Genomic DNA, 57,671 nt, shown 5'->3' with positions numbered 1-57,671 from the left:
AGGGTTCGGGAGTTGGACAACCAGGCTTCGGCCTTCAACGCCATGCTGATCGGTCTGCGTGCATTCTCGACCTATATTCCGCGCTCGCTGGTGGCCAAGCTGGTGCGCACCGGAGAGATCGGCATCGCCGAACCGCGCGAAGCGGTCGTCACCGTCATGTTTACCGACATCGTCGGGTTCACCACGCTGTCGGAGCAGATGGACGCCGCAGCCGCGGCCAGGCTGCTGAACCACCACTTCGCGATCCTGTGCGGCGCGGTCGATGCACATGGCGGTACTGTCGACAAGTTCCTGGGCGATGGCATGCTGGCGTTCTTCGGCGCGCCGGATCGTCTGAAGGGCCATGCCGCCGCGGCCGTCCGCGCCGCCGCGGCGATCCGCGAGGAGCTGGACAAGGACAATCTGGAAGCGGCTGGCGAAGGCCGGCCTCCGCTTCATGTCCGCATCGGCATCCACACGGGCTCCGTCATCGTCGGCAATATCGGCGCATCCGATCGCGTGAACTACACAATCGTCGGCGACACCGTGAACATCAGCCAGCGGCTTCAGGAACTCGGCAAGTTGCTCGCACCAGATGCCGCGACCGCCATCGCGATTTCCGGCGAGACTGTTTCGCGGCTCGACGAAAAGTTCGAAACGATCCCGGCGGGCAAGCACAGGTTGCGCGGCCGCGGCGAAGCGACGGAAGTCTTTCAGCTTCGCAAAGTCGCGACGTCAGCACCGCCCCGTGTGGACGTTCGCCACGCCCAAGCAGGCTAGGGCCATGCCGCTTCCATGCCGCTGATCGGCGGCTTGGAGAAGCCCGCGCGAATGCTGGTTCCGGCCTGGCTCGCGAGGCTCACAATCGTCCTTCCGTCGACCATAGTGACGCCTGAGCGGTCAGGGCGTAGACGGACGAGCTACAGAAGCGCGCGGGATCGAGCAGCATTCGGCCGGCTGCGAACTGACTTCGGAGCATGACCCCGGCACGTCCCGCCCTTACGAGCTGCCGCGCGCGATCGGTTCCGCGTCGACCTCACCAAAGGCTCTGACGGTCCGCTCCTCGCGCTTGACGCCGTAAGGTGTAAACGGCGGTTCCGCATTTCAGCTTACGACTTCAATTGAAATCGGGAAATAAAATCGACACCCGCAAATACCAACGCCGCCGCGATCGTTACCGAGTCAACCTGGCCAAAGCGTCCGGGCTAAAAAGCACCCTCCCCTGCCGGCGCGGTTCAAGGCCTCGCCAGGCGCGCTCAGGAGGCTGGCGTGATCAACATCAGCGGTGGAAAATAGGTGCGATAACGGCCGACGTCGCGGGTGAGCAGTGGCAGCTCACCGACCGCCGCGTGGGCGCCGATGAAGAAATCCGGCAGCACCCCAGTGCGCGATCAGCCCGATTTGCGATACTGGGTGAACACCTTTCCGCTGAGGCCAAAGAACACTATCGACAATGACCGCTTATCGATAGTGACTTCACCAAGCGTTGACCAACCGGCGGAATCGACGCTATGGTCGCGCAAAATCGCGTTTGTCGTGCAAGGCTGCGCTCAGCGCGACGAGAGTGGCCGTCGCGACAGCGTACAACGCCACGCGAGGACGGAAAAATGACTGTCAAGGTCGGCGAGGCCAAGACCCATCTCTCCGAACTGCTGGCAAAAATCGAGGCCGGCGAGGAAGTGATTATTTCGCGCGGCAACGATCCGATCGCAAAACTCTCCCGAATCCACAAGGATAACCGGCTGGACGCCTTGATCGACGAGGTTCGCGCCGCGCGCGCCAAGGCGAAGTCCGTGACCACTGAAGAGATCCTGGCCTGGCGTCACGAAGGGCATCGCTACTGACGATCCTGGTCCTCGACGCCTCTTTTTCCGCGGCCTGGCTCTTGCCGGAGGAGCACAGTGAGGCGGCCGAACACTGGTCGCGGGACTGAGAGGTCAATCTCCAGTCCCTTCCCTGTTCTGGCATGAGGCGCGCAGCATTGTCCTGACGGCCGAACGGCGCGGGCGGATCGTTGCCGGCGAATCGATCGCCGCCATGGCACGACTTCGCCGGCTGTCGCTTGAGGATGCGGGCGCCGGGCGTGACGGGATCATCATCAAGCTTGCCACCGGGCACGGTTTCAGCGCCTATGACGCCGCCTACCTTGCTGGCAATTGAAACCGCGTTGCCGCTGGCCACCCTCGATCGCAAGCTCCTAGCTGCCGCGCGCGGCCAGGGAGTCGGAATTCTCGGACGGCGAATGGCAACTGACCGCGTCGCTCGGCCACCGGGCAATGGTGTTCGACGCGCCGAGGCGCTCGACGCATTGGATTCGGTGCTGCCCTTCGACCGCCGCGATCTTTTGGCCGAGATCCTGACCGATGGCGATGTCGAGACCCTGCGCCACCTGGCCAAGGACGGTATCGGCGCAAATTCTCTCCGGCCACTGGCCTCCGACCTCGGCTATCTCGAGGCCTGGTCGCTCGCCGCGACCGGACAGCCGCTGCCCTGGCCGGCTCCGGAAGCCTTGTTGATCAAGTTGGTCGCCCACCACCTTTGGGACTGTTCCCGGCGCTCAACCGATCCGGGCATGGCATGTCCGTTGCCGTCATGGCTGCGCCGAGGGCGGAGGGACTGTTGCGGGTAAAAGCGGTCCGCACGCGCCGTGCACCGTGCGCTGGCGGCTGTCGAGCTGGTCGACGCTGACTCAATGGCGCGGTTTGCGCGGAAATTTTGCAGCTCCGGGCCTGCGCAGCGCTATTGAACTGGCGGTGCGCGCCAGCGCCCGTCCGCGCGCCCGCAAGAGCAGGAAGGCTGTGACCGCCGATATTCTGGCCGCCCTCCTGAAAACATGCGCCGGCGACCGTCTCGTCGACGTCAGGGATCGCGCGATTCTCATCACCGCCTTCGCCTCCGGCGGCCGGCGTCGCAGCGGAATTTCTGCTCTTCGCGTCGAACAGCTGGTCGACGAAGACCCGGTTCCGGCCGATCCCAACGCTCCCGACGGCGATAAATTGCCATGCCTGTCGATACGGCTCGGCCGCACAGAGACGACGCAAGCCGACAGCGACGCTTTCGTGCTGCTCGTCGGCCGGCCTGTGCTGGTTTTGAAGGACTGGCTGGCGCGCGCCGGGATCAGGGACGGCGCCGTGTTTGGCGGCATCGACACTGTGGCAATCTCCAAGCGCGCGTCCTGACGCGCAGGCCGTCAATCTGATCCTGAAGCGGCGCACCACCGAGGCCGGGCCCGATCCGCAAGCCTTCTCCGCCCACAGCCTGCGCTCCGGCTATCTCACCGAAACCGCACGCCGCAGCAGGCCTCGAACTGCTACAATGACTCGGAACGCACGCTCGGGCGGGCGGCGCGGATAATCGTCTGAGTCGCAATTCGATCCGACCCTTGCGGCGTCAGCTCCAGGACAATTGATTCCGAGGCAGCCGGCGTCCCGGATCGATCACCTTGACCTGGTACGGGAGCACCTCGCCCCAACTCCATAGCACGAGGTTCTGATCGGATGTGTCGGCACCTGGCGCGAAGCTGGGCACGAGAATGCCGAACTTGCCTTCAGCAACGAGGCGGTCATGGATGCTCCATGAGGGCGGCCGTTTGCCATCGGCGAGAAAATCCATCCAGGCACAAGCCATATCTTCGAACCGGATCCCGGCGTCGGCCTGGCCTTGCGCCGTCCTCAGATCGACAATGTCATCGCAATCGATCTCGTATGAGCAGAGCACGCAGGGATCAATGCGATGTGCAAAACCCTGATTGGCCTCCTTCACGGCCGTCATGATGTCGAGCGCCAGATAAAGCGTAGGCACACCTTTCGGGTTGAACCTGGCACCCCGAATAGCCGCTCCGTCGCCTGAGATAGGCTGGAAGGACCACCGCGGATCATGGGCGCGGTAGCAAATTCCGGCAAACCTCAAGCAAAGCCACCAACGGCGACATGATCCAGGTAGTCGCGAACCGCGCTGGCCTTGCCTTCCTTAACCAGAGCTTCCGCCGTCCGCCCGCCGAATGCCGGTATCGGCTGGGCCCGGTACCAGGCCATCGCCTGCTCCTTGCCTCCAGCCCAGTCGATCACCCTGCTGATGATCTCAAGCATTTCACGAAGGCGACCTTGCGTCTTTGCAGCACGGCTACGCTCAGCCCTATAGAGGGTTTCCCGCGCAAGACCCGCCGTTTCGGCAAGCTGACCTTTGGACATGCCAAATCCATCCGCAACCTGGGCGACAGCGATCTTCCCAGCCCGATCCATATAGGACAACACCAACGGTTCATTCTGAACTGGAACTTTCAACGCTTGGATCATCCCTCTCCCCCTTGCCATATCCAGAAACACATTTCTTGTGCATAAGATATGGCATTAGCGACGGATTACAAGCCTCGGTTGGCTGATAAGATGTCGTTGAGGCCTCACCAGACGCATTCACACGTTCGTGTTCTGGCACATTCCTTGTGTGTACAAAAACCCCAAAAAACGGCCCCGAAACCGGCCAAATGCACGCACAACGTCCAGTTCTCCCGATCGGCCGCCCATTGGCGATGCCCGCGTCTCGACCGAGGATCGGGCGACCGACGCCCAAGTCGACGAGGTCAAGGCGGCTGGCTGCCGCCTCGTCCACCAGGAGCACGGCTCCGGCGCCTCGCCCTCCCGGCCGGTGCTGGCGAAGCTGATGCGCGAGATAGCCGCATGTGGGACACACCGCTATGGCGATATAGCGCCCAGAATCTCCAGGGTCGCCGCCGGCGATAGCCTGCCAAGACGGTCACCCACGCTTGCCCTGGGCACCCGTAATGGAAACGATGGCGGGCGCTACCGTGACGAACAGTATATAATGCTCACCGGCAGCAAGCTGGTTGAGGAAAGCCCCACCGTCATGAAGCCAATGAACGAAGAGCACCTCGCGGTCCTACGCAGGCACATGGTCGAGATGATTGCAATCCATACCGACCTTGCAAGCGAAGAACTCGGCAAGGCGGCGCTCGATGAGCGGGTGATGACAGCGATGCGGCGAGTGCCGCGGCATCTCTTCGTGCCAGCCTCGGTTGCACCTTATGCCTACCAGGACATGCCGCTGCCGATCGGCTTCGATAAAACCGTCTCGCAGCCGTTCATCGTCGCTCTCATGACCGATCTCCTTGCTCCCCAACCGCACGAGGCGGTGCTCGAGATCGGCACTGGCCTGGGCTATCAAACCGCAATCCTCGCGGAACTCGCCGGGCAGGTTTGGAGCGTGGAAATCATCGAGGAATTCGCAAGCCATGCCGAGGCTCTGCTGCAGGGCCTCGGCTTATCCAACGTCGGCATTCGTGTCGGAGACGGGTCTCGCGGCTGGCCCGAGCACGCCCCATTCGACAAGATCCTGGTCACCGTCGCAGCTGGGCGCGCGCCGCCGGCCTTGCTTGAGCAGCTCAAGCCGGGGGGACGGCTGGTTCTGCCTGTGGGACCTGAAGATGTGCAGTTGCTGACGGTGATCGACAAGGATTCGGCAGGGCAACTGAAGACTCGGAAACTGATCCCGGTTCGGTTCAGCCGGCTCGAAACGGTCTAATGAGGTGCGACAACTGGCGCGACCGCGCTTTCCGACCGTCGATCAGATGCCGGCCTTCCGCGTTTCTTCGCCCTTGGTGAATGCGAGAAACAACACGTCCCAGATTTTCCGAACAGGACGCCGGATAGGGTTATTCCGATGATTGCTTGCTTCAATGTCCTTTCCACCATTGCCTCCTCATTGATCAAAACAAGTCCCGACGCGGATTGGCTTCTTCCCACAATCGTCTGGCCGCGTTTACTAGTTGCGTGTCGAGTGAACCGGACCCGGGAAGCTTCGATTTCAGTTCCTGCGCGGCTGCTTCAACGCCGCTGTTTTTGACTTCGGTCCGAACTTTGCCAGCGTCCTTTGCGCGTCCGGCGGTTCCTTGCGCAGGTCGAGCGCAGCCGCAAATGCAAACGCACGGTAAGGGCCTGATCGCCTGATCGGCCTTGTCGCCCTTTGCATTTCGAGGGCCGCGCGATCGTAAGCTGCGAACTGATCGCCCCGCGCGATCCGAACAATCTTTGCGCTTCGGCTAAGTTCCGTTCCACACCGACACCGTCCCGATACATGCGTGCGAGGCTGCCCGGAGCGCAGGGCTGGCCAAGATCGATTGCCTTCTGAAAAGGCGCCAGCGCCTCTTTCGGATAGATCCTTCTCCACGCCCTGCCAGACAAGTAATTGCGGCCGAGCAGGTCCATCGAATACATGTCGCCGCTGGACGCCGGGCCTCCAGGAAGGCAACGGCGCGGGCCGGATCGGCGGTCACGTCGCCGTAGCCATTGAATAATGCGCGACCCCACGACGTCATGCCATAGGGGATCCCCCTTGTCGGATGCCGCCGTTTAAAGCGCGTTGGCCTGTGCGCGGTCGACGGCCATTCCGGTTCCCGGTAGCATACATGTAGCCTAGCTCGAACACGGCACGGACGTGTCCCGTCTTGGCGGCTTCTTCGATGGCTGTGCTGCCCTCCTCGACCTTGCCTGCCGCAAGGAGCCCGCGCCCCAGTTCATAGCGAAAGCGCGGGACATCGGATAGCCTTGACCTCGGCTTCGCAAATCTCCACCGCGCTGCCGCCAATTCATTTGTGAGCAGGCCGGGGACGATCCCCTTGCAGGTCGAGAGGCTCGCCGGCAGCCGTATCCCACCGATCCACTGTTGGCGATCGAGGATGATCTTCGATTTCGAACGCAACTGTTCCAGCACATCGTTGAGCTTGATGGCCTGGACTTCGATGTCTGCCGCCTGCTTCAAGGAGGCATCGACCGGGATCAGGAAGTTTTCGCCGCCGATCTGAAAGCCGTGACCGGAATAGTAGACGACCGCCAGGTCGGCGCCGTCAGCGGCGGCCAGATAGTTGCGAAACTGCTCCTCGAACTGCAGCTTGGTCAGATCGCTTGCGACGAAGACCTCAAAACCGGCCAGTCGAAACGTTTTGGATACGTCCTCGGCATCCCTGGCCGGGTTCTTGAGAGCGGGGAATTGTCGGTAGTCCGATTGCCGATGACAAAAGCGACCCTTCGGTCGGCGCAAGCGTCAAAGGTCGTGAAGCTCGTGAGGATGAAGGCTGCGATGAATCCGCAAAGTCGGAGCATGGCAAATCCCTAACCGCTGTTACCTGGCAGCCGCATGTGGTAGCAAGGTCCATTAGAGAGCATGCAATCTGCCGAGACAGAAAGAGAGAAAAGCCGTCGCGACAGCGGGCATATTCCCCATTTATCAAGAGCTAAAGTAGATCAGAGGCTGATTGTCCGCAATGATTGTCAAACGGTTGCCTGCTATTTGGATTCGTGCTCACTCCGGCATCCTTGCCTTGGCGGTGCGCGAGGCAATCTTCCGGTTGGCGCTGGGATGGCTTTGCTTTTGGTGGCACGCTTATCCGCAGCGTGGCCTGAGTTAACTGCGACATACGGCGCCAGCATAGTCTGCTGAGGAAGCGCAGTCTTCGGCGGCCTCGCCTGCGGGCGAATGCCTGTCCGCGGGATTTCCTCACGACCGAGGCGCAAAATGATTCCGCGACATCCGTCATTATGCACGACGACACGCGCGTCGAGGAGGCCCGCCATACGGCCCTCGATACCACACTTCTGCAGGCCTTGGCGTGGATCGTCTCGCTCAAGCGGGGAGACTTAACCACCTGATGCTTGCAACACCTTGATCTAAACGCAGTTTACCTCATTCAAACAGACGAGGACATTAGGCCACCCCTCCCCTAGGGTAAGAGGTCGTTCGGTCGACTTTATCCGGAGAAACTATTGTAAGTCGTGTGGAAATAAAATCAAACTCGCGATTCTTCATGCAAACACTATTGGAGTTCATGTGCTCGCATCCCATAGGGGGAACGTTGTCGAAGGACGAGTGGGGGAACAACGATTTTCTCGGTGTTACCGCAAAAACCTATAAACCCCATTCGGTGATATGCCGCCAGGAAGACGACAACGGTGAGATATTCATTGTAAAATCGGGTTGGGCCATACTTTATCACGCACTGCCAGACGGAGAGCGGCAGATCATAGACACTCCCCTCAAGGGGGACGTTGTCGGTTTCCGTGGTTTGGACGGACCCCATCTTGCGTCGCTGGCGTCCATAACCGAAGTAGCTGTTTATGAAATTTCCAGTAAGGAACTGGTCGAGGCCATCCTGTCGGACGGCCGAATCGGGAAGAAGATCGCCTGCTCGCTGGCGCGCCTGAACGCCATCCTTGCCGAACACCTGATAAATACCGGGCGGCGGAACGCGATAAGGCGTACCGCCCATTTCCTGCTCGAGTTGGAAGAGAGGCTCTCCATGGTTGAGCTGTCGGTCCATGGAAGATATGAGTGTCCTCTTGCCCAGCATGAACTGGCCGACATCCTCGGAATGACCACGGTTCACGTCAACCGAACGTTAAGGGAGCTCCGCAAGGCCGATCTCGTCTCTTTCAAGTCAGGCCATGTAGAGGTGATCAACCGCAAGAAGCTGGTCGAAACAGCCGGATTCGACAGCGAGTATCTCAGGTAGCGGCTATCTCTCTTTGAACGCCAGCGCATGGACGCCAAAATGAAAACGGTCGTTCCGTCGCCGTCGAGAAGACATTTACGGAGAGCTGGTCGTGCGCGGGACGCCTGACGTCTCGACGACAGCGGTATCCGGCTCGAGGCGGTCGACGGTTGGGCCGAGCGGAACGCAACCCGTTCGTGCTGACCAAGTGTGACAAGGGAGATCATCATGGCCGCGGCAACTCGGCCTATCGCGCGAGTGCGGCGTGCTGCCGAATTATGCGCAGAGGGCCGCTTACCAAGGCGTGCTCGAATTAAAGTGGGGAGCCAATGCTGCCAGCACTGTCCCCCGACACAATGTCAACGGCACTTTCGGCGGTTCTGGTCTGCCGATGAAATGTCGGAGGCACCCGCTGATCCACATTCGGCTGCCTGCTGGGCTGAAGATGGCTGGGTCCAATGCATGCGCCCTTCGCACAGGATCCAGCCCTTTGGGTCCAGCTTGGCATCGGTTCCCTGAAAATTACCAAAAAAACAATCTATGTTAGAGACTGCTTATAAATAACCCCTACACTTACCCACGCTGGGTATCGCTGGGGGTTGGGGAACTGAAAACGACGCAAATGGGCTAATCGAGTCTCGACCCTTCAAAACGCGCAGTACCAAACTTTCATTACGAGAGAATGCGGAAATCATGTCGGCCAGCGCAAGACGGCTTGTGTGGGAAAGAGGGAGTATTGACATGGGTAACACGGCAGGACTGCACAATTATGATTCGGCCAATCAGTCAGAAGTTCCGTCCGGCGGACCGGGAATCGTCCAAGGGCAGACAGGCAGGGAATGCCTCCTCATCTTGGACGGAAGGGCTCTGGACCGCGAGTGTCTCGCATCGGCTCTCGTGGACCACGAACTCGGCATGGATGTCGCCGCCTTGGGGTCCATCGAGGAATGGCGCGTCAGAAAGAGATCGGCCCCTCCCCTTGCAGCCATACTCTTCAACCTTGGCAGTCGGAAGGTCACCGATCGTGGCATCACTGACGAGATCAGGCATATTTCGTGCGAGTTCAAATCAGTCCCTGTGGTCGTCCTGGCCGACACCGAAGACCTTGCCCAGATACTGACCGCTCTCGAATGCGGTGCACGCGGTTACATTCCGACCTCTGTTGGAATCAATGTCTGCGTCGAGGCTATCAACCTTGCGGCAGCGGGAGGCATCTTCGTGCCGGCGAGCAGTGTCCTTGCTATGCGGCACCTGATAGATTCGGGCGGCCGCGACACGCAGCCTTTGGCAGGCATGTTCACGCTTAGGCAGGCCGAGGTTGCGCAAGCGCTCCGGCGCGGCAAGGCGAACAAGATGATCGCCCACGAACTGAATTTACGCGAAAGCACGGTGAAGGTCCACATCCGCAATATCATGAAGAAACTAAAGGCGACCAACCGCACGGAAGTCGCCTGCAAGGTCAACGATCTTCTCGCAGAAGGAAACTCTGGCTGAGGAGTGAGCCCAAGCGTAACACTTCCCAACTTGCGTGAGTCCCGCGGCCGCATTCTACTGCTGAAGGTCGAAGGGCGGAATCGGCAGCTGAACTGCTGTCTAGCCAGACCTCGATCGTATCGAAAATCTTGTGCTGGCCGCTCAGCAGCCCGAATCCCGTTTCGAGGAACCATTGCCTTGGTGGAGTAGGCTTCCTCGTCGATCTGGGTAAGGACCGCCACCGGTTGGTCGCATTTCCAAACCAGGAGGCCGCATTCTCCGCCTTCAACCGTTCCTATCCGGGTTTCGCTGAGCGACAAACCAAAAACAGTTTTTGTTTGGCCCATTTAATGAAAAATCCCCTCGAATTTCAAAATGGCAGTAAAGATCCGTCATTCTTGTGATTTTTGTCAATTACGCACACAGTTTCACGAAGATCTGTCGCAGGTCACATAGGAGGACGACTGTCGAAAACGAGGTATGCATTTTTTGCTTCCAGTAGATCATGCCGATGGTGAGATTCCTGAGGTACCACCGTATCGTCCCCCGGCGCGCCGTTGCCAGACGGTGGAGTAAGCATACCATGATTCATCGCCCAAACTGCAGCCTGTGTTCGGTTGCGGACTCGAACCTTTCTAAGTATGGCTTTGACGTGTACCTTCACCGTAGCTTCGGCAATGTTGATTTCGCGCGCGATGGCTTTGTTTGACTCCCCTTGGATCAAACGGCGCAGAATACAGTTCTCGCGATTCGACAAAATTACGAGTTCTTGATCCATACTCTCCACTTTACTTTCCACCTTTGGTAACTCATCAGCTATCGATTCATCTTTCGAACCTTGCCTTATATCTTGAATAACCATCGAAGCTTCCGCAGGTAGTACCGTTTGCCCAAGCATAACCAATTCGAGGACTTTGATGAAGGTGTCGTAAGCAGCGATCTTTGTCAGATACCCGTCAGCCCCCGCATGAAAGGCTGAGACTATATCGGTCGTGCGACAGTGATCAGCTAGCGCAACGACATGGCTGGCTGGGTAAATCGCCTTAAACTCAGCAATCTGCGCGAATTCAGCTTCCGCATCAGCACCGCCGATGTCTATGATTAGCAAGATCGACCGGTGATGCGGTAGCGGCTTTTGCAGAAGATCGTTAACAGAAGCCGTAGAGAAAAGAACACGAAAATCTTCTTCATTCAGGATTCGACTAACACCTTCTCGAAGTAACTCGCTTGGCCCGACAAGCACGGTTATGAAAGATTGCCTTGTCATCATCGCTTCTCACCCGACGCGATTGGGATACACGCGTCGATTAGGTGCTCCACGCGCCAACCGCACAGTTTTCTTTTTTAACCTTACGCCAGGAAAACCGTACACCAAAATACCCTCTTTAGGCGTAGGGCAGCATCATCGAGGCGTATCCCGAATCTTCAACCTGGGGCTTTTGGTCAAGAACCCGAGCTCGTGGTTTCATCGACTCAGCCTATCGTGGCAAAGGATTGCGCGGCCGCGAGGATTACAGGGCTTGGTTTCCCGCGGGCCGATGAAAGGAACACATGAGACGGCCCGTTCCGCTATGGTTACCTCGATACGATTGCCAAGATTGAGAGCTTGGTCGATTCGCGTCTTAATTCATCTGACGCGTCAAGCCGTGCATCAGGTCGTCCAGATAGCAGAATGACGGCGCAGAACCACGGCGAACAACGGCGCCGGGGATCCTGGAATGGACCAGTTGTACCTAAAGTCGTGCATTCCGGTTGCCGGGATCGCCGAGGCAGGAACCATCGAAGCGGCAAGCGACGGTCTCCGATTCTCGGTCGTGACGACTACACCGGGGCTGGTCTTGGAGCGGGTGGCCAAACATGGTTACGAGGCTCTCTTACCGGCGAGCGACTTACACAAGGCGACGTTGTCGGACTAATGGATTCCGTCCGCCTTGAAGCGGGCATGGTTCGCGTGTGAGGCTGCGATCTCGGAGGATGCGGCAGAGGCAATCGTCATCGGTGGCGACCGCTTGCCGTGCAGGCAGGCGCATTGCGCTCGCGCTTTTCAATTCCGATCATCGAGCCTGTACCAATTGCTGTCAGATTGGCGGCAGCACGCCGCCCGGGCGCATATCAAAACTGTCGCCCAGACGGCACGGTCTCGCACATTTTGCTGCCGCCAAAAACCATATTGCGATAGCGGCTCACCGGGCCCTCAGGTCCTCCGGAGTTGGAAAAGGAGCTTGTTCCTCGCGGCGCAGCAATGATTGAGGATCTCGTCGTAGTCCTTGAATATACGGTTGGAGAGCCCTTGTCATGAATTTGCCGCAGGTTTTCGACTGGGTTCAGTTCCAGTGAGCGCGCGGCACGAACATCAGAGTGATGTTGTCCGGCCGCGTCACTTGCGATCCGGCCTGATCAGGATCAGCACCGCATGCGCGCCGTCGTCGGCGCTCCGACTGATCTCGGCGAGGTGCTCCCGCATCGCCTCGGTATCGCAATAGGGCACGCCCTTCCGGAGGCAGACGGGCCGCCGGTCGAACCAGTGGGGGAATTTCACACAGTAGCTTTGCCAATTGCTGCGAGTCCAGCAAGGCTCGGTAGGTGTCTCCAGTTCGGCGATGTCGCGAAGGCGCTCACCGAATTGCGCCGCAAGCTGCCCCCGCCGCGTGACGAGTGCGGGAAGCCGTTGCAGTTGCTCACGCCGATGGCAGCGTGCAGGTCGGTCGGTAGTTGTAGCCGATTCAGGATAGCCCTCGTAGATCACCTGTTTCGAGCTGTGCCGGACCGTCTCGGTAACGCTCATGCGTGCATGACCTTGTCTCCTGTCCTCGGGGGTAAGTTCACGCGTAATCCGAGATACTAGACGACGTTTGCAATTCGACGTAGGCGCAAGCTTGAACGCAACGCCAATCGCCCGGGAGAGTCTCAGTATAGCCTTATCCACGCCGTATTATGGTCATGAACGTTAGCATTATATCCCCACATGAAATTTCTGGTTGTATTGTCAGAATTTCGTTAAGACGATGGATTGTCGTTTTATTGTCCGTGAGTGTCTTTGGAGATACTTATGGAGATTACTATTTAACTGGAGAAACACATGAGATCGATGAGTCGCGACAAGGAAATACTGTGGACACACTCGGAAGGGTTGAACAACTTACGCGCGACGACGGAGGCAGCCGAGTGACGATCGAAGCTCCCATTTCCACCGCTTCCGCGTCGACGGCAACGACGCAGCCGGCGCAGGGTCTTACCTACACCACCACACCGATCCAATCGCAGTATGATGGCCAGGTGATTGAAAATCTTGACATCTACGTCACCAACGGGGACGCGGTCACGATTACGCACGACAATGTCATTCTGCGCAATTGTCTTATTCATCACGTCGAAGGTGACGGGGTGGTGGTATCGGGCGCAAACGGCGTCACGATCGAGAACACCGAAGTCATCAACGCCGACCCGCCGGCGGGAATCGACCCCGAGACGAGCCCGAACATCAACAACATCAACGCAGAAAACGCCTCGAACTTGACCGTTCATAACACCACAGTGCGGGAAGGCTCGACTGGCATCTATCTCGTGAACTCGCCCGGCGCGAGTCTTTCACACGTCGATGGCTACGACTTCCATGGCCCAATGCCGCGCGGTCAGTTCGTCCAGTTCAACAACTCGGGCAATAGTTCGCTAACCGACTTCTATGCCGTAAACGACGCCGGCAGTTCGCATCCGGAGGACATCGTCTCGGTATATGGCAGCCCGAATACGACGATCTCAAATGGGGTGATCGACGGTAACAACTCTCAGACCGGCGTGGCCGTTATGTTCGAGAACGGATCGACCGGCGGCAGGGTGGATCACGTTGACGCCGTCCATCAGGGCAATGGCGCGTTCTCTTCCTACGCGAGCGATGTGACCTTCGATCACACGAGGTCGTTCGACGGTATCGATGAGGATCAAGGCCGCGGGCTTCCCTCGTCGAATGGACTGATCTGGAATGTAAGCTCCGGTGGGGTCAGCATCCTGAACTCGAGCTACACCAACCCTGGCAATCCCAACAACATCATTTGGGACGCGTCAAAGGCGGTCGTGGCCGACGTGCACGAGGATCCCACGGCGACCCCAGTGGCACACGTCGATAACCAGTTCACCTGGGACTACGCAGCGGATAGCTCGACCGACACTGTCACGGACGCGAGCGTCACTCCCCCAACCACTAGCACGACCGAGACCGGGTCTGGGACTGGGACTGGGACTGTCGCTCCTTCCGGCAGCACCAGCGATGGCACCTTGTACGGCACCAGCGGCGCCGATATACTCCACGGAACCAGCGGCCACACCATGATCGGCTATGGCGGCAACGATACCTACTATGTCGATAATGCCAACGAGAAGGTGGTTGAGGCGGTGGGCGGCGGCAACGACAGTGTGCTCGCCTCGGTGAGCTATGCGCTTTCGGCCGGCTCGGAGATCGAGCTTCTCGCCACCAACACCGCGTCAGACGCGAAGGCAATGAGCCTCACCGGCAACGAGTTCGCCCAGACCATCCAGGGCAATGCCGGCAACAATGTCATCAACGGCGGCCTCGGCGCCGACGTCTTGACCGGCTACGGGGGCCACGATGCCTTCTCGTTCAATACGGCTCTTGGAGCCGGCAATGTCGACAAGATCACCGACTTCAAGCGCTCCCAGGATACGTTCCATCTCAGCGATACCGTTTTTGCCGGGCTTCAGTCGGGAGGGCTTCCGTTCAAAGCTTTCTTTGTTGGTGCAGCCGCGCATGACAGCTCCGATCATATCATCTACAACAGTGAAACCGGGGCTCTCTCTTTCGACAATGACGGGGCCGGCGGCGCATCTCAAACACAGTTCGCCACCCTTTCCCCACATCTGTCGCTCACCGCAGCCTCGTTTTATGTGACCTGAAGGACTACGCGGGGAACTAACATCCCGCGAGGGGCTGCCCTGGCAAATAAGGACTGGATCACAGTCTCTCAAAGCCATGATCCCGAACCGAAGGTCAGCGTACCAAAAGGGGAGCCCGGTTTCGGAGAAGATCACGCTCAATGGAGTTCCATCCCGATGTCATCGGGATGGAACGGACTCGACTTGTGAGCTTTCCGTAGTTGTCGATGCGGACCCAACCGAGGCGACTGGAGTTACCAAGCTTCAGCACTCACCGGAGGGTACTAAATGAACATCCACAAGAATGCCCGTCTGACGCCGTGGCGTCGAGAGGAACTGGCTCTTTCGGTCATCGAGCGACGTCTTTCCTAAGCCTTGCGGCGCAGGCCTATGCTGTGTCGAAGCGAGCTGGCCTGTGATGCTGGTCGATGGCGTCGATGTGCCGGTGGTCGACCCAACCTGGCTTCGACGTGAGATCGGCGTCTTCTTGCAAGAGAACGTGCTCTTCAACCGGTCCATTCGCGAGAACATCGCGCTCGCCGATCCGGCTATGCCATGAAGCGGGCATCGCTCGCCGGCGTTCACGATTTCATCCTGGAGCTGCCCGAGGGCTATGACGTGTCGACTGCGTCATTGCCGGCGCCTGGGTCGCCGGCGTCGCGATGCGCGACATGGCTTCTCGTCGAACGGATACTCTGATCCTTGAGGCAGCGATCGCCTCGGCACTGAGACAAGTTCGTGCAATTCCGAGGTTATTCAGGCGGGCATTACGATCCGGTCGGATCGCTAAAGGCCCAGATCTGCGTAGCGGGTCGGGAACAGCTCTATCGTCACTGCGAGGAGCCGCCGATTCCGCATATGCGCTGCGGCAAGCTTTATAGATAGTCGCAGGAGACCGGTGCTTGCTTCTCTCCAGTCAAACGCGTCCGCTTGCGGTGCGGGAGCACCCGGCCGGCTGTCTCGTCTCCTGACCAGCAGGAAGGCAGATGCGCGCGCATCCAGAGCCCATAGCCCCGCCTTTTTCCACGCCAGCCTACCCGATCGTACTTCGGCTCTCGTCGACATCTTGCGCCATCGCGAGCCGTTCGTAGCACGCCGTCAGGCCGCTTTGGGAACGGCCGCACGGTAGCGGCCGGCGGCTCGGGATGGAGCCCGCTATCCGGTCATGGTGCACCGGTATCCGCTGTCCGCGCGCAGCGCCCATGCGCGCCTGGAGCGCATATTCCAGGAGAACCGCCCATTGCCGGACTCGTGCGTCTGCCTGACGTCAGGGGTACGGTTTCCGTCGAGAACCTTTTCGTCCTCGCCCCGGCACGAACACGCCGGTCGTCATGCGCGACGTTCACGCTGAAGACTTCGCTTGTGGGTGCATGGCCGCCGGCGCAAGGGTGCGTGCGACTCGATGGCGACGATCTGCGCTATTATGGTCCGGACCAACTCGGCACCGCGCTCCAGGATATCGAGCTGTTCTCCGGTTGCGTGCGCGACAACATTGCGCGCTTCCGAGCGGACGCGGCCCGATGCGCAGGTGACCGAGGCGGCAACACACGCCTCTGTGCACGAAATGATCCAGCGCCTCCCCAACGGGTATATGACCAAGGTCGGGAGGATGGAGTCGGACCGTCGGGTGGACAGCGGCAGCGGTCCGTCTCGCGCGCGCCCTGTTTGGCAAGCCGAGCTTCGTCGTGCTCGATGAGCCTGATTCCAATTTGGACAGCGATGGCAATCGAGCACCGATCCGGGCCGTCGAAGGGTTGCGGAGAGACGGAAAGACTGTTGTGATCTGACCTACAGGCCGAACCCCCTGTCGGCGGTAGATCGAATGATCATCCAGCAGGAAGGACGAATAGCGCAGATGGGCAGCAGATGGGCAGTCGTGACCAGTTGCTGCCGTCACTCATGGGCCCGAACGTAGCGCCGGCACTGCGACGGCCCGTGGGTTGGGGGGCGCCCAGGACCGCCGGCGTCATATCCAGCGCACTCTCTCCTCCGGCGGACACGCGTCGATGCGTAACGCGTGACTAATGATGATGATGCCTGACACCTCGAAAAAGGTCTGCAGTCATAGCACGCGTTCGCCGGCTCCGGCGCGGATGGCCCGCTCGACCCCTGTCTCCGCCTCTACAAGCGCAGTGGGGCCGACACTTTCCGCGCTCTTGCGTGCAGGACAGGTGACTCGAACTAGCTTTCTGCAGATTTTCGCGCCGCGTCTATTCGGGCTACGCGTCATCTATGGTCGGCCAGGAGGACCCCCAGGAGGACCCCCATGTCCGGGAGGTGCGCCATGCGATGCGGCAATAGCTTGCGAGTTTAAGCTCGTCCCAAGCAACAGAGCAATGGATGGAGGTGTTACAATAGCAAAACGCCCGGCATTCTTTAGAAATTCACGACGCGCCTGTTCTTCTGGGATACGTTTGTCTGTCTTTACTTTGGAAGATTTCCTGCTCTTCATCGAAATGTACTCCAATCTTGTGAATAACAGTCCTGAACTAACATGACATCTAACGCCATAATGTGACATATGGGTGTTATGAAGACAAGTCGCCATCAAGACACACTTCAGGAAATTAAGTATTACTACACTTTTGACCCGAGATCGCCGTCAAGGAGGATGCTCGTGGCGCGGCGTCCAAAGTCGAGCGGACTCCGTCGGCCCGAGCCATCGCCATGTAGGAGTCGCCACATACCCCACAGCGAATTGCCGACCAGGCGCAATGGAACGCCGAGGACGGGATGGTACAAGGGGAAGACGCGCCGCCAGTGTTGAAAGCGAACCAAGGGACGCCGCACATATTGCGCCGGTGCTCTGACGCCAAAGAAGTGACTCAAGGCCAAGAGTTGGGTATCGAACGCATTCCGCGCGTTCTGATCGGGCAAGGATGTTCGGAGCATCGCCCAATCCAGCTTATGCTGTTCCGCCAGCCGTGCCAGATCATAAAGGTGGCGAAAGTCGGTCCTTCCGCGCCAGTAGTCCGCCTCCTTGATGAGATCATGCATGATCCAGTGGAGGGCCCTCGACTGTGGGGCGGGGATTTTCGCCCTAAGGCCGTGACGCCGGGCAAGCCTCGGGGGCTCGCGGTCAATCTCCCGGTACGGCCGGAGCTCCAGGAGACCGACATCTTGCGGGCGCGCCATGCCACCAGCGACCGTCACTTCGGCGTAGCCAAGCTTGGCAAGACAAGCCCGGGCAGCCCCTTCTTTGGTCGTTTCCACAGCCAAGTCGAGATCGCTCATGATTCTGTCGGGAACCCTGCCGCTCGACGAAAGGAACAAGGGAACGGCCCCTTTGAGCAGGACCGGAACGACGCTCCCCTGATTGAGGGCAGCAACGGCTTCATTCAGCTGCCTGCGCAAGCGCAAATTGCGTTCCCGGTTGCAGCCGTAAATGAACTGAAGATACTGGCCCACCTCTTCGGGGAGCCGGTCAAGCTGGCCCGTGTGCGCAAGAGTGGCGAACAAGACGGGCGTAAGCAGAGTGTGGTTGGCGAGTGCAATCACCGCCAGCCAGTCGGCCGTTACCACCAGGCGCCCGTTAAGTCCCGCGATCAGGGCCTCGAACGCATCCCTGGTGGGCTTCATCGGCACGCCGCCTTCAGCAGTTCCAACCCGTCACCCAATTTGGCATAGGTCAGGCAAAAGCCCTCTGCCGATCGGATGACTTGGCAAAGAACGTCGAACGCAGTGCTACTTAGCTCTTTATTCCGCGCAAAGGCGCCGTTCAGCAAGCCACCCAAGATCTCGCTCGGGTCAATCACGCGCAGGGAAGGTTTGGCATCCTGCGTCCGACAGAGCAAGACCACCCAGCCCACGGGCCGGGGAACGGGAGGGACATGATCCCTAGGCACAAGAAAACGCACACGCCTGCGATCGGGACGCCGGTAAACCCGAGACCTGCCGAGTTCGGGGAAATATTGTCCGAGAATGGACCATGATCCCGATTTGACTGAAGGCGCAAAAGCAAGGCCGATACCCTGTCCGGCCGAGTCGAGAAGTGTCACATCGTCTGCCGCGAAGCCAAACCCCGCGTGAACCAGCGCCAATGTCAGGGTCGTCTTGCCCGAGCCAGGGTTACCACAAAGGAGGAGCGTGCGGCCGTTCTTGAACAGCGCCGCCGCATGCAGGGCGAGTTCATATTCACTGTGCCCAAGCACTTCGGCCAGCAGTTGCCCTTTGACCATAATGGGTATCCCGTCTCGACCACAGGAATCAGTCCAGTGGCCATCCCGGAACAGGTGGATCCGCTGCCCACGCTCAACCAGATGGAATAGGACGTCGACGGCCCTGTTTCGAACTTCGAGATGCTGAAATACGGTCGCGGCCGGAAAGGCGACGGCAGCCGGATACAGTATGCGCACACACACGCCTGGAACAGCAACGACCTGGCAGATATGTTGATGAGCTGCGGTTGGGCACGGCGGTGGAGCAGGCTGGATTAGGCCGAGCCGTTCCCAGTCTTGAAGGGCAGCCTCGACATAGCCATAGGCCTCTTGCCTATCAACGCCACGGGCTGCCATCTCGCCCAAGATAGCCTGGACCGGCACGCCTTCTTCAAGCGAGCGCCAGATATCCGCCGCAGTGTCATTGAGCGCAAAGACTACCCCCTGCGTTGAACTGAGCAGGATGTTTTGCCCTTTGATGCATGCAAGCCGACCTTGGGGAACTAACCTCGCCGTAGCATACTCTACAAGGGGAGGCCCCGCAGTTCGGTCAGTGGTTCGGGTTTGTTGCGGGCTCACAGAAGCCGTCATCCTCGTTTGTCTGGGCGTGGAGATCGTTCGATTCGAGTGGAACTCACGACCAGAGAGACACGATCTTCGTCAATCGTTCGAGTCATAGCATTCCCCTCCGCTCCCAAAGCGGTAACTTGCCAACGCCGTTGCCGTGCCGGCACTTTTGCTTGAAGTCGCAGGTTATGCATTGAGCGGTCGCTGTTTTTCGCACTGATCATCGCTTGCATTCAGTTGTTCTGTAACAGCGCCTTTTGTAGTAGAGCCGCACCTCTCATGGTGTCGAGCCTCACCCAAAGTCGTATTCAATTGATAACGTCAAAGAAGAGGTTCGCTTTTTCCGATTGGGGTGTCGCTTGGCAGTTAATCGATGGGTCGTCGGCCAGCCGCCACTCCTTGCAAATCAATCACTTGCCACACGAATCGGCAAAGTTGGGCTAGACGGCGTTTCGCCCCGTCCAGATGCGGGGGATGGTCAGAAGCAGGATCTTTACGTCGAGCCAGACCGACCAGTTGTTGACGTACCACATATCGTGTTCGACACGCTTGATCATCATGTAGACATCAGGCGTCGCGCCGCGCCAGCCATTTATTTGTGCCCAGCCGGTGACCCCCGGCTTCACCTTGTGCCGAGCCGGATAAAGAGAGATGATCTGGCTGTATTCGCTGTCATGCGCGAGCGCGTGCGGCCGTGGGCCTACCAACGACATGTCGCCCTTCAGCACGTTCCATAGCTGTGGAATCTCGTCGATACTGAACCTTCTCAATATGCGCCCAACGCGGGTGACGCGGGGATCGCCCCTGCAGGCTTGAGGGACAACGGGCCCGTCCTCCAGGATCGTCATCGTTCGGAACTTATAGATCTTGAACGTGCGGCCATTGAACCCGGCCCGACGCTGACAGAAGAGCACCGGCGCCCTGGATTCGAGCGCAATCAGCGCCGCTACAACGGCCAAAGGGGGCAGAAGAAATGGGAGGGCGACAGTGGTCAGCACAAGATCGAAGAGCCGCTTCATCAGGAGCTGAGGCGCCGTCAGGGGCGCGCTTTGCAATTCTATCGCCCTCGTCCCCCCCAGGTTGACGACAGGTCGCTTCAAGAGCGCGCTAACGACGTGGTCCGGAAGGAGCCTTACGGGTACCGCGACCACGCAAAGGTGGGCCGTGATTTTCTCAATCAGGGATATGTCAGCCCAACTGACAGCAAGGACTATCTCGTCGACCGAACGCCGACGCACATGTTCAATGAGCTTATCCATACACTCAAGGAGCGAGCTCTCGCTGGATGCAGCAGGCAATGTAATCGTTTGGCAGACCTGGCATCCGGAAGCCTCGATTGCCTGGACAACGCCACTTGGCACGCGCACGTCCGATTGGGTTACGATCACTACTTGCGGTTTGGCAAGCATGTCCGATCTGGTCAGCGAGGCAAACAGTCGTCCGGCGCCCAGGCGCACGAAGATGATGCCGCCAAGTCCCGTCACGAAAAACAGCATGACGGCTTCGCGCGAAAACATGTCTCCCACATTGAGTGCAAGCGCCACAACCGACAGGCAAAGAAAGACCGCCGTCCAGATCAGCGCGACCTCCTTGATCTGAGAGGCCAGCGACCGCAGCTCGGAACTCAGATACAGGCCGCGCGCATATGCGGAAGTCGAAAAAAGGGCGGCTACAACAACACCCAGCCCGAAGTTCCGGCCGTACTCGCCGAAATGTCCGAAGCTCACAAGATTATATACCATTCCCGAGGCGATGCTGAGCAGCACGACGGACATTGCCTCGAGAAGCGGAGACGACTGCAGAAGAACATTGACCTTGAGGGGCACGTTCCACCGCGGTGCGTTTGACGTGGCGCCCGCACGGGGGGCTTCATGAAGAAGTGCCATGACGTTCACCTGCGTTCGAAGCCGCATTCATCGACCAACATCGCGACGACCCTCCTCCTCTGCTGAAAACCACCGGAGTGCCCAGCGTGACGTGGCACCCGTCGCCTGCGATCATTGCCCCTTCACGCGAAGTTCGATTGCGGTGGCTGCGGTAGCACGGGGAATGGCCAGAGAATGGCAGCGACACTGCGCGAATCCAATTCGGCATAAGCTCTAACCCCAAAGGGTAGAGCCGGCGGACGCACCGACCTTTCTTGCCCGCTTCCGGCGCCTGTTAGCCTTTCGAGTACCTCGAAATGATATGCTCTCGCGCGCAGGCCTGGAGCGGCGGACGCTCCGACGGAAGCGACCGGTTCGAAACTGCCGCCCTTTCTCTTTGTTTGGGCACCGCTGAGCGCCGAACCCGAAACCGGGTCTCATTTTTTAGGGCCTGATCGTCTAGGCGAGCGCCATAGCATCGGCGGCGATCCGTCGCAGCTGGAGCTTGCGAACGTGGAGGCGTGGGAGCGGCTGCATGCCGATCGTGGCTAGGATGTGATCCCAACGGTAGACCCAATCGTGCATCTCCAGGCAACGGACCGTACTTGTCCGGCGCAACAATTCCGTACGGCAGGGGTTTGCGTCGAGTTCGCCAATTACGTCTGCGATATGGCTCGAGTCTGGTGATACCTCGATCACTGCGTCTGGCCAGTCGAAGTGCGCGCCGAATTCGGCGCATTGCGGCGCGGTCCCAAGCATGACGGCGCCCCCCGCGGCCCCTTCGAAAAGACGGGCAGGCAGCACCTGCTCGCCGGCAACCGTGACGGCCTTCGAGTTTGCAAGCGTCGCTGGACTGAAAGCCATGAAATAGCGCGTGCGCCTGATGATATTGGCGAGCAGCAAACGATGCTCATGCCACGCCTTCACCCGGGAATCTGTGCTTGCGAGCGTGTCGTAGAGATAGAAGAGGTCCCGCTCTTCGGCCAGCTTCAGAAGCTGTCCGTGTATCTTCGCGGCTCGGTTGCCGATCGAGTATACGTCGATCACGCGTTTGACCGGCGATAGGTACGGCGTTGCAATGAGGCCGTCGACAGCCGTGGCAAGAAAGGAACAGGGCGTGCGGGTGTATTGAGGCAGGCGAGGTATGCACGCGCTGTGCAACAGGAACACGTGGTCGAACTGGTCCAGGAGCTTCAGATATCGGCGGTCCTCTTCGAGAGTGCTCGACCAGAGCTCGAACAGATACGCGACAGCAACCTTGCATCGGCGGCGCCAGTCGTGGATCCGAGACAATTCTACAAGGCTTTGCGGACTCCAGGCGACGAAGAAGAAAAGGTCATAATCTTGCGTGAGCCGAACATGCTCAATGCTTGGCGCATTCATTAACCCCAGCCCTTTGCGAAACGCGTTTGTCAGTCTGTTGAAGTCACGCTGGACGTTGTGAGGGTCGTGCTTTGGCAAAACGGCGTGAAAGCGTCTCGTTAGGTAGTTGTCGATGCCAGGGGCGATCAGATCGGCATCCTCGCATTCGGCAACGATGCGGCAAAACTCATACGCCGACGCAAAGTGAGCCCGGTCCTTCGCATTGAATTCAGAGGCAACCAGTGTACGTCTCTTCAAGGAATTCTCCCGGCACTTGTCATTCGATTTTCAACTATTCGGCCGCCGCAGGTTGGCCCGGCGCATAGTGCTCCAGTGCCGGGAGGGGTTGCCGACCCAGGATCATGTCTGCCGCCTTTTCCGCGATCATAAAGACAGCGGCCGAAGTGTTGGCCGAGGGAACGGAGGGCATGATGGAAGCATCAACGACCCGCAGGCGCTCGAGGCCGTGGACCCGCAACTGGTCGTCCACGACAGATTCAACACTAGCGGATGGGCCCATCCGGCACGATCCGCACAAATGATAGGCTGTCAGCCCGGTTTCGCGGGCAAACTGCAGCCGGTCGGCGTCGTCCGTTGTTTTCGGGCCGGGAAGCTCTTCCGTGCAGTTGTAGCGCCTGAGCTCGGGGGCCCGAAACAGCTGCTGCACAGTCTTCATGCCGTTGATGACGACCTGTCGGTCCTGATCATCGGCGAGATAGTTGGGCTGGATCAGCGGCGCTTGAGACGGATCTGCCGAGACCGCCCGAACATGTCCGATGCTCTTCGGCCGCAACTGATAATAGCCAAGCTTGATGACCGGCAACCGCCGCGCGCCGCCGTGATCGGTATAATTGCCCAGGGCAAGGTCAAGCTGGATATCGGGGGTGGAGTGAAGATCCCGCGAGTTGGCGAACCCGTAGACGAGCGACGGGCTGACGGCGAGAAAGTTCGGGCGGCCCAGCATCCATTTCGCTGCCTCGCGCAGGAGGGCGAAGCCGTGTCCGCTGACCGTTTCGATGCCCTCCACCCGGGCGATCAGGTGGACTATGTAGTGGTCCTGAACATTTGCACCGACACCGGGGGATTCGTGCACAACCGGAATTCCAAGGCCGGAGAGCATACTCGCAGCACCCACGCCTGACAGCTGCAGCAGCTTTGGTGAGTTCGCCGCGCCAGCGGAGAGGATCACCTCTCGACGGGCCTTCACACAGCTCGTGGGATGACCCGGCCCTCCTCGTCCATATCGAACGCCGATGGCACGCTTTCCCTCGAACAGGACGGCCGTGGCCTGCGCGTTCGTGCGGACGTCCAAGTTCTTCTTTCTGGCGATCGGCCGTAGGAAAGCCCGCGCTGCGCTCACGCGCCATCCGTTATCGATATAGCGCTGATAGTAGCCCACACCGGCCTGGCTTGCTGCATTGTAGTCGGGATTACGCGGGATGCCGGCATTGAGCGCGGCCTCGATGAATGCATCACATAGTGGATGTCGCCAATCGCAATCTGTAACTGGAAGCAGTCCGTCCGTCCCGCGGTAGAAGGAATCGCATGCCCCAACCCTCCGCTCGGTTCTCTTGAAATAGGAGAGCACGTCGGCGTAGCCCCAGCCTCGATTGCCCTGGTGGGCCCACTCGTCGAAGTCCGCAGCCGCGCCGCGGTTGTAGTTCATTCCGTTAATTGCGGTCGAACCGCCTAGTGTCTTGCCCTGCGACATCGGAATAGAACGGTTGGCCGTCCCCGGACTAGGCTCCGTGTCGAACTGCCAGGCATATTTCGGATTCGAGGATGTCTTGTAGAGTCCCGCCGGAATGTGCAGAAGGATGCTGCTGTCGGCCGGGCCCGCCTCGAGCAGGCAGACCATATTGGTCCCGTCAGCCGCCAGACGATTGGCCAAGACGCAACCTCCCGCCCCGGCTCCGACGATCACATAGTCAAAGACGTCCGCTTCAACCGACATCGCCTCGCGCTCCGCTTATTACCAGCTTCAGAGAATGGCAGGGAATCCGGCCGATGGCACTTTGCCCATCGGAGTTAAGCCTTATGAAGGGCTTTCGCGGCGGCCAGAATGGAGAGATGGTGTGTGGAGTGCTGTGCGTGCATAAGCCTGCCGCCGATGTGCATTCTTCAGGAACCTGCGCCGCTGGCGCACAGGGGGAAAATGGGGATGCCTGACGACAACCTGACCGAAGAAGCCGCCTTGCCGAGAGGTAGGGTTTATCTGCATCGCGTTGGCCACCTCGACGTCTCCGCACAAGCCGAGTCGACGTTTGGCACCCGAACTGGGCGGGCTGATAGATTTCATGTTGCGCGCCCGGCAGTCTCTTGAACCCCGGCACCTTAATCGGCGCCGTCTCCTTGCCGGGCTGCTAGCGCTGCCTGCCTCGGGTGCCGTCGGTGCAGCGGTGCCTCTGGCCCAGGGGCGATCGGGCGATAAATGGTTCGAGGGTGCCGTCTCCCTTGCGCGTCCAAGCGGACCCGTGCTCACGCGCGCGGATGGGCAGATCATTGAAAATCTTGACATTTACGCCCCCTATGGCAACGGGATCACGGCACTCCATCAGGGCGTCATCGTCCGCAGCTGCCGCATTCGTCATGCCATGGGCAGCGGAATATACGCCCGCGGAGCCGCCGGAATACGCTTGCAGGATCTCGAGATCGATCATGTCGGCGTTCCCCCCTCGGGGACCGAACCAAGTCAGAACCGCAACAACATACAGCTGGAAAGCTGCCCCGATGCGATCATCATCCGTGTCAAGGCGTCCCGCGGCTCCTCCAATATCTATGTCTTCGACTGTCCAGGCACCCAGATGGGCTTCCTCGAACTCCACGACGCGCGCGGGCCGTTCCCCCGTGGACAGAATGTGCAGTTCGACCGCTCTCCGGATACGAGCCTGGAAGAATTCTCGGCCGAGAACGGTCCCACCTCCTGGACCGAGGACAATATTTCCGCCTTTCACTCGGATCGCTGTACAATTCGACGTGGACTCGTCTTCTACAACAACAGCCCCACGGGCGCTGGCGTCATGCTGGAGGGAAGCTTCAATTGTCGGGTCGATGACGTCGATGCCGTTCAACAGGGCAACGGCGCCTTCTCGGCCGTTCCGCAGGGTAAGGTCGGCAGTGGCGGTTGCGCGTTCAGCCGCTGCCGCACCCGGGACACCTACAATGAGCCACGGGACGGCAGGGACGCCCCGACCTCCAACGGCCTGTCGTTCCATACCCGGATATCAGAAGGCGCTGAAAAGCACAGTGTTAGGGACTGCTGCGTCTACGCGCTCGCCAATCCCGGCAACATCATCTGGAAAACGGCGGCCGTGCATGCCGGTTGGTCCATCGAGCGCAAGGTATTTGATCCCAGACCGCCATTGCGGCTTGCCTTCAACTGGCAGTGAGCAGAGATCCGACGAGGCCCTACCGACGACGACGCCAAAAGAAAAGCAGGTCTGACAGCATTGACCGCGACGGGGACATCCCAAGCGTCCACAGAGGCGCTGATGCAAGAATCATGCGTCCCGTCGTCGTGCTCGTATCGATAGGTGTGTCGACGATGCGAAGACCGACATCCTTGCTGCCAAGCCTTTCGATGAGCGCCAGCACTTCGCGGGTTGTGCGCGCAACACGGTACGGCTTCGTGACCGCAATCACGTCTCCTTTCCTGACACATGCGATCGCCCTCTCGAGCTCCGGCGTCGAACCGAATATGCCAGTCTTCTCGCAGAAGAACTTCTCGGCTCCCAAGCGGGCAAGATAAAGCTTTTGCGCCTCCAGCCTGGCAGCGGGTTCGAAGGTGTTGATACGACAGTAGCCGATGATCACCGCCCTGCCCAACCGTAAGAAGCGTTGAGGGAATGGGACGCAAGGGGCCCGACAAGCCGCTGACGATCTGCGAGCCGCGGTTCGTCAATCCCTTTGTCTTCCTCCCCCTTCACGGAGATTCCGATGTCGGACTGCAATCCAGAGGGGTTCGCGAGCTCCAGATATTGCTTTGCAACACTGTGAGCATCGAACTGTCTAACCCTGTCGCGGGCACCTGCCGACAAACGCGACCAAAGGTCATCATCGTCCAGCACAGCCTTCAGCGCTGCGGCCATCGCCTCGGCCTGTGGTTCGACCACTGCCCCATTCACGCCATCCGCGAGCAGATCCCGGCTGAGCCTTGAAGACCCGACGATGGGCGTGCCGGTGGCGATCGCCTCCATCACCGTTGCCGAGGCGACAGGGACCGTATAGCGCGTGGGGAAAGCGGCGACGCGAACGCGGCTGTGTAGTTCGCGAACGCGTGCTCCCTCTGCCATCCCGAGAAGGACCACGTGCCCCCGTATCGCTTCAGGAAGAGCGTCGACCGCCTCTCGCACCGGGCTTGTGATGTCACCCGTCACGTAAAGCGTTACGGATGCGTCGTTGAGGGCGCCGAATGCCCGGATCGTCGCCTCCGGCACCTTGTAGGGCGACGTGCCGGCATGGAGGATTGCCCGCTCGCGCTCTGCCAGCCCACGAGACGCATATGACTGGCGATCGATGCATTTGGGAATTTTCAGGATTTGGTCCCTTGGCAGCCCAAGATCTCGCACCAGTTCCTCCTGAAGCTCGGTCGTGGAGGCGACGACGTAGTGGCAGTGCCGCATGCTCGCGCGTCGAATGGCTCGCCATGCTGCCGCAAGCGCCCCTTTCCGCCTCTCGAGATCGTGAACGATCTGGACGATCGTGCCACGCAGCGGTAGCGGCACCGTCTCGCTGTGGATGACAAGGTCCGGCCGGAACCGATTGATGATACCGATCGCCCGCAGCCATGCCGCGACTGAGGCCGGTCCGGTCAAAGGCGTGCGGCTCAATCCGATTATCGGCAACTCGAGGCGAGGCGAAAGAAGTCGCTGAAATTTTGCGCGGCTTTCGAAGGTGCCGACCACGATCTGCACCTGGTGCCCCAGTTCGAGCAACGCCTGGGCAAGTGCCACAATGAAGATGCTCACGCCATCAGGCGAATCCAAAGGTTCGCGCCGGGTCAAGACAATGCGCATTCGATCGAACCGTCACAACAGGTGCCTGCGGGCGGCCGCAGCCTCCAGTGGCACCGTGTTTCAGCAATGGAAGCAAAAGAGGACCTCGCCGAAGTATGCGAGGCGGCAGGATCGATCCTCGGGCAAATGGGGAGTACCGCGGCCCGCACTGCGCTCGTTGACGCGTGAAGCTTGGTCTGCCCTATGGGCAGCCCTGGTCGGTTCCTGCCACCGCATGTTCCGGCCCACCTCACGACACTGCCGCGAAGGCCCGGATCGGGCGCCTGACCAGGGGTTCATAGATGGCCATCAGCCGATTGAAGTTTGCTTCGGGCGTGTACTGCTCCTGATAGGCGGCATAGGCCCGGCCTGCCACTTCCTCCAAGGCAGATCGGTTTGAAAGCGCCCAGCGCACCTGATCGGCCAACGCGCCGGCATTGCCGACAGGAACGACAAAGCCGGTGACGTCTGGCTCCACGACCCCTTTGATCCACGGCAGCTCCGAGCAGATGACCGGCAGCCGGCTTGCGAAGGCCTCGATGACGGTCATCGGAAACAATTCATACCCTTTCGACGGAAAGAGCAGGAATGCTGCAGCCTGCATCTCCTTCAGCACCGTCTCGCGCGACTGACGCCCGAGATATTCCACGCGCTCGCCCGCAGATTGCTCGACGAGCGGAGCCAACGGCCCCTCGCCGATGATCCGCAGCGGATAGTCGATCTCCTTCCACGCCTCGAGCAGCGTGGCCACTCCCTTGTGGTGCTCATCCAGTCGTCCGACGAACAGCCCTCCATTGCGACGAAGGTCACCGAAGATCGGCGGCCTGGCAACCGCATTCGGCTTGACGACGATGCGTTCGGCCGCCAGGCCGCCTTCCACAAGCTTGTGCCTGGCCCAGTCGGTAAGGGCAATGAAGCGGTCGACCTTGCGGGACCAGGTGCCGGCTCTCTTGTGAAACTCGACCATTGCGGCGACGGCGAGCGTGCCCGCCAGGGAATTCCTGTAGACCTTCTTCGGAACAGTCCACCAGCAGGCGTGGCGGAGACTTCGCTCCCGAAGCCTCTCATCGGGATAAAGCAAGGCGCTGGGACAGAGAATCCTGAAATTGTGCAAGGTCATCACTGATGGCACGCCGGCCTCGCGGCACGCATCCAGGATGGAGGGGCTCAGGAGAGGAAAGAAATTGTGGATATGGACGACATCCGGTGAAAATTCCGCCAATTTTCGGGACAGGGCCCGCCGTGAATGAGGGTTGTAGATGACCCCCAGGGCGGTAGAAATCCTCCGCGCGACCCGCACGATATCGTCATTTGTGGCGGAGAACAGCTCGACGTCGACCCCATTCTGCTTGAGGCACGCGAGCTCCTCCCGAACCGCGCTGTCCTCTCCGGCCCTAATCTGGTAGAAATTATGAACCATTAAGACGCGCATTGCAGTCCGCCACGTCCGAATCTCAATTCGGCATCCCGGACGCCCGTGGCGACGACGCGACGGCTCCGGAAAAGTCGACCTTTGGCAAAACGACCTCCACAACGTCGCCGGGCGCAAGCCCGAGATCTTCGCTGGCGGGGAGCGTCTCGGCGCCCTGCTCTCGCTTTCTATGGACTGTTATCTCGGGCCGACCCGCGGCTATCAGCAAGGTGGATTGCGCTTGACCTGTAAGCGCCAGCTTCTGCGCGGTACCCTCAAGACGCGCCGAGATCTGGGCCAGATTCATATAGGCCTCCTGTAGCTCTCCCAAGGCCGCGATTTGTCGTTCACTGTCGATCTTGTTCATCTGTCTGACATATTCGCCGCGCTGGCGCTCGATGTTCGATGCCTGGACGATCGTATCCAGCAGTTGGGTTGATGACATAAGCACCGCTCGACGGGCTTCAGATAGGCGCGTGGTCGGCGCCAGGCCCTTCTGAAACAGTGTCCTGACGCTCTCGTAATCGTCGGTGTCGGCCTGGCTTCCCTCTTCGTCCTTCTTCTTCTTTTCAGACAGGAGCCGCAGCTCCAGGTTAGTCTCCTCGACAGCACGTCGCAGAAGCTCCTTGTCCTTTTCACTGTCTGACTGACGAGCTTCGATATGCGCTGTTGCCGTTTGCTTCAATCGTTCGGCGAGCGCCTCAGGCACCGGTACGTTCTCGACATGTTCGACTTCTTCGCCGAGTTCGGTGCGAAGGCGCCAAATGCGAACCTGTTCCGTTGCGAATTGCGCCCATAGGGCTTTGTACTCAGAACGGAAATCGGCCGCTTCCATGAGCGGATTGGCGATGCGAACCTGGGCAGCGCTGTAGCCACCCGCAACCGCCACAGACTGTCGAACGGTCATACCCGGCCGGAAGATGTACTCTCCCGGCCTGGCCACATCACCATAAACATAGATGGGCCGGTATTCGGCAAGCGAAACGAAGACCTGGTCCGTCTGGATCAGCTGCGTTATTTCACGGCCGTCCTCGGTCCCCCGCCGATACGGCTTGCTGGCGAGACTGCCAGCGATTATTTCCTGCGCTTGTTGAATGGAAAGGCCACTGATTTGAACCGCTCCAACCAGCGCCAAGTTCACCTCGCCGTCCACTCCGATCAGCAATCGCTGCCTGAAATCCGGAATACCGGGGACCGATACTTCCAGCGTATCTCCGGGCTTTAGCTTGTAGTCGGCAAGTGCCACTGTCGGAATCAGAGCGATGGCGCCAACGAACGAAGCGAGGCGGGTCGAAGCCATGGTCATCGACAGCGCCGACAACAAGGATCTCAACAGCTTCATGGGTCCCCCAACGGGTTGCCCCCGTATCTCTACGGGCGACGTAGCACGGGTTTCTCCGGCGCGGGCGAACCTGCGCAGTGGATGGCCCTATGCTACCAGAAGAGGCATAGCCGAGGCCGAGGCAAAATGGCTGGCTCGCTGGCTCTTTCGAGGCACTCCTGATGGAACCGGCACGGCGCCGCCGCATGAGCGGGCACATCAGTGGACGGCTCCCCTGCTCCTGCCGGCCAAAATCGTACAACGATCCCTTCTACCGAGACCGATAGCCAGCCCTATGTCGGGAGGGCCGCATCCATGTTCGTTCCGATGTATGAACAAGCGCAATGCTGCGTTCGATCCGGTTCAACTGGAGGAAGTTCCACAGCCAAGGCCGGAACGCTGGCGCGAAGCGCAATCAAATAGCCGTATGAGAAACCAATTCCCACAATCTGTAGAGGGCTCTCCAGGGCCGGATTGACGAACATGGCGAGGAAAATCGTGATGAAGACCGTGGACGCATGATTGCGAACACCGCGTGGCAGTCGATTTGGCGGGAAGGCCACCAAAATGGCAGACACGATCAAAATGAAACCAATGACCCCCGTCCGCAATATGGCTTGAAAGAACGAATTGTGAATTCCTGTCGAGAGTATCTCAAGCATTCTGGCATGCGTAATATTATGGGTGTCGGGAAGAAAGGTAATATCCTCGAATCCGGGAAACTCGTATCGCCATCGGACAGATTCCTTCCCAAATCCGATGCCAAACCCGTATGTATCCGCAACGGATACGAGTGCGTCCGAAATGAACGCGAGTCGGATCCCGGAGTTCGGGTCCAGAGCAAAGGTTTGAGGTATGAAGTTGAGCCCGACGGCATAAGCCGAAGTCAGTGCGGTCGCCAAAGCTGCGGCCATCAACCGGCCGGGCACGCCAATCAGAATGACGATCGTCGTGACCGCAAGCACCTTGAACTGAGCCAAGGGGCTGGCGAGGGCTATTCCCAAAAGGAGCAAAATGCCGCCGTATCGGCGCCAGTCGTTCGTCAGAAAAATACCGCCTGCAATGAAAAACACGGCAATGACCATGTTGTTGATCAGCGCACCATAAAGAATCACTATCGCGGCTTGCCCAGATGCGCGCGGATATTGCACGTCCTGCTGAAACATCACCGCCGGCGCGACAACGAGAGACAGGAACAGGAAAACGGGTGCACCAAAAAAGGCATTGCCGCTCATCAGCCTGCGGCGGAAATAAGCCTTGGACGCCCATGCGACGGCGAAGAATCCAACAATCGGGACGATTTGCCTTGTGACTGCTTCTTGAAGGAAGTGAACCTGCCAGGAATCCGGCATCAACCTGTATCTGGACAGCAGGGCAATGAAGAGGCAGAAGGCGGTGTAGACCGCGAGCAGACGAGGCGGCACCGTCTGCCGCAGCAAGGCATAGGCCAGACAGACACCGACCGGGACCACTATGAAGAAAAGGCCAAGCAGGCGCAGGGATATTGCGAGGGCGCAGGCCAGCCAAATGCCCGAGAGAAAGAGGGTGTAGTCGAGCACGTCAGGGGAATGGCTGCAAACGAGGTCGACCGGCTTTGAACCCTTCCTGCGTGACAATGTCGCTGGCGAGGTCATGGCCTGTATTCACGGTTAGGACTGAAAGCCGCACGGTTCATCCTGGTCAAAATTACTGCCGAGAGTTTCTCTGCAGGGATGATGTGCAGGATTCCCTCGAGGTGATCCGCGAAAGTGCGGCGTGCCTGCAGCACCAGGAGGACCTCGCTGATGACGCCCATGGCCGCTTCCAGATCAGCGGTGCGGTCGGTGCTGTGAAAATCAACCACTATACAACTGTATTCTTGCTGCAGATGCTGGAGTGCAGCGGAGATGGAGAGCGAGGCATTCAACTCGGAGATTGACCCCGTGGGCCTGAGAACCAGAACTTCCAGCCCTTCCTGATGCGCGGGAATGATGGCAAACGCCCTGGCGAGCTTGCGACCTGGCTCCGCGTTCAGCATTGGCTGGTCCATCGATGGCTTTTGCCAATTGGCATCAATGAGCAGTGTCTTTTGCCCGGTCGCCGCAATGAGCCTTGCGAGATGAACCGCCACCGTGGAGCTTCCGGACTTGGCGAGGGGTGAAGCAACGCCGATTACAAATCCGCCTTGGCGGCCCTGAACTCCGCGCATACGGCTGGCAATTTTGCTCAGCGAGCTGTGAAGCTCGGGAGCGTCCTTTGAGTAGACGGGCTGCAAAGACTGCTCGCATGGCCCCACAACATTCCACCTGCGGCGGGGAATTCTGCGTATCCCTACAATCCGATCAAGGCCGGTCGACCTGTGCACATCCTCGACCGTTATCAGGCGGTGGTTCATTGCTTGCCTGATCAATGCGTGACCAACGCCGGCAACCCCACCGGCCATAACGGAGAGGGCTACCATCAGGACCGTTGGCGGCCAACTGCGTTGGCGAGGCGGTTCGGCCGCCGTGATGACCCTTGCGCTCGGGATCAGCGACGAGGCGCTAAAATCGGAGAGGGTCCGCTGCAGAAGGGCATTGTAAAGCGAGCGATAAACCTCGGCCGCGCTCTGCTGCTCGCGGAAAAGGACTCTTGCCCTCTCCGCAGATTCAGGGTCCGATTGGAGTTCCTTCAGTGATTCGGTCACAAAAGCCTTTTCCCGAAGTTCCGCCAGCCGCTTGTGCAGATCAGATGCTTCTTCCGTGCGAGCCGCCTGCCGGCGTTCGCGCTGATTTCCGATGTAACCGTCGGCGATCGCGTTCGCGAGCATGGCGGAGAACTGAGGATCGGAAGAGGTGGCCCCGATCTCGACGGCGGTGGAGGAACCCATCTGAAGAACGGAAAACGCGCGCCTCACAAGGACCATCGCCTCATGCCGAATATTTGGCTCCGCCGTCGGCAGTTCGGTGCCGAAGAGAGACGCCAATTGGCCCCGCACATAGCTGGAGATCCGGGTGCGCAAGCTGTCATCCGTCACAAACTCTTCGTCTTCCGCTAAGCCAGTGTGGTCAACAACGCGTCCGACGACTTCGTCCGACTGAATGACCTGTATCTGGCTCTCTACATAGACCCGCTCATCCGCCTGAGCTTCGCCCGGTTGCGGAGCGGGCGGAGATGAAAGGAGGATCGTCGCATAGGCGCTGTAATATCCAGGCGAAAGGACTGTATATGCGCCGCCGACACCAAGGCTCACAACCATCCAGAGGAGGCAAAGGCGCCAACTGCTTCGAACAAATCTTAAGGCGTCTTTCACGGTCAGCTCGTCGCGATCCTTGGGGGGGATCGGCCGGTGAGGCGACCCGGACGGCTGCTCAAGCACTGGAGGCGGGGTTCGGTCATTTACCAAGAGCTGATTGCTCGCGGCATGCCGGACCACGCGGCCAGGCGTGTGGCCGCCAACGCCCGCAGATAGTGGCACAACTCGGCGATGTACCTTCATATGGCGAAGTGATCAGTGGCGAACATACAGACTCTCCTACGACCGGAAACGATCGGCCTCGTGCTCCAACGGTGCGGATTGCGACGCCGGCGGATATCCTCGCACCCGGCCTGCGTCGCAAGCCGCCGTGCGAAGGACGGCCGCTCCGCCAATGAGGAAGAAGCCGGCTGAAACCACCAGCACGACGACTTCCTTCGCCACCATCGCATAAACAATTGCTTGCTCCGCCATGACGAAAGACAAAAAATATGCGGCCACCAGGAATACTAGCAGACCGGATGCATTAAGGGCGGCCCATTCATTTTCATATCCGTAACTAAACATGAATATATTCGATGTGAATGTATTTATGTTCATCATCAATGGTATGATGGCCATCGCGCGCACAATAGGTGTCGCTCCTGAAAATTGATCTCCAAAAAGGATCAATATTATATATGGACCGACAAAGAACATTCCAATACTCATCGCCGTTCCGACTACTACGGTGAATAATGATCTCCTTATGAGTCGTATCCCGTCAGCAGGGTTGACATGAGCGTAGTATGAAACTCTCGGTATGAATGTATTCATAAGCAACTTTAAATATACCCGCGCGGCTAATAGGAATTTTTCGGCGACAGAATATTGTCCGGCTGCGACATAACCTTCGAAATGCTGGACAAGGGCGACAGGAAGGGTGACGAGGGCGCTCTCCACGGCCATGAAGAGGCATCCCCTCCAGCCATTGCGCAGCTGCATTCCAATCGTCGATGGCGTCACGGACCTGAAGCCGCCGAACCCAATCGGAAGGATGAAAGGTAAGCAGATGACGCCACTGACGACGGGAACTGCGCTCTGGATGGCAACGGCGAGCGCGACCTGGTCAGGTGATGCGACCATGGCGACGAAACAGACGAGCGCCAGAACGCGAGCAACAACCACCGCGACGGCCGCCTGCCAGGCGCGTTCCAGGCCGACGAAGAGCCAGGCCGGAAAAATAATGCCGCCGGCGGCCGAGAGCATCGCGCACAGGAATGTCGGCCTACTGAGCGCCAGGACGTCGCCGGCCAGCACAAGGCCAACCAGGCATACGGCAACGAACAGCACTGCCTGGGTGGCCATGACCTGAGCAACCAGGGACGCAATCGCCGCCGGCTCGTATCGAAGGGAAGCAACCCTGCGCTGCGCAGTCCAATGAAATCCATAGGCCACGACGACGGTAGCGAGTTGTCCGATGGCGAGCGCATACGCGTACCGCCCGAAACTCATAGGTCCGAGGACACGCCCGGCATAGGGCAAGATGATCAGCGGCTGCAGGACGTCGGTGACATGCAGGACAGCCAGACTGGCGGCCTGTTTGCTCAGAGTCATGGTGGCCTCCAGTCAGGTGCTTGTCGTGGCAATGCAAATCACACCGTCCAGATATGGGCAGCGCCGCCTCCCAGAAGCAGCGCCAAAGAACAGCCGCCCGTGAAGGAGTTGGCGCAGATCGGCAATACGGCGGTCCAAGTGTATTCACTGGTTCCGCCTCCCTCTAACCGTCACGAAGTCTGCGCCTGGGAAGCAGCGATGCCTGCAACAAAGCCAGGATGAACAGGCTGTTCGTCACGAGATACCTGCTCGCCAGGCGGCGGGGATCCTGGAAGAGCCGGTGCAGCCATTCCAGCCCGCTCTTCTGCATCCATTGCGGCGCCCGCTTGACATCTCCGGCGTGGAAATCGAAAGCTGCTCCTACCCCCAACATGACCGCATTGATCCGGCCGCGATGCGCCTGCATCCAGCTTTCCTGCTTGGGACATCCGAGCCCCACCCAGATGATCCTCGCACCGGACTGATTGATCATTCCGACCACTGCCTCATCCTCCTCGGCCGACAGAGGGCGGGGCGGAGGTGAGTAAGAGCCCACGATGTTTATGCCGGCAAACTCGGTTCGAATGCACTGTTCGAGACGCTGGAGGGTGCCCGGGCTGCCGCCGTACAGGAACATTGCCGAGCCCAGTTCCGATGCCCTCCGGCAACAAATCCACATCAGGTCCGGTCCGGCGATGCGCGGCTGATCCGCGTGTCCCTGCCGTCTCAGCATCCAGGCCACCGGCGCTCCATCGGGCGCGACAAGGTCGGCGCTATCCATCGCTTCGGCATGGGCGCGATTGCGGCGGGCGGTGACGACACTGTGGGCATTGCACAGGAAAACCGTTCGGCTCTCCCGCCGCAGGGCCCAGTCGAAGACGCAGTTGACTGCCTGCGCCAAGCCCAGCGCGTGCACGGGTACCCCAAGCACTTGCTCGCGCACCACTCCCTGATCGATCGCGAGCTCTGTCATGCCACCCTCGATTGCTGCAATGGTGAGCCATCATCACAGCGTGCGGGCACTTCGAGTGCAATTGCTATTCCGAACGGGAAGCTGGCGGGCGGCGCTCATCGGAGGTACTTAAAAGGAATATCCTGTCCGAACCGGTGTGGTGCACCCCGATTCTGAGACACGAAAAGGGTAACAGTTCTCCATTCGTCAGCTGATGAGGAGAGAAGACCCGGGGCGGCGGTTCAGTCGCGAATTCAAGAGAGCGGCGGTGTAATGCATGGCTGCGGGCGCCAATGTGAGCAAGTTGGCGCGGGAGCTCGGCATCTCTCGCAAGGGTCTCTATCACTGGCAGAAGCAGTTTCGTGCAGGCGGGCCAGCAGCTCTGCGCGGTCGCGTGGGTCCGCCGCGAGCGGTACGCCGGCTGGGTGAGGCGCACGACCCGGGCGGGTGCAGCGCCGGCATTGCCGTCGGAAGCGCTTGACGAGCTTTCGAAGGCATTGGCTCGGATCGGCGAACTGGAGCGTCTCGTCGGGTATCCGGTTCAAAGCGTTACCCATCTATCAACTTGTCCTCTCCGTGCTGCCGAAAGAGCGCATGGAAGGAGCGGCCCGTCGCGCCGTCGAGCAGGAGGTAAAGCCCCATCACCGCGGGTTTGCCTACGGCATTGTTGTCGGGCGACACCGTGACGATCTTGACGCCGATATGGCCACCTGCCGACGTGTCGGCCGCAACGGAGAACAAGGGATATTCCTTTTAAGTACCTCCGATGAGCGCCGCCCGCCAGCTTCCCGTTCGGAATAGCAATTGCACTCGAAGTGCCCGCACGCTGTGATGATGGCTCACCATTGCAGCAATCGAGGGTGGCATGACAGAGCTCGCGATCGATCAGGGAGTGGTGGCATGTCGCAAATCTTCGCGGGATGATGCCCTCTGGTTGCAGCCTAAAGAATTCACGCAGGATTATCTGGCATCGCTTTGCATCGCATTGGCGCAGATCGATACGGACGCCGTGCAGGAGGCGATACAGTTGCTGCGCGCCGTACGCGATACGGGCGGCACAGTCTTCGTCGCCGGCAACGGCGGCAGCGCAGCGACCGCCTCCCACTGGGTCAATGACCTCGGTAAGGCCACGAAACGCTCGGGAAGGCAGCCAATCCGGGTCATAGGCCTGACAGACAACGTCTCCTGGATGACGGCACTCGGCAATGACGAAGGCTACGAGCGTATCTTTGCCGGCCAGATGGAGAACTTCGCCAAGCCGGGTGACGTGCTCATAGTGATTTCAGCCAGCGGGAACTCGCTTAATCTCGTGCGGGCAGTCGAACTCGCTCGCGAAAGGAAGGTAGCCACCATCGGCATTGTCGGTTTTGACGGCGGCACGCTTAAAGAGCTCGTCGATCAGCCAGTATGGGTGCGGTCCGAAAAAGGCACCTACGAACTCGTCGAGGACGTCCACGCCGCGATCTGTCATGCCATCACGCGATACCTCATCGCCGACCGACCGGAGCGCGGTCAATGAATGTTGTCCTGCCGAGCTCTCCCTGCCTGCAAAAGGCAGATGTCGAAGGCCGCGCCTACAGCCGGCCGCGGCAGGCGGTCATCCTGGCCGGCGGGCGTGGCACGCGCATGCGGCCGATCACACTCGATCGCCCGAAACCAATGGTGCCGGTGCTCGGCCGCCCTTTTTTGGAATACCAGATCGAACAGCTGCGGCAGGAGGGGTTCGAAAGGGTTCTTCTTCTACTCGGGTATTTGCCCCATGTGGTGATGGACCATTTCGGCGACGGCAGCAGGTTCGGGCTCAGTATCGAATATGCCGTCACCCGTCCCGACGACCTCACCAGCAGCCGGGTATCCAATGCCCGTCACCTCATAGATCCGTGCTTCCTGCTGCTGTATTGCGACAATTACTGGCCGATGCGCATGGAGCGGCTGTGGCAACGCTTCTGTGCGGCCGGCAAGCCTGGAATGATCACGGTCTACAGCAACAAGGACGGCTATTCACGCGGCAGCGTGATCCTTGATGCGAACGACAATGTGACCGTCTTCGACCGGCTCCGCACCACGCCCGGGCTGCAGGCAGTCGAGATCAGCTATGCCATACTAACCGATCTCGCCCTCGAACTCCTGCCCGACGAGGACACCCTCTTCGAGGAGGCCATCTACACGCCGCTCGCGACGCAGCATCGCCTCGCCGGCTTCGTGAGCGAGCACCGCTATTACAGCGTGGGCTCGATCGAGCGTCTACCCGCGACGGAGCGCTTTATGAGCCGCGAAAAAACCATGCTCGTAGACAGGGACGGCGTACTCAACTGCAGACCGCCACGGGCTCAATATGTGTGTTCATGGGACCAGTGGGAGTGGGTTCCGGGTGCAAAGCAGGCGTTGGCCCTTCTGAACGAGGCTGGCTACCGCATAATCATCATCTCCAACCAGGCAGGGATAGCGCGCGGAGCGATGACCGCCGCTGATCTCGAGGCGCTTCACCAGCGCATGTGCGCCGAGTGCGAAGCCGTCGGCGGCAAGATCGCGGAGATCTACCACTGCCCACACGGCTGGGACGACGGCTGCGACTGCCGCAAGCCCAAACCCGGTATGCTGTATCAGGCACAGCGCGACTTTGATCTCGACCTCACACGCACATTCTTTGTCGGCGATGACGATCGTGACCGTCAAGCGGCCCAAGCCGCGGACTGCCCATATGCGCAAGTAAGCGAGCAATGCTCGCTTCTGGACCTCACCCGTCAACTCCTTTTCGAAGCGGAGCGCGGCAGACATGAATGAACCAACACGCGTTCTCGTCACCGGACACAATGGATATCTCGGTTCTGTCATGGTGCCCGTGTTGCAGGCGGCGGGCTATGAGGTGGTCGGGCTGGACATGGGATATTTTCGTGCGTGCACCCTGGGAGCCGACAATACCAGTGTGCCCGAGATCACAAAGGATCTACGCGCCATCGAACCTCCGGATCTGCAGGGCTTTGACGCGGTGATCCATCTGGCGGCACTCTCGAACGACCCGATCGGAAATCTCAACGCGGATTGGACGAGGCAGATCAATGCGGAAGGAACAGTTCGTCTGGCCACGATGGCCAAGGCGGCGGGCATCCGGCGGTTCCTATTTTCCTCCTCTTGCATCATGTATGGCATGTCGGAAGCCGCCGTCGTCGACGAAACCGCCCCGCTGGCGCCGCAAACAGAATACGCAAGATCGAAGGTTATTGCCGAAGAAGCGCTGCGCGCGCTGGCGGACGACGGGTTCTCGCCCGTCTACTGCCGCAACGGCACCGTCTATGGTCTGTCGCCGCGAATGCGCTTCGACACCGTGCTGAACAATTTCGTGGGCAGCGCCTTCACCACTGGACGTGTCGAAGTGCATAGCGATGGCACGCCATGGCGGCCCGTGGTTCATGTCCAGGATGTCGCGCGCTATTTCAAATTGATGCTGGAGGCGCCGCTACAGGACATCCACAATGAGGCGTTCAACATGGGTGTTGAAAGCCTCAATCTTCAGGTGCGCGAGATAGCGGAGATCGCCGTTGAGGCCGTCGCCGGCGCGCAGCTCACAATGACACCGAAGCCGGGCGCGGATCAAAGGACCTACAAGGCGGACTTCAGCAAGTTCTCACGGACTTTCCCGGATTTCGAGTTTCAGTGGACAGCGCGAAAGGGAGCGCAGGACCTTTACGAGGCGTTCCGCTCGATCGCACTTAGATTTGAAGACTTTACCGACAAGCGCTTCACGCGGCTGCGCTGGCTCGATCATTTGCTCAAGGCGGGGATGCTCGATGGTCAGCTGCGCTGGCGAACCGCACAGCCGCGTGTTGCCTAATTTTCATTCCGTCGATTTTCAAGGGGGCAAAATATGGAACAGCTAGACGGGACCAAAGCCGTGGAGCGCCGCTCAGGACTGGACCTTCCGACCATTATCGATCGCGCTGCACAGCGTCTACCGTCTCTCGTCCTGACGCGCACTCCATTGCGCGTCAGTTTTGCTGGCGGCGGTACCGATCTGCCCGATTTCTACAATCTCGATTGCGGCGCGGTCTTCAGCGCGGCAGTGGACAAGTACATCTATGTCACCGTCAAGCGTCACAGCGAGATCTTTAATGAACCCATCCGCTTGAACTATTCACAGACGGAGCAGGTAAACACCATAGGGGAGATCAAGAACAACATCGCTCGCGAATGCCTGCGTTTCCTGGAGATCGAACCGCCGATTTACATCTCGACGGTCGGAGACATGCCTGCCTCGACGGGCATGGGGGGGTCGAGCTCGTTCACGGTGGGACTGCTCAACGCCCTGCATGCATTCCGGGGAGAACGTGTCACCCCTGGCCAACTGGCCGAAGAGGCATGTCACATCGAGATGGAGATCCTCAAGGAGCCGATTGGCAAGCAGGACCAGTATGCCGCCGCGTTCGGGGGCATGAACCTGTTCCGCTTCCAGCCGGGCGGCGCGGTAACGGTCGAGCCGCAGCGGGTGCGCAATGGCGCCATCGAACATCTCTTCAGCAACCTGATGATGTTCTGGACATCGCATCAGCGGCCGGCCAGTTCCGTGCTGGCAGAGCAGAAGGCGAAAACGTCAAGCAATCTCGATACGCTCAGGCGGATGCGGGACGATGCCTTCATGCTTCAGGAGATCTTTTCGGAGCCCGTCATCGACGTAGAACGCTTCGGTGCCGTCCTTCACGCAGGGTGGGAGATGAAGCGGAGTTTGGCGTCCCGCGTGAGCAACGCGGCGATCAATGGCCACTACGACCTCGCCAGGGACGCAGGTGCGGAAGGCGGCAAGCTGTGCGGCGCCGGCGGCGGCGGATTCCTTATGTTCGCGGTCAAGCCGGAACGCCGGGAAAGTGTAAGACGCGCACTCTCACACCTAGCCTATGTGCCTATCGGCTATGAAGTCCACGGCTCGCGCCTCTTGCATCCGGCGCAAGTCTGATGCCGTCCTTCGATCGCACAAGAGGACCGCCGGCGCGAGCCACCCTGAGGAGAGATCGTCGTAGATGCAACCCGACGTGACACTCATTTGACCAATGGATCTACGATGCTTTTCACAAAGACCGATATTCCCGGCGCCACCCTGGTGGAACTGCAGAAATTCGAAGACGAGCGGGGCTTTTTCGCCCGCGGCTGGTGTTCGCGGGAGTTTGCCGACCAGGGGCTTCCAAATCGTGTCGTGCAGATGAATATTTCATACAACAGGCACAAGCACACACTGCGCGGCTTCCATTACCAGCTGGCTCCCCAGTGCGAGGACAAGATGCTTCGCTGCATCCGGGGCAGCCTGTACGACGTGCTGATCGACCTGCGGCCCCAATCGCCCACCTATAAGCAGCACCTCACGGTGGAACTTTCAGCGCCCAACCAACGGATGCTGGTGATACCGAAGGGCTGCGCGAACGCCTTTCTCACCATGGAGGACCACTCCGAGGCGACATATCTCGTCTCCGAATTCTACACACCGGCGGCCGAGCGCGGTGTTCGCTGGAACGATCCTACCTTCGCCGTGAAGTGGCCGGTGGATGCGCCGGCGCTGATTTCTGAAAAGGACCGAAGCTGGCCCGATTATGACCGCTAACCTTCGCCACCCGACCTTTCGGGGAGCAGCACAGGGGAGACGTCAATGTTCATTGTCGACAGGGAGTTGGAGAGGCTCGAGGCTCAGGGGCGGCCAATTCGCGTGGGTATGGTGGGGGCCGGCTTCATGGCCCAAGGCATCGCGCTGCAGATGCTGCGATATGTCCCAGGCATGCAGCTCGTGGCGATTTCCAACAGGCACGTGGAAAAGGCGCGAGATGCCTATGCCGCTGCAGGCGAAGACGATGTGACGGAGGCGACCAGCACCAAAGCGCTTGAGGATCTTGTGGCGCGCGGTCGCCGCGCTTTCACGGCGGACCCGATGCACATTTGCGAGGCCGACGGCATCGACGTCATCATCGAGGCGACAGGCGCGATCGAGTTCGCTGCCCACGTCACAATGCGGGCGATCCGGCACGGCAAGCATGTCGCCCTGATGAATGCCGAACTCGACGGCACGATCGGACCGATCCTGAAAGTGCATGCCGACCGGGCAGGAGTGGTCCTCACCAATGTGGAGGGGGATCAGCCCGGCGTTATCATGAACCTCTACCGTTGGGTCAGGGGCCTGGGCATACGTCCGGTGCTTTGCGGGAACATCAAGGGCCTGCACGATCCCTACCGAAATCCGACGACTCAGGAGGGTTTTGCCAAGAAGTGGGGGATGAAGGCCCCAATGGTCACCTCCTTCGCGGACGGCACGAAGATCTCGTTCGAGAACGCCATCGTAGCCAACGCCACAGGCATGCGGGTGGCGAAGCGCGGCATGTACGGGCCTGTGGTCGAGCCTGGAACCCCGATCCAGGGGGCGGTCGGCTGGTATCCGCTCAATCAGCTCCTCGAGGGGCCGGGGATAGTTGATTATTGTGTCGGCGCCATGCCCAACCCCGGCATCTTCGTTCTTGGCACCACAGAGGATGCCGTCGAGAAGCACTATCTCTCACTCTACAAGATGGGCCCCGGACCGCTCTACTGTTTCTATTGGCCCTATCATCTGTGTCATTTCGAGGTGCCCTCCACGGTGGCGAGGGCCGCGATATTCCGCGATGCTGCGATCGCGCCCCTGGGCGCGCCGACCGTTGATGTGGTGGCCGCCGCCAAGCGGGACCTTAGTGCCGGAGAGATCCTCGATGGCCTTGGACATTACATGACCTACGGGCTCTGCGAGAACGCGCGGACGGTGCACGCCGAGCGGCTTGTGCCGATCGGGCTCGCCGAGGGGTGCCGGCTGCTGCGCAACGTGAAGCGGGACGAGGTGCTCGGCTATGACGACATCGAGCTTCCGGTCGGGCGGCTTTGCGACGCACTGCGCCGGGAGCAGGATCTTGCCTTCTTCGGCCGCTCTGTAGCCTCCCGGCGCCGCGAGGTTTCTGCGACCGCCTAGTTAGCGGGACTCCAGTTGTTCCGCCGACCGAACCCGAGAGTTGAGATGACCGAACCGATGGCGCGAACGTTATCCGATTTCCATTACCTGACGCATGCCGCCGCGCTTTGCCTCCTCTTTGTGGGTACGACTTTCCTGGCCCTCAACCCGGATTGGATCGACAGGCCCCTCGCAAAGGCCGTCAACACCGTAGCGAGCAATCAGCCCTTCGCCAGCCGGCTCGCTTTCGGTGCCGTCTACCCAACAACCGAGGGCGCTATAGCTGTGTCCTTGCTTTGGTATTGTTGGTTCGCCCATGACGGGCCGGAATCGAGGGCAAGGCTGGTGAGCGGTGTCTGCGCAGCTGTCCTCGCGGCGCTTGTAGCGCATTTCCTGCAGAGCACTCTGCCGACGACGCCAAAGCCGATTTTTGACCCCGCACTTGGGCTTCATATCCCGGACGTTCTGGGCGACGCTGCCGTTCTGCGCTCAGCGCCGTTCGCCGGCACCCCCGGGTTCCCCAGCGAGCGAGCGGTTCTGTTCGCGGGTCTAGCGATCGCCATTCTTCTCGTTCGCTTCGAACTCGGACTCCTCGCCTTGGCCTGCACCTTGGTGGTAGAGCTTGCGCGAGTCTACTTGGGGCTGCATTACCCGACCAATGCTCTGGGTAGCCTCGCCTTGGCCGCCACCCTGGTATGGCTAGCACAAACGCACCCGAGCCTTGAACTCGGCGCCCTGGTTCTCCGGTGGGAGCGCGGCGCCCCACCAAGCTTCTATCTGTGCAGCTTTCTGGCCTCATACCTTGTTGTTGCGTTCCAGGAGTTGCGCGAACTTGCCAAAGGGCTTCTCCAGTAGGAACTGGTGTGAAGCCGGCCAGCGACACGACGTGCATCGCCGCGCTGAAGCGTCATCTTGGCCGGACAACAACAATCATGCTGAAAGGTGTTCGCAACAGCGGCGGATTACCTCAATGAAGCGGATTAAGCATCCGGCAAGCTGGATAAGGCCCCTCTACGGCTTCCACTGGCACACTGCGCGCGTCGCGCTGTTCAACAAGCCCGATCTCTCCGCTCGGCGAACCCAAGGTCAATTTCGTTGCAACCGCCAAGGCCGATTTGAACTGCCCGCCCTTCTGCGTTCAGCTCCGCAACGAACAGGATTGCCACTTCTTTGGCTCCGCAGTAGCCGGCACGGCCCCCGGGGACGAGGGCATCGGCGTAGGGACTCGTGAGCCGGCGCTCGCAGCGGGCGGCTACTTCCTACGCGGTAGGGCGAAGACGTTGGCCGAGCCCAAGGCGATGCTCCCGCAGCATCTGTTACGAACGCCGAGCGACGGGATTACCTCCTTTTGTTGGAGCGCCTGCCACAATGACACTCTGGTCGCGGGAGGGAATCGATGTAAAATTCACAGGGCGATAGCCGCTCCGCGTTAGGCCAGACTGAACCCCATCTGGCGCTGTTGTCTATTTTGGACATAGTGAGGACGGCGGACACAGTGAGGACGGCGCAGTCAAGCGGAACAGCTACTAGGAATAAGTACTAGGAATAAGCCAAAGGCAACTATTGATGTACAATCCAGATCGGCTCCGGTATTGTAAGCGAGTTGTAAGAGCGGCCTTAGGATTCGATCATCTTCTCCGGCCCGAATGCTCTATTCCTATACAAAAACTCGGCTCCGCATATGGAGGTTGGGTCGTTGCGGTCGAGCCTCTTCTAGGTGCCCCCTCCCCTATTGTTCTTTCCTTTGGGTTAGGGGACGACATTTCATTTGATCTGGAAGTCAGCAAAGTATTCGGTGCAAAGGTCTTTGGGTTTGATCCGACTCCGGCCAGTCTTGACTGGATTGCCGCTCAGGAATTACCCCCCACTGTGCGGATCTACCCCTTGGGAATATCTAATTTCGACGGGGAGCAAACGTTTGCTGTGTCCGAAGATGATACACGCAGCAATTTTTCCACGAAGTTGGTTACAGGCAAGAGCATTGTCTGCAACGTGAGGCGTTACTCTACTATCCTGGATATGCTCGGACTGGCAACTATCGATGTGCTGAAACTCGACGTCGAGGGGGCAGAGCACGACGTCCTTCCGGAGGTGCTTGGATCTGATGTCTTACCGAGACAGATTCTCGTCGAGTTTCACCACTGGTGGCACCGCACTCCGGTGGAGCAAACCTACCGAACAGTGGAAGCGATAAAGGGCCAGGGTTACACGCTGTTCCATGTTTCTCCTGCGGGCCACGAATTGTCATTTTTGCTGACGCGATAACAAGCCTTACGAGAACTTTCGACAAGCCGCCGTCGGTGGCGGAGATCGTCGGCAACAACCTGACGCCACGCTTGCCAGGTGACCCGAGATGCAGGCCGAACGCGAACCGTTTCTCGGCAGGCACCGCCCGCGCCGCACTGATCAGCCGACCCACATGTTCGGCATTGCCGACGGCAGCATGGCCGGCACGCAGCTCCCGGAGAAGCGGTGGCGCAAGCGCTTGTGAACTGACGGCTCGCGGCAGGGCGGCTACGTCCATGCCATAGGAGCATAGGCTGAAGAGGCTAGCCAAGCAGAAAGGGGACGCACGGGAAGTAGCTGTGACGGGCATTGAGCGGTGGGGATTACCTCCTTTTGCTGGCGTGCCTCCCACAATGACACTCTGGCCGAACACGGCACTTTCGCCTTTCGTTAGAGGAGTGTGGGGGCAGACCGTCGGTCGACGGCGCCACCACAGCCCTCAAGGATTGGATGGGACCCGATGACAGATCGCATTGCGCTCATAACTGGTGTGACCGGTCAGGACGGTGCCTACCTTGCCAGACTGCTGCTGGAGAACGGCTATACTGTCCACGGACTGAAACGCAGATCCTCCTCCTTCAATACCGAACGCATCGACGACATCTACGTCGATCCGCACGAACCGGACGCACGCTTTTTTCTCCACTACGCCGACCTGACCGATGCGACCAATCTCATTCGCATCATTCAGGAGACGCGCCCTACCGAAATCTACAATCTGGCGGCCCAAAGCCATGTCCAGGTAAGCTTCGAGACGCCTGAATATACCGGCAACGCCGATGCCCTTGGCACACTCAGGCTGCTTGAAGCCATCCGCATCCTGAAGATGGGAGAGCGGGTGCGCTTTTATCAGGCGTCAACCTCCGAGCTGTTCGGCAATGTCCAGGAGGTGCCCCAGACGGAGAAGACGCCGTTCTACCCGCGCTCTCCCTATGCGGCGGCCAAACTCTATGCCTATTGGATCACGATCAACTACCGTGAAGCGTACGGAATGTTCGCTTCCAATGGCATACTGTTTAATCATGAAGGCCCCACGCGCGGCGAGACGTTTGTGACCCGCAAGATCACACGTGCGGTTGCAGGTATCGAGCGAGGCTTTCAGTTCGCCCTCTATCTTGGAAATCTGGATGCGAAACGCGACTGGGGGCATGCTCGCGACTATGTGGAGGGCATGTGGCGGATTCTTCAGCACGCCGAGCCAGACGACTTCGTCCTCGCCACGGGCGAAACCCACTCGGTTCGAGAGTTCGTAGAGCGCGCCTTTCGGGCAGTCGGCCGCGTCATCGTCTGGGAAGGTAAGGGGGTGAACGAGATCGGCCGGGATGGCAAGACAGGAGAGATCCTCGTCCGAATCGACCCACGCCATTTCCGTCCAACGGAGGTCGATCTCCTGATGGGAAATCCGGCGAAAGCCCGCTCAAAGCTCGGCTGGTCGCCTAAGACGACGTTCAGCGACCTCGTGGCGGAAATGGTGGCCGCCGATCTGAAACGTCTGGAGCGAGAGAGCTGGCACATGGACAGTAGCGTCTAGAAAGCGCCACCGGTCATGAACAACACTTACCGGCTCGACGCAAAACGGATATTCGTGGCTGGCCACCGCGGCATGGTCGGCTCGGCTGTGGCGCGGCGATTGGAGAAGGAAAACTGCGAGGTCCTAATGGCACCGCGCGACGTTCTCGACCTTCGAAATCAGGACGCATCAGGACGCCGTGCATCGCTGGATGACAGAAACCAGGCCCGACGCCGTGATCCTTGCAGCCGCAAAGGTCGGCGGGATTCTCGCCAACGATCGCTATCCGGCCGAATTCCTGCGAGACAACTTGCTGATCGAAACGAATGTCATCCACGCCGCGTTCCAGTGTGACGTCGGCCGACTGTTGTTCTTGGGCTCATCCTGCATCTACCCGAATCTGGCGCCACAGCCGATCCCCGAAGACGCGCTTCTCACAGGCCCCTTGGAACCCACCAACGAGTGGTCGTCAGCCCGAGCAGCACGAACGAGACATCCTTTCGGTCGCCGACAAGCATGCTCCTATTGGACTAGGGGGTGCCAATCGGGGCGTTAGGGCTACCCCAATTCATGAAGGAGCCTCCCGCCCGGCAGCGTGCTACGTCTGTCTGCGCAAGAGCCGAGCAAAATGCGTGACCCAGGACACAGTCGGACAAGCCAGGCCGAACACATTCGTCTTCGTCGCGAGATGTTCGAGGCTGTCGATGCCGTGCTGCGCCGCAATCCAGAGGTCGGAGCCTACAGCCAGAAATTTTGCGAGGACTGGATCATGCCGGAGCGGATCGTCAGTTTTGTGATGAGCGGGGGCGTCGGCTCGCGGCTGTGGCCGCTGTCGCGCGAAGACAGTCCCAAGCAATTCCACGACCTTTCGGGCGACGGCTCGATGCTTGCGAAGACTGTCCGACGCCTCAAGGCGCGCTCGGACGGCGAGACGCCGATCTATCTGATAGCCTCCGAACGGCATGCCGACCGCGTTATCTCGGACATCGGTCCGCTCGGCCTGAACGGCGGCAGACCGATTTTCGAGCCCGTCGGCCGCAATACCGCCGCTGCGGTGGCCATAGCCACGTTGCAGACGATCTCCGAATATGGCGGTGACGCGCTTGTGCTCGTGGCGCCCTCCGACCATCAGATATCGACCGAAATGCAATTCTGGCAAACCGTCGAGGCTGGCATGCCTGCCGCCGATTCAGGAAGCATTGTCGTATTCGGCATCAGGCCGACCCATCCCGAAACCGGGTACGGCTACATCGAGGTTACGGCAAATGGTGACGGCGGGGCCGCCGTTTCACATTTTGTCGAAAAGCCCAATGCCGAGACGGCCCGCAAATATGTGGCTTCGGGAAGATTCTACTGGAACGCCGGCATCTTCCTGTTTCGTGCCGACACGATGCGGAAGGCATTTCTCGAGTTCCGGCCAGACATCTGGGACACCGCGGAACGGGCCCATAAGGCTGCACGGACCGACGTCTTGGGCATCTACCTGCCCCAGGGCTTCTATTCGGCTGTCCCGTCGACGTCGATCGACTACGCAGTCATGGAGCATGCACGCGGTATTGCGATGGTTACGGCTTCCTTCCGCTGGAACGACCTTGGATCGTGGCAATCGCTGCTCGAAGCCAGCCCGACGGACCGCGACGGCAATGTCGTAATGGGCGACGTTGTCGCCATGGATTGCGGCAACTCCTATCTCAGAAGCCAGGGCAGACTGCTGACAGTCATTGGAATGAAGCATGTGGCGGTGGTGACGACACCGGACGCGGTATTCGTCGCTCCTGTCAGCCACAGCCAGAACGTGAAGAAAGTCGTCGAACAACTCGAGAAGAGCGGACGCCTTGAAACGAAGTTCACGGGGTCGGACGACCGGGTCATCATCAGCGGGTCATGGCGCAAGCGGGTCGAGCACTGGCTCTTCAACGAAACCCTGCCGCTGTGGTCCACTGCAGGTGTCGACGATACGTATGGCGGCTTCCACGAGGCGCTCGGTTTCGATGCAAGGCCGTTGGGCAAACCCAAGCGCATGCGGACGATGGCTCGCCAGATTTACGCGTTCGCGGTGGCCAAAGAACGCGGCTGGGTTGGACCGGCCGACAAGCTTATCGACCACGGCATCGAGTTCATCGCCAAACACGGCCGCACCGAACGCGGTGGCTGGGTGCGCACCCTTAATCCGATGGCAGCGTGGCTGACCCGACGGAGGACGCCTACGACCATTCCTGCGTGCTCCTGGCGCTTGCTCATGCTCACCGATGCGGCCATCAGGATGCCCTGCAGCTGGCACAAGAGACGTTCCGTTTCATCGACACCCATCTCGAGGACGACAGCCTGAACGGCTTCCTCGAGACCCCCGGCTGGAAGGGGGTGCGGTTCTCGAACCCGCACATGCACATGCTGGAATCCTTCCTTGCCTGGCATGGCGTCACCGGCGAGCGTGCATATCTCCGTCGGGCGGCACGCGTCGTCGATCTCTTCCGGTCCCATTTCTTCGATCAGGAGAGCTGGACGCTTGGGGAACATTTCGATGTCGATTGGCTACCGTTGCCGGGAGAGGAGGGACAGTGGACCGAACCAGGGCACCATTTCGAATGGGCTTCGCTCCTCGTCGAGTTCGCGCGGGCAAGCGGGCAGAAAGACTTGGCAGCCTATGCAAGGAAGCTCTATTCGTCGGCGATCGCCAGCGGATTGAACCGGGCCACGGGCCTGGCTTATGCAGCCGTGTCGCGGCAGGGAATGCCCTTCGACCGGCTCTCCCGCAGCTGGCCGCAATGCGAAGCCGTCAAGGCGGCCGTCGCCCTGGACGGCATCGGCGGGCCTGATCTGAAACCCGAGATCGAAGCTCGTGTCGCCCGCCTCTTCAAATGGCATATCGATCCCGCACCGCTAGGCTTGTGGATCGACAGAATTGACGAGCGCGGAAGGTCACTGGCGACGGAGGTGCCCGCGAGCATTTTCTACCACCTCGTGACGGCCTTGACGCAGTATCTGGACAAGACCGCAGGGCAGGTCGAACCTTTCCCGCTGCCAGCTTTGGATGTGAGCAAGAGCGTTGCGATGCAGGGTTACGGCTGACCCAACTGTCCGCCATAGCTCCGTGTTGGTGAAACGATCAATAACGAAACTAGTACTGATCGGGACGAATACCCATGAAAGTGACAATCCTGGGAAACTGTCCGCCCCATGCCTACAAGGGATTGATAAAGGGCTCAGACCGGGAAGCTGCAATCAAGGCGGTTTTGGAAAGCGTTGGTGGCAAGGTATCCGGTATGATGTTTACTCGCGGCGCCTATGATATTGTCATCAATGCTGAGGTTCCGGACCAGGCCGATGGGATGGACCTAGCACTGGCGGTCCGGGCAAGCGGCTGGATAAACGACCTGGTTGTCCTCGAAGAACTCGACATGAAGGCGGCGCTCGCAGCTGCCAAAAAGGCTGCCGGCGTTTACAAGCTCGCCGGATGATTGGACTGGCTGTACATTGAAGGCAGCACGGTTCCGATTGAACGCGCCGTGCTGCCAAGTCTCAAGGAAAGACACGCTGGGGTTTCGGAAAGCCGAAGCAGGCGCGGCATTGGTTCTGCTTCGATACCGCGCCGACAGCGAACGCGCCCGGCTCAGGGGGTCAGAAACGGAGGTCATGCCGAGTTAATTTTGGAATGTACACCCTAGAAGCTGCGCCCGGCGGATCGGCGAGGTCCGGTTTTGAAGAGATTTCTTGTCGGAGCGCTTCTTTATCTAATCGGAGCGCGACAAGGCAATCGAGATCACATTGTCAGTATCTGTCTCAGGTAGCTCGAACAGCATTGGCAAAAATTGGCCGCTCGGGCGGCGTTCTCATGATCACCGTCCCTAAGGGAGCTCGGACTTTACGACTTTCCAGGATACCTATGGTCCTGACGCAGCGGGTGGAGCTAGCCGTCACGTCCCTACACCCTGTGCGCCGCCACCAATCTCGCGTAGAAGGGCCCTGGCCGAACCCGGCCCTGCGACGCGAGAACTCCATGCGAATAGTGTTGCCTGTCCTGTTGCTCGGCGCCGCCCTCGCCAGCCTGTCGCCCGCCCGGGCAGCGGCCGGCGATTGCGGCGATGCCGCCGCCCTGGTGCAGCAGGCCTATCCCGAGGCCCGAAAGAGCGCCGACGGCACCTCGTTCACGCTTGAACCTCATACTAGCATCACCTCAACGCTCCCGGAGAGCGATGCGCCGTTCGGCCTGGTCTGCAAGATTTGGCCCGCCGATGTCGACCTGCTGTTGGTCGCAGTGCCGCTGATTGACAGGGCTAACGGCGACCACCTGCATGTCGGCGATATCGAGCTACTGGTCGTCGATAGAAAGAGCCTGCGGGTGCGCCAGCGCCTGCTCCAGCCTGGACTGATGACCGATGACGCGATTGTCATCGAGAAGGTGGAATTCGACACCGGCCGTTATGCACTGGCCCCTGAGGTCACCGCCTTCGGCCTGCGCATCGAAATGGCAAACCATTCGCAGGCCACTCCCTTCACTGAAACCGACCTGCGGCTCTACGCCCTTGCCGACGATGCGCTTCGCTTGGTGCTCGACGGCCTCGTGGTGGCCGGCCATGGCGGCGATAGCGATGCCAGTTGCGCCGGATCGTTTCATTCCAGCCAGGTCAGCCTGGCGATGAGCCCGGCGCGCCATCATGGCTATCACGATATCACCGCGGTCGAGCGGACGGATACCGACAATCCCTCCCCCGACAAGGATGGCGAATGCCATTCCCATCCCGGCAAGGCTGTGAAGCGGACCTACCGGCTGCATTATGACGGCAGCCGCTATCCGGTTCCCGCGGCACTCAAGGTGATGGGGTTGTAACGCCGCCGCACACATCCCTGCCTTGGTTCGTCAATGTGATCAATTCCAGTTGAATGGGTATCGACCATTAATTCTCTCGTGGTAGGAGGCGCTCAAGGGGGCTCTTCCCAAAGGAGCTGATGATTTGTGGTGGTCAAGATTCAAAAGGGGTTTTGCAGGAACGTGGGACGACAGACTTGACGGGCTATTCTCCGCAAAGGTCGACTACGCCGGAAAATCCATTCTCGATGTTGGCTGCAATATGGGTGTTGTCGCCTATGAGATATCCAAGCTGAGACCCAGCTCGATCCATGGGATCGACATTGCCAAGCCGCATATCGAGACTGCAAAAATGTTATTGAGTGGCTCCCCGGTACATGCCAGGTTCGATCGCCTAAACCTCGGCAGCCGGCGCCTCGGCAATATCCTTCTACCGAAATACGATATCGTCCTGCTGCTGGCCGTCTACCAGCACATGCAGCGCAACATCGGCCCAGGCAAGGCGCGAAGGGTGCTTTCCAATATTGTGAGGCGCACCTCAAACGTTGTTGCCCGCGTTCCGCCTGGAACGGATGGCGAATTTATCGACACGCTTTCTGACGAGGGTTTCCAGGTTAGGAGCACTCACACGTCGCCTCTTGGTAGTCATGTGCTGGTGCTTGAGAAACCCACCCTAGGAAATCCGCAGCCATAGAGATTTCGCATCGCCAGTGGCAATCTGCCCCACTAACATCCCATGTGTCAGCAGCGGCGCCGACCCGCTGCTGACTGCAACTCGGCCCGGGAACGCCCATTCGCCGGGAGAAGCATGTCGCGGCTGCGGTGTTCCCTGCCACTGCCTTAACAGACTGGCGCCCGTTGGCGTAGGTGACGAAGACGAGTTTGGCCGCCACGGCGAGAGCACTGCCCGTCCCGCCTGCGGTCAGCGCGCCGCCGGTGTTGAAATTCAGCCATGTGCGCTATCAGCTCGCAGGCGCCCGTCCAGCGCTCTGGCTCAGGGCGCCGGGCGAGTGAACAGGGTTCGGAATAGCTCCTCACCACGCCGCAGTCCTTCATCTGTCAGAACCACTGACTTCGCCTTGTTTGCCGGATTCGCGATCAGCCCCTTCTCGTGCAAGCGATCCAGAGCATTCCAATCCAACCCCTTCCAGGCGCGCCTCTCTTCATGCAGCGTCAGCCAAAGCAGGCCCATAACGGCATCGTCGATCTTGTCGGTGTCGATCTGCATGCAAGCAGTTTAACACGCGAAAGCGCCGCTGCCACGATCCACACCGTAGGGTTATTCCTCGCGCAACGGTTCGCCTGAAAATAAATGCTTCACCTAGGCGTCGCATGCGCGACGGCGTCATTTGGGGAGACGAGCCGGGACGGGATTGGAGTTCATCATGGTGCCTAAGCGGCCGTAGCAGCGTTGCCGCTGGCAATGAAATGCGGATTGGCGAAATCCTCGTCGTCGCTCTGGTTGCGCTTACCGCAGGCGAGCGGCGCACCATTCAGGTGCGCGTCATGCTGCCGGCAGCGCGCAGTACCGCGTCACCCGCCGCAGGGTCGCATTCCAAAGTGCGGCCGAAGCGCGGATACGTTTTGCGGGACGCTTTCTTTTCCGACCCGCTCTCCGGCCGCAGAAGTCTCAACCTTGCTAGAGGTGAATTTTTTGACCCTGAGCGGCTATCGCGGAGCGCATTCCGGCCACAACCGGCTTTGCGACATCCCCTCCACTGATTCACTGTCCGTCTAGCGCCAGAATGCGAAATCCGCTGTGAGGGTCGGAGCTTCGCAACAACCGCTCAAGGTCGGTCCGACGTTGCAGGGCTGACGTGTTTTCATCGAGCCAAGACTGACTCTGGTACCGTGCCGGGAATGAGCTATAGTTCAGATACTAAGACGGCCGGGCGCCTGCACAATGGCTGGACTGGGAGAACAGATTGCGCGTCAGCAGCGCACCATGGGACCGCTCCTGGTGGCGGCAGTGGTCATCGGCCTTATCGGTCTGCCGGTCGCAGCCTGGCTCGACCTCCGAGACTTATCGGAACGGATGCTGCGCAGGCAAGCCAGCGAAATCAGCCGCATCATCGACGAAATGCGCGGATTCTACGGCAGCGACGTCGTGGGACGCGTGCTGCAAGCTAACGGCGCCGTGACTGCGACGCACAACTACCGGGACGTGCCAGGCGCGATCCCTATTCCAGCAACCCTCTCGATCGAACTCGGCAAGCGCATCAGCGCTCATGACGGCTCGGTCAAATATCGGTTCGTCTCGGATCTGCCTTTCAAAGGTCGCGCGCCCCACCAGCTCGATGTTTTCGAGCGGAATGCAATCTTGGCTTTGCGCGCCAACCCGAAGGAGCCGATCATCGAGGTCTCGGGTTCACTGTTTGACCGGCAGGTCCGCGCCGCGGCCCCTGTTGTAATGGGACAAGTCTGCGTGACCTGCCATAACTCACACCCGGACAGCCCCAAGACGGACTGGAAGGTAGGGGATGTCCGAGGGATCCAGGAGATATCAGTAAATCAGCCAATCGCTGCGAACGTGCTGACCTTCAAGTATCTGCTCCTATATTTCGGTTTCGCGGCGGCGGCGGGCCTGACGTTCATTCTCCTGCAGCGTCGGCAGTCCGCGTTGATTCAGGGCATCAACAAGGAGCTTTCGGAGGCAAACGACTTCCTGGCCGCGATTTCATTGAAGATCGCCAAATACCTTTCGCCTCAAATTTACAAAAGCATCTTCAGCGGCCAGAAGGACGTCACCATCGCGACCGAGCGCAAGAAGCTCACGATCTTTTTCTCCGACGTCAAGGATTTCACCGCGATCGTGGAACGGCTCCAGCCTGAGGACCTGACGCTTCTCCTCAACGAGTACTTCACCGAGATGTCGACGATCGCGCTCAAACACGGCGGCACCGTCGACAAGTTCATCGGCGACGCGCTTCTTGTGTTCTTCGGAGACCCCGAGACGCAAGGCGTCGAGGAAGACGCGAGAGCCTGCTTGCGCATGGCTGTCGACATGCAGCGTCGGCTGGAGCAGTTGAACAGGGTGTGGCATGACCGCGGAGTTGAACGGCCCTTCCGAGCTCGCATGGGCATCAACACGGGCTATTGCAATGTTGGGAACTTCGGTTCCGACGATCGGATGGACTACACGATCATTGGAGCCGAGGCGAACTTGGCGGCCCGGCTGCAGTCGATTGCCGAGCCCGGCGGCATCTGCCTCAGCTATGAGACTTACGCGCTCGTGCGCGACCTTGTCCGGGCGCGTCCATTAGCACCGATTGCCATGAAGGGGATCAGCCGGGAGGTTGTCCCCTACGAAGTCGAGGGCCTCCTGGGTGAACTCGCCCAGCGCCCTCAGGTCATCAGCGAGCATGCGACTGGTCTCGACTTGTTCCTCGATGTTGAGGCAATCGACGAGAACGGGGTGGAGCGGGCGAAGAAACGACTTTCGGAGGCGCTCCTGGCCTTAACCATCCGAAGCAAGCCCGCCGCATTTTAGGCTCTTGAACGTGATCCAATCTGGACCGTGGCCAGCCAAGTAAAGTCCGGTTCAACACCGTTCAGCCGCGCCGGGTCCCGGCCAGGAGTTCGCGCGCATCATCCTCGTTGGTCATCAGCGCCGTCAGGGCCGAGGCGTCGATGAACATCAGTCATTCTCGTACAGGCTGTCGCGAAACGCCTTGTCGGCGGGCCTGCCGTGATCAGGCTTGCCCCGGGCTCGCAGATCACGGCAGAACCTGACGCCGATCTCTACGAGGGACGGTCTAGCCTGTTCGCGCTCAAGCTCATGCTTGAGCGCGGCATGGACGGCCTCTGTCAGACCAGTCCTTTTAAGTGCGGCGACCCGGCGGGCCAGTGCGTCGGTCTCGGGATTTTTGATGTGGAACGCCATGACTCGCTCGTATAGCCGTTCAAGTGCATCGGTATATAGCACACCGTGTGAAGGTCCGGGGAGCGTCGACCGGAAGGGTCACCAACGGAATCGGCCACGCCAACCGACCGAGTTGGCGGCTGCGCCTCGCTTGCCGCAGGCTGGATGGGGACCGTAACCCTGTTGTTTACAGACCCCGAGCATATCTGATCGGTAAGCGATCGTTTCCGGATACCTTTCGGGAGTGGCCGCGATCTGTGAGGTTGCCGATCCTGTATTGGGATTGGAGATCGGCTTGGGTCTGGACTTGACCGGTGCTTGACGAGCCGCTGGCTGAGATCGCCGGTCTGCTCGATATCACGGTCGATGCCATGACGGGGCGAATCTCCTGCTGCTCCGCTGACTCGACGTTATATCAGGGGGCGCTAATTATCGGTCCTCGGGTCAAAAACCTTAGAAGGCCGACATGCTGAAACCATCGTGGAACAACGCTCGAGGAAGCCGACTTCTATCTCTTTTTCGCAGCTATGCTGATCGTATCACAACGCGGCGGGTCACACGCAAACTTGATTCGTACGGAGATTGGCTGAGAGCCCTCACCCTGACACTCCTCCCGACGAGGAAGGCTCATCACTGCAATGCTTGCGATCGCGGTGTGGCGGCTTTTTACCGTTTCGGGCGATACACGCTTATTTGCCCGCTTTGTCATGCCCTGGATCGTGAGCGGTTTTTGATTTGTGCTCTAGACCGTAAGCTTCTCGGGCTTCCGGCGGGACCGCTTAGAATTCTCCAGATTGCGCCGAGCGAGAAGGGGCTTTCAAAGAGACTATCTCAGGCGGGCAACCTCATTAAAGGCGATATCGAGCCCGGACGGTACGGCCCCGATACCGTGCAGGTTGACCTAATGAACATGAACGGCACCAGCGATCTCGATATTGTCGTCTTGTGTCATGTCATGGAGCACGTCCCTGACGATCGGCATGTTTTTCGGCAAGTTTGGTCATCCCTTAAGCCTCGAGGACAGGTCTGGATCCAAGTACCGCTTATCTATCGTCAAACGCTCGAAGCGACGCCATCCATGTCACGGAGCGAGCGCGACGAGCGCTTCGGCGGATCAGATCACGCGCGAGCCTACGGACCCGATATCAAGGAGCGTATCGAGGACGTGGGTTGTAAGCGCCAAGCTGACCCCATCTGGCGCGGCTTGAGGTGATGAGCGAGACATACTGACACTGAAGCAAGGAGCCGAGGAGCTTGCAGTGTCAATTTCTATGTCTGCGCCTATGCCTGATGATAGAAGTTTCCATGTTCTTGAAGCGGTTGCCAACCGACTGGAGGCAAGCCCGCAGCGTCCGCGGCGGCGCTGGTCGGCGGAAGCGAAGTCGCGGCTGATCGAGGCGACACTGAAGCCGGGCGCGAATGTATCGGCCATTGCCAGACAAGCGGGGATGGCGCCGGCCCAGCTGTTCGGCTGGCGGAGCAAGGCGATCAAGAGCGGTGCGGTCACGCCACACAGGGATGCGGAGCGGCTCGGCTTTGTCGAGGTCACGCCGACAGCGTCTGCGTCGGTGGAGATCGAGCTGGGTGGCGTGGTCATTCGCGCCGGTGCCGATATCAATGAGGAGCAGCTGGTGCGGATTATCCGGGCGGTTCGCCAGGCATGATCCCGGCTGGCGTGAAGGTGTTGGTCGCCAGTCATCCAGTCGATTTTAGAAAAGGTCCCGACGGCCTTTTGGCACTGGTGCGCGATGCCGGCTCGGATCCATTCAACGGCGCACTTTATGTATTCCGCGCCAAAAGAGCGGACAGGATCAAGATAGTCTGGTGGGACGGCAGCGGCGTGTGTCTTTATGCCAAGCGGCTGGATGAGGCGAAGTTCTGCTGGCCGCGGATCGGCCACCACCGGGTCCAGCTCAATCATGCTCAGCTCATGGCTCTGGTTGACGGAATGGACTGGAAACGGGTTCGAACGGAGACCGTCAGGCGGCCGCAATCGGTTG

General features: G+C 59.7%; 47 protein-coding genes and 8 pseudogenes (1 of these 55 running past the window's edge). 32 read left to right on the top strand and 23 right to left on the bottom strand.

What is annotated here, in order from left to right; genetic code table 11:
* Positions 1 to 759: the end of an adenylate/guanylate cyclase domain-containing protein gene (locus NKI16_RS25520; protein ID WP_352923834.1), read on the top strand. Its footprint begins 1,170 nt before the window's first position; the window shows 759 of its 1,929 coding nt (coding positions 1,171–1,929); its start codon lies off the left edge, out of view; the stop codon is at positions 757 to 759.
* A gap of 476 nt (positions 760 to 1,235) precedes the next feature.
* On the opposite strand, the pseudogene NKI16_RS25515 reads toward NKI16_RS25520, so the two are convergent.
* Positions 1,236 to 1,412, bottom strand: a pseudogene (locus tag NKI16_RS25515) (type II toxin-antitoxin system VapC family toxin); the annotation flags it as partial.
* A gap of 174 nt (positions 1,413 to 1,586) precedes the next feature.
* Here NKI16_RS25515 and NKI16_RS25510 point away from each other — a divergent pair.
* The 3 genes and pseudogenes from NKI16_RS25510 (at position 1,587) to NKI16_RS25500 (ending at position 3,341) form a co-directional block, all read left to right on the top strand.
* Positions 1,587 to 1,823: a type II toxin-antitoxin system Phd/YefM family antitoxin gene (locus NKI16_RS25510; RefSeq protein ID WP_352682389.1), complete on the top strand. Its 237-nt coding sequence runs from the start codon at positions 1,587 to 1,589 to the stop codon at positions 1,821 to 1,823.
* Between the two features lie 193 nt (positions 1,824 to 2,016).
* Positions 2,017 to 2,139 (top strand): hypothetical protein, encoded by a 123-nt coding sequence (locus NKI16_RS25505; protein ID WP_352682387.1) that lies wholly within the window; start codon positions 2,017 to 2,019, stop codon positions 2,137 to 2,139.
* Between the two features lie 82 nt (positions 2,140 to 2,221).
* Positions 2,222 to 3,341, top strand: a pseudogene (locus NKI16_RS25500) (site-specific integrase).
* Positions 3,342 to 3,369: 28 nt separating this feature from the next.
* Here NKI16_RS25500 and NKI16_RS25495 read toward each other — a convergent pair.
* A complete protein-coding gene (locus NKI16_RS25495; protein WP_352923831.1) occupies positions 3,370 to 3,888 on the bottom strand; it encodes an RES family NAD+ phosphorylase in 519 nt (172 codons plus the stop codon).
* Entirely contained in the window at positions 3,885 to 4,274 is a 390-nt protein-coding gene (locus NKI16_RS25490) for an antitoxin Xre/MbcA/ParS toxin-binding domain-containing protein (RefSeq protein WP_352682384.1), read from the bottom strand. Before NKI16_RS25490 ends, NKI16_RS25495 begins: the two co-directional genes overlap by 4 nt.
* A 127-nt stretch (positions 4,275 to 4,401) precedes the next feature.
* Between NKI16_RS25490 and NKI16_RS25485 the strand changes: the two are divergent.
* Positions 4,402 to 4,644 (top strand): annotated as a pseudogene (locus tag NKI16_RS25485) (recombinase family protein); the annotation flags it as partial.
* 198 nt (positions 4,645 to 4,842) lie between these two features.
* Complete coding sequence (locus NKI16_RS25480) at positions 4,843 to 5,517, top strand: protein-L-isoaspartate(D-aspartate) O-methyltransferase (protein WP_352682396.1); 675 nt, start codon at positions 4,843 to 4,845, stop codon at positions 5,515 to 5,517.
* 789 nt (positions 5,518 to 6,306) lie between these two features.
* Here NKI16_RS25480 and NKI16_RS25475 read toward each other — a convergent pair.
* Positions 6,307 to 7,032: a caspase family protein gene (locus NKI16_RS25475; protein WP_352682381.1), complete on the bottom strand. Its 726-nt coding sequence runs from the start codon at positions 7,030 to 7,032 to the stop codon at positions 6,307 to 6,309.
* 811 nt (positions 7,033 to 7,843) lie between these two features.
* Here NKI16_RS25475 and NKI16_RS25470 point away from each other — a divergent pair.
* Complete coding sequence (locus NKI16_RS25470; protein WP_352682379.1) at positions 7,844 to 8,500, top strand: Crp/Fnr family transcriptional regulator; 657 nt, start codon at positions 7,844 to 7,846, stop codon at positions 8,498 to 8,500.
* A 720-nt stretch (positions 8,501 to 9,220) separates the two neighbouring features.
* On the top strand, positions 9,221 to 9,973 hold the full coding sequence (locus NKI16_RS25465; RefSeq protein WP_352682377.1) for a LuxR C-terminal-related transcriptional regulator: 753 nt from the start codon (positions 9,221 to 9,223) through the stop codon (positions 9,971 to 9,973).
* A 427-nt stretch (positions 9,974 to 10,400) separates the two neighbouring features.
* Here NKI16_RS25465 and NKI16_RS25460 read toward each other — a convergent pair whose 3' ends face one another.
* Positions 10,401 to 11,222, bottom strand: coding sequence for a LuxR C-terminal-related transcriptional regulator (locus NKI16_RS25460; RefSeq protein WP_352682375.1), 822 nt, complete (start codon positions 11,220 to 11,222; stop codon positions 10,401 to 10,403).
* Positions 11,223 to 11,670: 448 nt separating this feature from the next.
* Between NKI16_RS25460 and NKI16_RS25455 the strand changes: the two genes are divergently transcribed.
* Entirely contained in the window at positions 11,671 to 11,868 is a 198-nt protein-coding gene (locus NKI16_RS25455) for a hypothetical protein (RefSeq protein ID WP_352682373.1), read from the top strand.
* A 461-nt stretch (positions 11,869 to 12,329) separates the two neighbouring features.
* Here the strand turns inward: NKI16_RS25455 and NKI16_RS25450 are convergent, their stop codons facing one another.
* A complete protein-coding gene (locus NKI16_RS25450) occupies positions 12,330 to 12,737 on the bottom strand; it encodes a hypothetical protein (RefSeq protein ID WP_352682371.1) in 408 nt (135 codons plus the stop codon).
* A gap of 380 nt (positions 12,738 to 13,117) precedes the next feature.
* On the opposite strand from NKI16_RS25450, the gene NKI16_RS25445 reads away from it, so the two are divergent.
* Together NKI16_RS25445 and NKI16_RS25440 are read left to right on the top strand one after the other, a co-directional pair.
* Entirely contained in the window at positions 13,118 to 14,860 is a 1,743-nt protein-coding gene (locus NKI16_RS25445) for a right-handed parallel beta-helix repeat-containing protein (protein WP_352682369.1), read from the top strand.
* Between the two features lie 397 nt (positions 14,861 to 15,257).
* Positions 15,258 to 15,457 (top strand): annotated as a pseudogene (locus NKI16_RS25440) (metal ABC transporter permease); the annotation flags it as partial.
* Positions 15,458 to 17,416: 1,959 nt separating this feature from the next.
* Here NKI16_RS25440 and NKI16_RS25435 read toward each other — a convergent pair.
* The 5 genes from NKI16_RS25435 to NKI16_RS25415 form a co-directional block, all read right to left on the bottom strand.
* A complete protein-coding gene (locus NKI16_RS25435) occupies positions 17,417 to 18,418 on the bottom strand; it encodes a nucleotidyltransferase family protein (RefSeq protein ID WP_352682367.1) in 1,002 nt (333 codons plus the stop codon).
* Positions 18,415 to 19,575, bottom strand: coding sequence for a PqqD family peptide modification chaperone (locus tag NKI16_RS25430; RefSeq protein WP_352682365.1), 1,161 nt, complete (start codon positions 19,573 to 19,575; stop codon positions 18,415 to 18,417). Before NKI16_RS25430 ends, NKI16_RS25435 begins: the two co-directional genes overlap by 4 nt.
* Positions 19,576 to 20,003: 428 nt before the next feature.
* Positions 20,004 to 21,449 (bottom strand): undecaprenyl-phosphate glucose phosphotransferase, encoded by a 1,446-nt coding sequence (locus NKI16_RS25425; RefSeq protein WP_352682362.1) that lies wholly within the window; start codon positions 21,447 to 21,449, stop codon positions 20,004 to 20,006.
* A gap of 438 nt (positions 21,450 to 21,887) precedes the next feature.
* Entirely contained in the window at positions 21,888 to 23,048 is a 1,161-nt protein-coding gene (locus NKI16_RS25420) for a glycosyltransferase (RefSeq protein ID WP_352682359.1), read from the bottom strand.
* A gap of 34 nt (positions 23,049 to 23,082) precedes the next feature.
* Entirely contained in the window at positions 23,083 to 24,744 is a 1,662-nt protein-coding gene (locus NKI16_RS25415; RefSeq protein WP_352923825.1) for a GMC family oxidoreductase, read from the bottom strand.
* A gap of 310 nt (positions 24,745 to 25,054) precedes the next feature.
* Between NKI16_RS25415 and NKI16_RS25410 the strand changes: the two genes are divergently transcribed.
* On the top strand, positions 25,055 to 26,179 hold the full coding sequence (locus NKI16_RS25410; protein WP_352923823.1) for a hypothetical protein: 1,125 nt from the start codon (positions 25,055 to 25,057) through the stop codon (positions 26,177 to 26,179).
* A 19-nt stretch (positions 26,180 to 26,198) separates the two neighbouring features.
* Here NKI16_RS25410 and NKI16_RS25405 read toward each other — a convergent pair whose 3' ends face one another.
* The 8 genes from NKI16_RS25405 to NKI16_RS25370 all read right to left on the bottom strand — a co-directional run bounded on the left by NKI16_RS25405 (position 26,199) and on the right by NKI16_RS25370 (position 36,278).
* Positions 26,199 to 26,603 (bottom strand): recombinase family protein, encoded by a 405-nt coding sequence (locus tag NKI16_RS25405; protein WP_352923821.1) that lies wholly within the window; start codon positions 26,601 to 26,603, stop codon positions 26,199 to 26,201.
* Complete coding sequence (locus tag NKI16_RS25400) at positions 26,600 to 27,805, bottom strand: glycosyltransferase family 4 protein (protein WP_352923819.1); 1,206 nt, start codon at positions 27,803 to 27,805, stop codon at positions 26,600 to 26,602. The genes NKI16_RS25405 and NKI16_RS25400 overlap by 4 nt, the downstream gene beginning before the upstream one ends.
* A gap of 229 nt (positions 27,806 to 28,034) precedes the next feature.
* The gene (locus tag NKI16_RS25395) at positions 28,035 to 29,333 is read right to left on the bottom strand and encodes a glycosyltransferase family 4 protein (RefSeq protein WP_352923817.1); all 1,299 of its coding nucleotides are present in this window, start codon (positions 29,331 to 29,333) and stop codon (positions 28,035 to 28,037) included.
* Positions 29,239 to 30,537 (bottom strand): polysaccharide biosynthesis/export family protein, encoded by a 1,299-nt coding sequence (locus tag NKI16_RS25390; protein ID WP_352923815.1) that lies wholly within the window; start codon positions 30,535 to 30,537, stop codon positions 29,239 to 29,241. The genes NKI16_RS25395 and NKI16_RS25390 overlap by 95 nt, the downstream gene beginning before the upstream one ends.
* Positions 30,538 to 30,809: 272 nt before the next feature.
* Positions 30,810 to 32,150 carry a hypothetical protein gene (locus tag NKI16_RS25385; protein WP_352923813.1) on the bottom strand — a complete coding sequence of 447 codons (1,341 nt, stop codon included), beginning with the start codon at positions 32,148 to 32,150 and terminating at the stop codon, positions 30,810 to 30,812.
* Complete coding sequence (locus NKI16_RS25380; RefSeq protein ID WP_352923811.1) at positions 32,147 to 33,787, bottom strand: GNVR domain-containing protein; 1,641 nt, start codon at positions 33,785 to 33,787, stop codon at positions 32,147 to 32,149. Before NKI16_RS25380 ends, NKI16_RS25385 begins: the two co-directional genes overlap by 4 nt.
* Before the next feature lie 222 nt (positions 33,788 to 34,009).
* Positions 34,010 to 35,326, bottom strand: a complete 1,317-nt coding sequence (locus NKI16_RS25375; RefSeq protein ID WP_352923809.1) for an oligosaccharide flippase family protein — start codon at positions 35,324 to 35,326, stop codon at positions 34,010 to 34,012.
* A gap of 163 nt (positions 35,327 to 35,489) precedes the next feature.
* Positions 35,490 to 36,278, bottom strand: a complete 789-nt coding sequence (locus NKI16_RS25370; RefSeq protein ID WP_352923808.1) for a WecB/TagA/CpsF family glycosyltransferase — start codon at positions 36,276 to 36,278, stop codon at positions 35,490 to 35,492.
* A gap of 256 nt (positions 36,279 to 36,534) precedes the next feature.
* Here NKI16_RS25370 and NKI16_RS25365 point away from each other — a divergent pair, with 256 nt between their 5' ends.
* A complete protein-coding gene (locus tag NKI16_RS25365; RefSeq protein WP_352923806.1) occupies positions 36,535 to 36,738 on the top strand; it encodes a helix-turn-helix domain-containing protein in 204 nt (67 codons plus the stop codon).
* 125 nt (positions 36,739 to 36,863) lie between these two features.
* Here NKI16_RS25365 and NKI16_RS25360 read toward each other — a convergent pair.
* Positions 36,864 to 36,986 (bottom strand): annotated as a pseudogene (locus tag NKI16_RS25360) (bifunctional Delta(1)-pyrroline-2-carboxylate/Delta(1)-piperideine-2-carboxylate reductase); the annotation flags it as partial.
* A gap of 136 nt (positions 36,987 to 37,122) precedes the next feature.
* Here NKI16_RS25360 and NKI16_RS25355 point away from each other — a divergent pair.
* From NKI16_RS25355 to NKI16_RS25285, 15 genes and pseudogenes are all read left to right on the top strand, one after another.
* On the top strand, positions 37,123 to 37,776 hold the full coding sequence (locus NKI16_RS25355; protein WP_352923804.1) for an SIS domain-containing protein: 654 nt from the start codon (positions 37,123 to 37,125) through the stop codon (positions 37,774 to 37,776).
* Positions 37,773 to 39,041, top strand: coding sequence for an HAD-IIIA family hydrolase (locus NKI16_RS25350; RefSeq protein ID WP_352923802.1), 1,269 nt, complete (start codon positions 37,773 to 37,775; stop codon positions 39,039 to 39,041). Before NKI16_RS25355 ends, NKI16_RS25350 begins: the two co-directional genes overlap by 4 nt.
* Complete coding sequence (locus tag NKI16_RS25345) at positions 39,034 to 40,089, top strand: NAD-dependent epimerase/dehydratase family protein (RefSeq protein WP_352682331.1); 1,056 nt, start codon at positions 39,034 to 39,036, stop codon at positions 40,087 to 40,089. Before NKI16_RS25350 ends, NKI16_RS25345 begins: the two co-directional genes overlap by 8 nt.
* 33 nt (positions 40,090 to 40,122) lie before the next feature.
* Positions 40,123 to 41,205, top strand: a complete 1,083-nt coding sequence (locus NKI16_RS25340) for a GHMP family kinase ATP-binding protein (protein WP_352923800.1) — start codon at positions 40,123 to 40,125, stop codon at positions 41,203 to 41,205.
* A gap of 105 nt (positions 41,206 to 41,310) precedes the next feature.
* Positions 41,311 to 41,844, top strand: a complete 534-nt coding sequence (gene rfbC, locus NKI16_RS25335; protein WP_352923799.1) for a dTDP-4-dehydrorhamnose 3,5-epimerase — start codon at positions 41,311 to 41,313, stop codon at positions 41,842 to 41,844.
* A 45-nt stretch (positions 41,845 to 41,889) separates the two neighbouring features.
* Entirely contained in the window at positions 41,890 to 43,227 is a 1,338-nt protein-coding gene (locus NKI16_RS25330) for an NAD(P)H-dependent oxidoreductase (RefSeq protein ID WP_352923797.1), read from the top strand.
* Between the two features lie 45 nt (positions 43,228 to 43,272).
* On the top strand, positions 43,273 to 44,061 hold the full coding sequence (locus NKI16_RS25325; RefSeq protein ID WP_352923795.1) for a phosphatase PAP2 family protein: 789 nt from the start codon (positions 43,273 to 43,275) through the stop codon (positions 44,059 to 44,061).
* A gap of 711 nt (positions 44,062 to 44,772) precedes the next feature.
* Entirely contained in the window at positions 44,773 to 45,471 is a 699-nt protein-coding gene (locus NKI16_RS25320; RefSeq protein WP_352923793.1) for an FkbM family methyltransferase, read from the top strand.
* An 88-nt stretch (positions 45,472 to 45,559) separates the two neighbouring features.
* Positions 45,560 to 45,697, top strand: a complete 138-nt coding sequence (locus NKI16_RS25315) for a hypothetical protein (protein WP_352923791.1) — start codon at positions 45,560 to 45,562, stop codon at positions 45,695 to 45,697.
* Between the two features lie 255 nt (positions 45,698 to 45,952).
* Entirely contained in the window at positions 45,953 to 47,023 is a 1,071-nt protein-coding gene (gene gmd / locus NKI16_RS25310) for a GDP-mannose 4,6-dehydratase (RefSeq protein WP_352923789.1), read from the top strand.
* A 15-nt stretch (positions 47,024 to 47,038) separates the two neighbouring features.
* Positions 47,039 to 47,468, top strand: a pseudogene (locus tag NKI16_RS25305) (NAD-dependent epimerase/dehydratase family protein); the annotation flags it as partial.
* A gap of 303 nt (positions 47,469 to 47,771) precedes the next feature.
* Positions 47,772 to 50,071 (top strand): annotated as a pseudogene (locus NKI16_RS25300) (AGE family epimerase/isomerase).
* 74 nt (positions 50,072 to 50,145) lie between these two features.
* A complete protein-coding gene (locus tag NKI16_RS25295; RefSeq protein WP_352699715.1) occupies positions 50,146 to 50,460 on the top strand; it encodes a GYD domain-containing protein in 315 nt (104 codons plus the stop codon).
* Between the two features lie 425 nt (positions 50,461 to 50,885).
* Positions 50,886 to 51,830, top strand: a complete 945-nt coding sequence (locus NKI16_RS25290; RefSeq protein WP_352699713.1) for a PA3715 family protein — start codon at positions 50,886 to 50,888, stop codon at positions 51,828 to 51,830.
* Positions 51,831 to 51,954: 124 nt separating this feature from the next.
* Entirely contained in the window at positions 51,955 to 52,503 is a 549-nt protein-coding gene (locus NKI16_RS25285) for a class I SAM-dependent methyltransferase (RefSeq protein WP_352692416.1), read from the top strand.
* Positions 52,504 to 52,803: 300 nt separating this feature from the next.
* Here NKI16_RS25285 and NKI16_RS25280 read toward each other — a convergent pair whose 3' ends face one another.
* Both NKI16_RS25280 and NKI16_RS25275 read right to left on the bottom strand, forming a co-directional pair.
* Entirely contained in the window at positions 52,804 to 53,037 is a 234-nt protein-coding gene (locus tag NKI16_RS25280; RefSeq protein ID WP_352923787.1) for a DUF6429 family protein, read from the bottom strand.
* A 164-nt stretch (positions 53,038 to 53,201) separates the two neighbouring features.
* Positions 53,202 to 53,389 (bottom strand): annotated as a pseudogene (locus NKI16_RS25275) (3'(2'),5'-bisphosphate nucleotidase CysQ); the annotation flags it as partial.
* A 323-nt stretch (positions 53,390 to 53,712) separates the two neighbouring features.
* On the opposite strand from NKI16_RS25275, the gene NKI16_RS25270 reads away from it, so the two are divergent.
* On the top strand, positions 53,713 to 55,299 hold the full coding sequence (locus NKI16_RS25270; RefSeq protein ID WP_352923785.1) for an adenylate/guanylate cyclase domain-containing protein: 1,587 nt from the start codon (positions 53,713 to 53,715) through the stop codon (positions 55,297 to 55,299).
* Between the two features lie 147 nt (positions 55,300 to 55,446).
* On the opposite strand, the gene NKI16_RS25265 is transcribed toward NKI16_RS25270, so the two are convergent.
* Positions 55,447 to 55,692, bottom strand: coding sequence for a type II toxin-antitoxin system VapB family antitoxin (locus tag NKI16_RS25265; protein ID WP_254820584.1), 246 nt, complete (start codon positions 55,690 to 55,692; stop codon positions 55,447 to 55,449).
* Positions 55,693 to 56,137: 445 nt separating this feature from the next.
* On the opposite strand from NKI16_RS25265, the gene NKI16_RS25260 reads away from it, so the two are divergent.
* The 3 genes from NKI16_RS25260 to tnpB all read left to right on the top strand — a co-directional run.
* Entirely contained in the window at positions 56,138 to 56,884 is a 747-nt protein-coding gene (locus NKI16_RS25260; protein ID WP_352923783.1) for a class I SAM-dependent methyltransferase, read from the top strand.
* A gap of 70 nt (positions 56,885 to 56,954) precedes the next feature.
* On the top strand, positions 56,955 to 57,335 hold the full coding sequence (locus NKI16_RS25255) for a transposase (protein WP_245274633.1): 381 nt from the start codon (positions 56,955 to 56,957) through the stop codon (positions 57,333 to 57,335).
* Positions 57,332 to 57,671: IS66 family insertion sequence element accessory protein TnpB (gene tnpB / locus NKI16_RS25250; protein WP_352923781.1), on the top strand; the 340-nt coding region annotated here is incomplete at its 3' end. The genes NKI16_RS25255 and tnpB, both read left to right, overlap by 4 nt.

Source organism: Mesorhizobium sp. M0698 (assembly GCF_040320455.1).
In the GTDB taxonomy this organism is placed as follows: domain Bacteria; phylum Pseudomonadota; class Alphaproteobacteria; order Rhizobiales; family Rhizobiaceae; genus Mesorhizobium.
Note: the sequence above shows the minus strand (reverse complement) of the source record. Positions and strands in the feature narration are given on the sequence as shown.

Bases quoted from the DNA above. Each gene is read 5' to 3' on its own strand.
- NKI16_RS25510 (WP_352682389.1), top strand. From the start codon at position 1,587: ATGACTGTCAAGGTCGGCGAGGCCAAGACCCATCTCTCCGAACTGCTG.
- NKI16_RS25505 (WP_352682387.1), top strand. From the start codon at position 2,017: ATGGCACGACTTCGCCGGCTGTCGCTTGAGGATGCGGGCGCCGGGCGT.
- NKI16_RS25490 (WP_352682384.1), bottom strand. From the start codon at position 4,274: ATGATCCAAGCGTTGAAAGTTCCAGTTCAGAATGAACCGTTGGTGTTG.
- NKI16_RS25480 (WP_352682396.1), top strand. From the start codon at position 4,843: ATGAAGCCAATGAACGAAGAGCACCTCGCGGTCCTACGCAGGCACATG.
- NKI16_RS25465 (WP_352682377.1), top strand. From the start codon at position 9,221: ATGGGTAACACGGCAGGACTGCACAATTATGATTCGGCCAATCAGTCA.
- NKI16_RS25460 (WP_352682375.1), bottom strand. From the start codon at position 11,222: ATGATGACAAGGCAATCTTTCATAACCGTGCTTGTCGGGCCAAGCGAG.
- NKI16_RS25455 (WP_352682373.1), top strand. From the start codon at position 11,671: ATGGACCAGTTGTACCTAAAGTCGTGCATTCCGGTTGCCGGGATCGCC.
- NKI16_RS25450 (WP_352682371.1), bottom strand. From the start codon at position 12,737: ATGAGCGTTACCGAGACGGTCCGGCACAGCTCGAAACAGGTGATCTAC.
- NKI16_RS25435 (WP_352682367.1), bottom strand. From the start codon at position 18,418: ATGAAGCCCACCAGGGATGCGTTCGAGGCCCTGATCGCGGGACTTAAC.
- NKI16_RS25425 (WP_352682362.1), bottom strand. From the start codon at position 21,449: ATGGCACTTCTTCATGAAGCCCCCCGTGCGGGCGCCACGTCAAACGCA.
- NKI16_RS25415 (WP_352923825.1), bottom strand. From the start codon at position 24,744: ATGTCGGTTGAAGCGGACGTCTTTGACTATGTGATCGTCGGAGCCGGG.
- NKI16_RS25400 (WP_352923819.1), bottom strand. From the start codon at position 27,805: ATGCGCATTGTCTTGACCCGGCGCGAACCTTTGGATTCGCCTGATGGC.
- NKI16_RS25390 (WP_352923815.1), bottom strand. From the start codon at position 30,537: ATGAAGCTGTTGAGATCCTTGTTGTCGGCGCTGTCGATGACCATGGCT.
- NKI16_RS25385 (WP_352923813.1), bottom strand. From the start codon at position 32,150: ATGACCTCGCCAGCGACATTGTCACGCAGGAAGGGTTCAAAGCCGGTC.
- NKI16_RS25375 (WP_352923809.1), bottom strand. From the start codon at position 35,326: ATGACTCTGAGCAAACAGGCCGCCAGTCTGGCTGTCCTGCATGTCACC.
- NKI16_RS25370 (WP_352923808.1), bottom strand. From the start codon at position 36,278: ATGACAGAGCTCGCGATCGATCAGGGAGTGGTGCGCGAGCAAGTGCTT.
- NKI16_RS25365 (WP_352923806.1), top strand. From the start codon at position 36,535: ATGGCTGCGGGCGCCAATGTGAGCAAGTTGGCGCGGGAGCTCGGCATC.
- NKI16_RS25355 (WP_352923804.1), top strand. From the start codon at position 37,123: ATGACAGAGCTCGCGATCGATCAGGGAGTGGTGGCATGTCGCAAATCT.
- NKI16_RS25350 (WP_352923802.1), top strand. From the start codon at position 37,773: ATGAATGTTGTCCTGCCGAGCTCTCCCTGCCTGCAAAAGGCAGATGTC.
- NKI16_RS25345 (WP_352682331.1), top strand. From the start codon at position 39,034: ATGAATGAACCAACACGCGTTCTCGTCACCGGACACAATGGATATCTC.
- NKI16_RS25340 (WP_352923800.1), top strand. From the start codon at position 40,123: ATGGAACAGCTAGACGGGACCAAAGCCGTGGAGCGCCGCTCAGGACTG.
- rfbC (WP_352923799.1), top strand. From the start codon at position 41,311: ATGCTTTTCACAAAGACCGATATTCCCGGCGCCACCCTGGTGGAACTG.
- NKI16_RS25330 (WP_352923797.1), top strand. From the start codon at position 41,890: ATGTTCATTGTCGACAGGGAGTTGGAGAGGCTCGAGGCTCAGGGGCGG.
- NKI16_RS25325 (WP_352923795.1), top strand. From the start codon at position 43,273: ATGACCGAACCGATGGCGCGAACGTTATCCGATTTCCATTACCTGACG.
- NKI16_RS25320 (WP_352923793.1), top strand. From the start codon at position 44,773: ATGTACAATCCAGATCGGCTCCGGTATTGTAAGCGAGTTGTAAGAGCG.
- NKI16_RS25315 (WP_352923791.1), top strand. From the start codon at position 45,560: ATGCAGGCCGAACGCGAACCGTTTCTCGGCAGGCACCGCCCGCGCCGC.
- gmd (WP_352923789.1), top strand. From the start codon at position 45,953: ATGACAGATCGCATTGCGCTCATAACTGGTGTGACCGGTCAGGACGGT.
- NKI16_RS25295 (WP_352699715.1), top strand. From the start codon at position 50,146: ATGAAAGTGACAATCCTGGGAAACTGTCCGCCCCATGCCTACAAGGGA.
- NKI16_RS25290 (WP_352699713.1), top strand. From the start codon at position 50,886: ATGGTCCTGACGCAGCGGGTGGAGCTAGCCGTCACGTCCCTACACCCT.
- NKI16_RS25280 (WP_352923787.1), bottom strand. From the start codon at position 53,037: ATGCAGATCGACACCGACAAGATCGACGATGCCGTTATGGGCCTGCTT.
- NKI16_RS25270 (WP_352923785.1), top strand. From the start codon at position 53,713: ATGGCTGGACTGGGAGAACAGATTGCGCGTCAGCAGCGCACCATGGGA.
- NKI16_RS25265 (WP_254820584.1), bottom strand. From the start codon at position 55,692: ATGGCGTTCCACATCAAAAATCCCGAGACCGACGCACTGGCCCGCCGG.
- NKI16_RS25260 (WP_352923783.1), top strand. From the start codon at position 56,138: ATGCTGAAACCATCGTGGAACAACGCTCGAGGAAGCCGACTTCTATCT.
- NKI16_RS25255 (WP_245274633.1), top strand. From the start codon at position 56,955: ATGCCTGATGATAGAAGTTTCCATGTTCTTGAAGCGGTTGCCAACCGA.